Below are 49075 nucleotides of genomic sequence, written 5' to 3'. Positions count from 1 at the left end.
AACCGCGGGAAGCCGAGGCACCCGGTACGGGCGCGGGGCTGAGCGTGCGGTTCCGGTCCGCCGCGCTGTCGCGGCCCGAGACCCTGCTCGGGCTGGACCTGGCCCCCTACGACGGGCTGGTCGTCCTCGGCCCCGACCCGGGCGCGGGGCCGGACCGGCCCGACGACTGGACGCTGGTCAGCCTGCTGGCACTCCAGCTGCCGGTGGAACGTACCGGCCGGGACCTGCACGTGGTCACCGAACTCATCGACGACCGCAACCGGCCCCTGGCGCCGGTCGACCCCGGCTCGGACGTGATCGTCAGCGGGAAGCTGACCGGGCTGCTCATGGCACAGATCGCACAGAACCGGCATCTGGCGGGGGTGTTCGACGAACTGTTCTCCGCCGAGGGCGCCACGGTCTGCCTCCGGCGGGCCGGGGCCTACGTCCGCCCGGGCAGCGAGGCCACCTTCGCGACCCTGGTGGCCGCCGCGCGCGAGCGCGGCGAATGCGCCATCGGCTACCGCCGCCACGACCGGCGCTCAACGTCCCCTGACCACGGGGTGCGGCTCAACCCCCACAAGGGCGAGCGGCGTGTGTGGAGCGCCGAGGACGAGGTGGTCGTCGTGGCGACCGAGCGGGACGATCCGACCGAGCGGGACGGACCGGTCGGCCCGGCCGGCTACGGCGCGATCAGCTCCGCCACCAGTCGTCGAGCGGAGTGACCGGAACCGTCCGCTTGTGCCGGGTCGCGAGGAAGCCCGACTCCAGCTTCGCCGCCACCTCGGGCGCGACGGCGGCGCCTTCCAGGTAGTCGTCGATCTGGGCGTATGTGAGCCCGAGCGCCACCTCGTCCGGCAGCGCGGGCCGGTCGTCCTCGAGGTCGGCGGTCGGCACCTTCTCCCAGGCGCTGGGCGGCGCCCCCAACTCCTGTAGCAGGGCCGCACCCTGACGCTTGGTCAGGCCGGTGAGCGGGGTGACGTCGACGCCGCCGTCACCGTACTTGGTGAAGAAACCGGTCACGGCCTCGGCCGCGTGGTCGGTGCCCACCACGAGCAGGCCCAGCTGCCCGGCGATCGCGTACTGGATCACCATGCGTTCGCGGGCCTTGATGTTGCCGCGGACGAAGTCCCGCAGCGTGGGCTCCTCGCCCAGCAGGTCCCGCAGGCCGTTGGCCGCCTCGGCGGCGACGGCGTCCGCGCTCGGCTTGACGTTCACCGCGATCGACCGGTCGGGCTGGATGAACCCGAGCGCGATCTGCGCGTCGTGCTCGTCCGCCTGCACCCCGTACGGCAGCCGCACGGCGACGAAGGTCGCCTCGCGCCCCTCGGCGCGCAGCTCCTCGGCGGCCAGCTGGCACAGCCGGCCCGTCAGCGTGCTGTCCTGTCCACCGCTGATCCCGAGGACGAAGCCCTTGGCCGGGGTCGACCTCAGGAAGTCCTTGAGGAAATCGACCCGCTGCCGGATTTCGACTTTGGGCACGATGGACGCCTTGACGCCGAGCTCGACGCGGATCTTCTCCCGTAGGTTCACCATCCAGGTACTGTACTGGCCGAAATCGGGGCGTCCGACGGCCAGGGTCCGTCCGGCGGACCGCGTGCCGCCGGACGGGCCCCGGGCCGGGTGGGCTCAGCGCTTGAGCGTGAAGGTGAAGTCGCCCGAGAGCTTGCCGCTCAGGCGGACCGTCGACACGAGGTTCCCCTCGGCGAGCAGTCTCTCGGCCTCGGCTCGCGCGAAGCCGAACCCTTCGGCGATCAGGCGCACCGGCCGCACGGGGACCCGGGCCGCGAAGCGGACCGAGACCTCGATCGCCTCGCCGTCCGGCCGGGGCGGCCGATGCGAGGGGTGCGACCGGCCCGGCCCGTCCGGTACGCCGCCGTCGAGACGCCAGGCGTTGTCCCAGTCGAGGGCGACGCGGTTGCGGCGCCGTACGAGCGGGTCCTGGAGCAGCTCGGCGGCCAGGCCGGGATCGTTGGCGTGCAGCCGGTCCAGGAGCTCGGGCCGTACGTCACGCACGTTCATCCGCTCCAGGACCGTGAGCCTGGTGGTGTCCCCGCACTCGGTGCACAGGGCGAGCAGCCAGGCGTCGAGGAGTTTGTGGTTCGCGTTGACGCGGAATTTTCCGTGCGCCCGGAAGCGCCCGGAGGCGCACCTGTGGCAACGGCGGAGAATCATCGGCAGGCGGGTGGGCACGACCACCCAGGTTTCGGACACAGAGATACACCGGTTCCAGTGAGAAGACCGCAGCGAAAAGGAGCACGGCGCACGAGTGCGACGCGCGACGGTTCAGCGCTCGGGGGGTCTCACTTGGTGTACAACGGCACGTCCTTGACGGGGCGACTGCGGGCGCGAGCACGGTAACGGCCCACGGGGATGCGGCTCCACCGGATTTTCGCCGTCGCGTTCGGCTCGAGTCGCGCCGGACCCTCGCCGGATGCGTGCTGCGGGCGGGGCGCCCCCGGGGCTACGGTTGCGCTCGCTCGTGCCCCCTCACCTCGTTTGCCCTCCGCCTCCGCCTCCGCCCTCCGCTCTCCGCCCCCGAGGAGCCCCGCCGTGTCAGCGACCGCCGGTCCCGATCAGGCGTGGCTGAGTCTGCGTCTGCGCTGCGCCGACGGCGCGGCCGCCGATGCCCTTCTGGTGGAGGAGGTCGCCCCGCTGCTGGACGGCCTCGTCCGTGCGGGCGGGGCCGCGGCCTGGTCGTTCGTACGCTCGGACGCGGGCGGCGGCCCGTACCTGCGGGTCCGGATGCGCGGAGCGGCGGCGGAGCTGGAGCGGGCGTTGGCGCGTTCGGCGGCGGCGCGGGATGGCGGGGGTGCGGAGGTCGCGTATCAGCCGGAGCCGCTGGAGCCGCCGGAGCCGCTGGAGGAAGCTCTCGCGGTGAGCGCCTCCCGGATCGCGGTCGAGGTGGTCTCGGCGACCGGGCGCGGCAGTGCGCGGCTGGCCGCGGCGGCCGATCTGGCGCACGCGACGGTCTGGGCCCTGGGGATGGACCGCGCCGAGGGCGCGCGGTGGCTGCGCGGGATGGCGGCGCTGCGGTCGGCGGAGCCGGCGGAGCCGGCCGGGCTGCCCGCGGCGGTCGTGCACGCGCGGGTGAACGCGGTCCACGCGGCGCAGCGCGAGAGCCTCGCCGGGCGAGCGGTGGCCCTGCGCACGGACCTGGAGCAGGGGACGGCCGCGGGACCGGTGGCGCGCTGGGCGACGGCCGTTCGGGACACGGACGTCCGGGAGGCCGGTGGCCGGGGCGCGGCCGTCGGGGAGGCCGGTGGCCGGGACACGGACGTCCGGGATGCCGGTGGCCGGGGCGCGGCCGTCCGGGAGGCCCTGGAGGCCCGCTCCGGCCGGGGCACCGCCGGTCACGGCGCGCGCGGGGCCGCGCGGGAGACCGTATGGGCCGCTCGGCTGCACCACCTGTTCAACCGGCTGGGCGTGGCCCCCGCCGAGGAGCGGGCGGTCTGTCTGCTCGCCGCGCACGCCCTCCTCGACTCCGGGCGGCCCGGCCCGTACTTCCCCGAGGGGCATCTGGCGCCCGACCGGCAGTACCTGGAGCGGAGCAAGTTCCTCATCGGACGGGACCACGAGACGGCCCCCCGCCATGCGCCCCCGGAGGAGCTGCCCGACGGGCCGGAGGTGGCGCTTGCGGCCGGGCCGGTGCCCGACGTCTCGCTGCGGGCCGCCGTCGCCGGGCGGACCACCGTCCGGGGCGCGTCGGTGGGGCCGCTGACGGCCGCCGGGCTCGGCGCGCTGCTGTGGGGCGCCCACGCCGTCAGCCACACGACGGGCTCCGAGCCTCCCGTCCCGCACCGCCCCTACCCGAGCGCGGGGGCGCTGTACACGGCGGGGCTGCGGCTGTTCGCCCTCCGGGTGGACGGCCTGGCTCCGGGCACCTACCACTGCGTGCCCGAACGGCGTGCGCTGCGGCGCCTCGCGGACGCGCCCTCCCTCGACGAGATCAAGGGGCTGTCGGCGTACCTGTCCGCCCCGGCCGACGACCCGCGCGCGGTGATCGTGGACGACGCCCCGGCGGTGCTGGGCCTGTACGTGGACCTGGGCCGGCTCCGGCAGCGCTACGGTCTGCGGGCCCTGCGGATGGGTCTGCTGGAGGCCGGGCACCTGGCGCAGTCCCTGCTGCTCACGGCATCGGCGCTGGGCCTGGTGACGACCCCGCTGGGCGGCTTCCGCGACGACCTGGCGCACGAACTGTTCGCCCTGGACGGCCTGGACCAGCCCCTCCAATACCTCCTGCCCCTGGGCCGCGCGCCCCGCCCTCGGGTCTGACGGCTACGCCGGCCACGCGTCGCCCCGGACGCGGGCGTGGAGGTGTTCGTCGTGCCATCCGTCGGCGTGGAGCAGTGCGCTGCGCATCGTGCCCTCGAGCGGAAAACCGGCGCGGGTGGCGACCCGGCACGAGCCCGCGTTGGCGACGGAATGGGTGATGCGCAGACGGTGCAGGCCGAGTTCGTCGAGGGCCCAGCGACTCACCCGGAGGGTGGCGTCCACCATGGTCCCCCTCCCCCGCCCGGCCGGGAGCAGCCAGTACAGCAACTCGCCCGTGCCGCTGGGGAGATCGAGGTCGGCCAGGCCGACCAGCCCCACGGCCTCGTCGCCGCCACCGGCAGCGATCGCCCAGATCGCGGCGTGCTCGCTCCGCCAGCGTTCCTGCCAGCGGTCGATCTTCTGCCGCGCGCCCGCCGACGACAGCTGCTCCGGACGGTTCCACCGCCGGATGTCCGGGTCTCGGCAGGAGGCGGCGAGCGCCGGGGCGTCGCTCGGCTCCCACGGGCGCAGGCGCGCTCCCCCGGGAAGTGCGAAGGCGGGCTGCGCGCTCGCGCCCATCCGGCCGGGGGGCACCACGTCGGGTATCTCGTCGCTCATCGCGTCATGATCGCCGACCGGACGTCGGAACCGGGTGGGGGCCAGGGCCGGATATCGGCTCGCGCCGCCTCCGCCGGGGCGGGTAGCGTGCGCGAGCCCGTGGCGGAGCCGCGGGGAGTGACCGGTCATGTGGAGGGGGACGCGATGGACAGGGAAACCGGGGTGGAGCCGCCGCCGGAGCCGGTGTGGCTCGTGGCGGCGAACGTCGTGTGGTGGCGCCGGTACGGGACGGGTGGACAGCAGTTGCGGCAGGGGACGAAGTCGTTCCGGGGCGGGTCCAAGGTGTACGTCCACGGCGCGTACTGGGGGCCGGGCGGCGATCAGGTCAGCGTCATCGGACGGGCCCGGCACACGGGCCGGTGGATCGTGATCGACATGGCCACGCGGAACCTGCACAGCTTCCGCCCCCGGTTCGTGCACGCGCCGCGGGTGCTGGAGCGCTTCCACGCGGCCAGGCGCCGCTCCCTGTGGGACCAGGAGGGCGCGACCACGGTGGCCGCGGTCCTGGAGAACTACGCCCGCGAGTACCGGGCCGAGTCATGGCGCGGCGCCGAACACCCCGAGCGCTGCCTGTGCCACGCCTGTCTGACGGGCGAGCCCCGGGTGTTCGTCCGCACGCCCGTCGGGGACGGCGGCCCGGTCCGGCGGCCCGCCTGACCGCCCCGCCACCGGGGCCGCGACGCCAGGACCCCGGCGCCAAGGCATCGCCGCCGCCCGTCAGTTCGCGCCCGCGGCGAAGCGGCGTTCCAACTCCCCTTCCGGCAGGTCCTCCAGGTGGGTCAGGAACACCCAGAGGTGTCCGAAGGGGTCCCGGAGGATGGCGGTGCGGTCGCCGTGGAACTGGTCCTCCGGCTCCCGCACCAGCTCGGCCCCCGCCGCCACGGCCGTCCGCGTGAGCGCGTCCACGTCCGGGACGAAGACGTGCAGCGAGACCGAGGTGCCGGCCAGCGCGGTGGGTGCGGCGAACGGGCCCTCCGAGATGTCGCCGAGCATCATGACGGCCCCGCCGATCCTGACCTCTGCGTGCAGCACCCCGCCGTCGGGGCTCGCGAGGCGGAACTCCTCGACGGCGCCGAAGGCCTCGGCGTAGAAGGCGAGGGCGGCGGCCGCGTCGGACACCATGATGTGGGGCACCACGGCGGTGCGGTAGCGCTCGGGAACAACGGTCTGTACTGCCTCGTGAGTGGTCATGGGGAAGACCGTAGGACCTCATGTTCGGTTGAGGTCAAGAGCGGTGTGGCGGGCGTCCGTTGCCCCGGCGCACGCGCGGTCAACGGGCGGAACCGGCCACACCGGACTCCTTGAGCGCGCCACGAGCGGCCGACGGTACAAAGGCGCTGTACCTCCCGACCAGGGCTGGGCCGCACCACGCCGGACGCATCGCGGAACCACATCCCAGAACGGAAGCCCCATGGCCACTGACCACATAATGACCGGTTCTGCGCCGGCCCGCGCCAGCGCGGCGCCGCCCCGGGTGAACACCGCACCGGCCGCCGGGAGCAGCGCGGCCACCGGGGCGGAGCGCCCCCGCGTCCCCCGGCTGGACTCCCTCACCGGTCTGCGGTTCCCCGCCGCGCTGGCCGTGTTCGCCCACCACGCCTTCCTCCCCATACCCCCGCTGCGGCTGCTGGCCGACGACGGCACCGAGGACCGGCTGGCCGGCTGGTTCGCGCAGGCGGGCGGGCTGGGCGTGTCGTTCTTCTTCGTGCTCAGCGGCTTCGTCCTGACCTGGTCGGCCCGGGACCGGGACACGACGACCGCGTTCTGGCGCCGCAGATTCGTCAAGATCTATCCGACCTACGTCGTCACCTGGGCGCTCGCGCTGTCGCTGTTCGCCCTGTACTACACCTCCGCGGGCGTCGCCGTCGCCAACCTCTTCATGGTGCAGGTGTGGTGGCCCGAGTACATGACCAACTTCAGTGTGGACGCGCCGAGTTGGTCCCTGGCGGTGGAGGCGGTCTTCTACCTGGCCTTCCCGATGCTGCTGCGGGCCTTCCGGCGGATCGACCCGGCCCGTCTGAAGTACTGGATCACCGGGGCGATCGCCGCCGTGGTGGCCACCCCCGCGCTCGCGTACGCCCTGTTCCCGAGCGACCCGCGGATCCCCAGCGGCCACGACAGCTCGGTCTCCCAGTACTGGTTCAGCTACGTGCTGCCCCCGGTCCGGATGGTCGACTTCGCCCTCGGCATCCTGGTGGCGCTCGCGGTGAAGCACGGCCGCTGGCGCAACATCGGCATGATCTGGTCGAGCCTGCTGCTGGTCGGCGGCTACTGGCTGACCTTCCACGTGCCCTACCTCTACGGCCAGCGCGCCGCGATGATCGTGCCGATCGTGCTGCTGATCGCGGCCACCGCGGCCGCGGACATCGAGGGCCGCTCCAGCCTGTTCCGCAACCGCACGATGGTCTGGCTGGGCGAGATCTCCTTCGCCTTCTACCTGCTGCACTACATCACCATGTGCTCGCTGCGCTGGGCGCTCGGGGAGGACCGGATGTACTCCCTTCCGGTCACCCTCGCGATGCTGGCGGGCGTGGGCGTGCTCACGGTGCTCATGTCCTGGGGGCTGTTCGCCTGGGTCGAGAACCCGCTCGTCCGCAAGTACAGCCGCTCGCGCCGCGCGAAGACCGGCTGACGCCCGGCCCGGCCGGGGCCGGCGGCGGCCCCGGCGGTCAGGGCATCTCGTCCGGGTCGCAGCTGGCCCGGCGCAGGCCGATCGTGCGCAGAGCGCGCATCAGCCCCTCGGTGTCCCCCTCGCGGACCACGTGCACGGCCCCGTCCACCGCGAGGGCCGCCAGCGCCCCGCCGTCGGCCGCGCCCGCCGCCGTACGCAGGACCACACCGCTCGGCGGGTCGAGGGCGCGCACCCCGTGGAAGACGTCGAGCGCGCCGGGGGCGCCGGCCGCGCCGCCGGGCAGGGCGAGCACCGTGATGTCGGGGAGCAGCACGCGGGCGTGGGCGAGCGCGACGGCGGGCTCGTGGGCGTGGGAGATGACCTGGAAGTGCGGGTTGCTCTGGATCCGCGACCGCAGCCGCTCCAGCTCCGCGCCCTCCGGTACGCCCACCACCAGGACCGTCATCACAGTCCCCATCCTCCGTCCGGGCGCCGCCCCCGGCCAGGCGGCCGGGCGGCGGATCCGGGATCAGCGCATGACGCGCGGCAGGCGCAGGCTCAGCGCAGCCGTCACCGCGACCATGACCAGCTGCACCGCCAGGGTGACGGCGAGCGCGTCGCGCATCCCGTGGGACGGGGTCAGGGCGAGGAAGAGGCTGCCCAGGGTCGCGACGCCCAGGGCCAGCGCCGACTGCTGGATGGTGACCATGACGCCGCCGCCCACGCCCGCGCGGTCGGCCGGTACGTCCGACAGCATCAGCCGCATCAGGACCGGCAGCTGAAGGCCCTGGCCGAGGCCCGCCACGGCGACGCCGGGGGCGAGACCGGCGAGGCCGAGGTCCGGCCAGCCGCGCAGGACGGCGAGGAGCAGCAGGCCGATGCCGAGAGCCTGGAGCGCGCCTCCCGCGGTGACGACGCGGCCGCCGAAGCGGGCGACCAGGAACGGCCCGGCGAGCGAGGCCGCGAAGAAGGCCACCGCCATCGGCACCAGCGCGAGTCCGGCCGACACCGGCCCCATGCGCAGTCCCTGTTGCAGCGCCACGGCGACGACGAACATGAAGCCGCTGAAGCCGATCGAGAACGGCACCACGATCATCAGCCCCCGCCGCAGCGATTCCAGGCGCAGCAGGCTGGGCGGCACCAGCGGGGTGCCGCCCAGCCGGTCCGCCCGGCGCTCGGTGCGGTAGAAGGCGGTGGCCGCGAACGGGAACACGCCCAGCGACACCCACGTCCACACCGGCCAGCCGGTCGCCCTGCCCTCGGTCAGCGGCAGCAGCAGGGACACCAGGGACAGGGCGAGCAGCAGCGTGCCGGGAACGTCGACGGAGGCCGGGCGCTCCGAGCGGGTCTCCGGGACGGCGCGGGTCGCGAGCACGAGCCCGAGGAGCACCACCGGTACGTTCACCAGGAACACCGCGCGCCAGCCGGAGCCCGCCACGTCGGCGGCGACCAGGACGCCGCCCAGGATCTGTCCGGCGACCATGGAGAGCCCGGCGGTCGCGCCGTACAGGCTCATGGCCCGGGCCCGGCGCGGGCCCTGTGTCGTGGCCTGGATGGTGGCGAGCACCTGCGGCAGCATCATCGCGGCCGCGGCGCCCTGGGCCACCCGCGCCCCGACCAGGGTCCAGGCGGTGGGGGCCAGGCCGCAGGCGAGCGAGGTGATGCCGAAGGCGGCCATGCCGATCAGGAAGAGCCTGCGCCGCCCGGCCATGTCGCCGAGCCGGCCGCCGAGGACGAGGAGGACGGCGTACGCGACGCCGTACCCGGCCACCACGAGCTCCAGCATGGCGGGGCCGGCCGCGAGGTCGGCGTCGATGGCGGGCAGTGCCACGTTGACGATGAAGAAGTCGATCAGTGGCAGTGCGGCGCCGAGCAGCACCGTGAACAGCCCGAGCGGGCTCAGCGCCGCGGGGCCGGCCGGGGCGGGGACGCGGCCCGCGGGGGTCGTGAGGGGAGAGGGGGAAGAGGGGGTCGTACGTACCGTTGTGTCGCTCACACAGGAGACGATCCCGCAGCGGCGAGCCTGGTACCAGAGTCTCTTTATCCTGGTACCAGAAGCACCTGGCAACCGTATGGGCGATGCGGCACCCTGGAACCATGACCATAGTGGCTCCCGATACCGACGTACGCCGGCACGAGCTGGCCGAATTCCTGCGCAGCCGCCGGGAACGGATCACCCCGGAGCAGGTGGGGCTGCCGCGCGGCCGCCGTCGGCGCACGCCCGGGCTGCGCCGCGAGGAGGTCGCCCAGCTCTCCGCGGTGGGCGTCACCTGGTACACCTGGCTGGAACAGGCCCGCGAGATCCAGGTCTCGCAGCAGGTGCTGGACTCCCTGGCGCGGGCGCTGCTGCTGGACGCCAGCGAGCGGACGCACCTGTTCGCGCTGGCCGGAAGCACCGACCCGGCGCCGCACACCCAGTGCCCGATCGTCACTCCCGCGCTGCGCGCGCTGCTCGATCAGCTGGGGCCGGTGCCCGCCGTGCTGCAGAACAGCCGGTACGACATCCTCGCCTACAACGCGACCTACGGGCGCCTGCTGTGCGACATGGACCGGGTGCGGCCCGAGGACCGCAACTGCATGTGGCTGGCCTTCACGAACGACGACTGGCGCGCGGCGGTCGTCGACCGTGCGGAGGTGAACCGGGTGATGGCGGCCAAGTTCCGCGCCTCCATGGCGGAGCATCTGACCGACCCCGCCTGGAAGACGCTGCTGGGACGGCTGGAGGCGGCCTCGCCGGAGTTCCGCGAGGTGTGGGCGCGGCACGAGGTGGTCGGCCAGGGCGGCCGGTCGAAGTACATCCGCAATCCTCACGTGGGGCTGCTGCACCTCGAGCACACGAACCTGTGGCTCGGGCCCGCGGCGGGACCGCGGCTGATCACCTACACGCCGCTGGACGGGGAGACCCGGGAGCGGCTGGAACTCCTCGAGCGCCTGGCGGCCTCCCCTGCCTCCGCCGCCTCCTCCCCAGCGGCGTGACGCGCCGCGGCCCGCGGTGGTCCTCAACCGCGGGCCCGGAGGCGCCGGCTCAGCGGGTCTGCGCCTCGTCGGCGTTGCGCCAGACCGTCAGGTCGATGGTGATGTACTTGCTCGGGTCATCCGGGCCCGACCTGCCGCGGTAGGTCGCCACCGCGATGTGCCCGGCCTTGCTCAGCACGCAGATCTGCGATCCGTCCGTGAGCTGGTCGAGTTCGATCTTCTCGGTGAAGCGGGTCTCGGCCCGGCAGGTCTCCAGCGAGCCCTTCTGCGCGTTGTTCAGCAGCACGAGCTTCCCGTTCGCGCTGCCGACCTGGTCGTGCCCGAACGTGGTGTCGCGGTAGAAGTAGAAGTCCCCCTTGCCGTACGTGACACCGCTCTCACGGTCCTCGGCCGGGCGCGGCGGGTTGTCGGCGAGGCGCAGGGAGTAGTTCCCGGTCACGTTGATGCCCTGGTACGCGGCCGGCTGCGGGTCGGGCCGCTTGCCGCCGGGGGACGCGGAGCCGCCCGCGCTCGAACCGCTGCCGGGTGACTTCGCGTCACCCCCCTTGTCGTTGCCGTTCGACACCACGTAGCCGATGATCCCGAGGCCGACGAACGTGGCCACGACGGACCCGACGACGATCAGCCAGGTCCGCCGGGGGCGCTGCGCGGGAGGGCCGTAGCGCGACGGGTGGAGGGGCGGCGGGGTGTGGTAACCCGGGTTGTACGGGGCCGGGTTCGCGTATCCGGATACGGCCTGGTGGCCGGAGGGGTTCGGGTGGCCCGGCGGGTTCCGGTAGCCCGGCGGGTTCTGGTAGCCGGGCTGGGTCTGGTAGCCGGGCGCCGGTCGGTAGCCGGGCGGGGCGCCGGGGGCGGCCGGGGCGCCGGGAGCGGCCGGAACGCCCGGCGCGGCCTGCGTCGGCGCGGCGGCCACCGCGTGACCGGTCGGCGCGTACGGCGGCGGGGTGTGCGGGGACGGGGTCTGGGGGGCCGGGGTGTGCGCCGGCGGGGTGTGCGGGGAGTACTCGGTCGGCGTCGGCGCGGTGGCCGGCTGCTGCGGGGGCGGAGTCGGCGCGGGCGCGGGCAGCTGCAGCCGCTCGGTGATCGAACCGGCGACCGTCCGGGGCAGCCAGTCCTCCCCCTGGCGCAGCGGTTCCGGCGAGATCTGCTGGCACAGCTCGATGATCTCGGTCAGGCCGGGGCGCGCGGCCGGGTCGCGGCTGAGGCAGCGGGTCACCAGGGGCCGCAGCTCGTCGGGGAGCCTGCTGAGGTCGGGGTCCTCGTGCACGATGCGGTAGAGCACCGCGTGTGAGGACCCGTCACCGAAGGCGGGCGCGCCGATCGCGGCGAAGGCCACGATCTGGCCGAGGGCGAAGATGTCGGTGGCGGGGGTGATCGTCCCGGCGGACGCCTGCTCGGGCGCCATGAAGGCGGGGGTGCCGACGCTGACCCCGGTGCTGGTCAGCGCGGTGGTGTCGGCGGCGCGGGCGATGCCGAAGTCGATCACGCGGGGGCCGTCGGCGGCGAGGAGCACGTTGGCCGGCTTCAGGTCGCGGTGGACGATGCCCGCGCCGTGGATGACGTGGAGGGCCTCGGCGACCCCGACGGTCAGCAGCAGCACGCTGCGCAGCGGCAGCCCGCCGTGCAGGGCGACGGCCTGCGAGAGCGCGGGTCCGGGAACGTACGCCGTGGCCAGCCAGGGCTGGTCGCCCTCGGTGTCCGAGTCGATGACGGGAGCGGTGTACAGCCCCTGCACCCGCTCGGCCGAGCGCACTTCCTGCTGGAAGCGGCGCCGGAACTCCGGATCCTCGCTGAATTCTGACCGGATCACCTTGAGCGCGATGGGGCGGCCGCCCGGCGTGTACGAGAGGTACACCTTGCCCATGCCGCCCGCGCCCAGGACCGCCGCCAGGCGGTAACCGCCCACGACGGCCGGGTCGTCCGCCTTGAGCGGCTGGAAGAGTTCTGCTGAAGGTGCACTGCCCATGTTCATCCATCCCCTGCCGGCGGCGCTTCAGCCCCTGCCGAGGCCGCGAAGTCAACCGAGAGGGTACCCAATCCGCAGGCCGTCGCGGTCACCGAGAGGCCGCGTTGGTCGAGTTGACCCCACCCCGGATCGGGGGGACAGCCACAGTGAGTACCGGCCGCCGTACTCCTAGCCTCTGACGGTATGAGATATGTACGGAACAAAGCGAAGAAAGCAGGTTTTGGCGGGCGCCCGCCGGGGCGGTGCGCGGCCGCGTTGGCCGTGGCCTCGGCCGTACTGGCCCTCGCCGCCCCCGCGTCCCTCGCCGCCCCCACGTCCCACGCCGCCGCCGCGACGGCCACGGCGAATCCGGCCCCCGCGTCGGCCGGTTGCGGCGCGGCGCACGCGGCGGTCACCCGCGCGCTGGAGGCCCTGGTCACCCGGCACGGCGTACCGGGCGCGGCCGCCGAGGTGGCCGACCCGGTCTGCGGCCGGTGGACCGCGGCCCGCGGGGTGGCGGACCTGGGGACCGGCCGTCCGATGAACGCCGAGGACCGGCTGCGGATCGGCAGCGTCACCAAGTCGTTCACCGCCACCGTCGTCGTGCAGCTCGCCGCCGAGGGCCGGATCGCGCTGGACGCACCGGTCGAGCGCTATCTCCCCGGGCTGATCCGGGGCAACGGCTACGACGGCGACGCGATCACCGTGCGACAGCTGCTCCAGCACACCAGCGGCCTGCCCGACCATGTCGAGTCCCTCGTCGGCGAACCCGTGGAGGACTGGCGGTTCCGTCACTTCGAGCCCCGTGAACTGATCGCGACCGCGTTGAAGATGCCGCACCCGGACACGGCCTGGCACTACGCGACCACCAACTCCGTCGTCGCGGGTCTCGTCATCGAGCAGGTCACGGGCCGCGGGGTCGAGGCGGAGGTCAGGCGCCGGATCCTCGAACCGCTCGGGCTGCGCGACACCTACTGGCCGGGTGACGGCACGCGCATCCGCGGGCCGCACTCCCGCAGTTACTTCCCGGCCCCCGCCGGGTCCGGGCAGCGGGCGGGAGCCGCCGCGCCGTTGGCCGGGTGGCTGACCGACGGGACCGAGTGGAACACCACCTTCGGCGGCGCGGGCGGCGCGCTGGTCTCCACGCCCGCCGATGTGGGGCGCTTCTACCGCGCGCTGTCGGCGGGGACGCTGGTGCCCCAGCGCTGGCTCGCCGAGATGCGGAGCACCGTCCCCGCCGATCCGGAGCGGCTCTGGCCCGGGGCCCGGTACGGGCTCGGGCTGATCTCCTCACCGCTGTCCTGCGGCGGCGTGTGGTGGGGGCACGGCGGGACGGTGCCCGGTGGCCACCGCGCGCTGGGCGCGACCGGCCCCGGCGGCCGGAGCGTCTCCGTCGTCCTCACCGCGGTGCCCCCGACCGACCCTGCCGAAGCGGATTTCCGCGCCCTCGTGGACGGCGCCTTCTGCGCCGCCGACCGCACCCACCCGCTCGAGGAGACCTCGTGATCACGCTCAGCCCGGCCGCGCGCCGCGCCTCCGCCGTGGGCCTCGCCCTCGCCGCCTGCCTGACCGCCTCCCCCGCCGTGGCCTCGGCCGCCGGGGCCCCCGCCACGGCCGGCGCCGGGTCCGGGGCCGGGTCCGGGCTGGACCGTTACTACACGCAGCGGCTCGGCTGGGGCAGTTGCGTCAAGGGCCCGGACGACACGGCGGGCCGTGACCTCGACAAGGCCGGCGTGCGGTGTGCCGACGCGATCGTGCCGTTGGACTACGCCGATCCGGGCGGCCGGACGATCACCGTGGCGGTGTCCAGGCTCCAGGCGACCGACACCCGCCACCGGATCGGTTCGATCCTGCTGAACAACGGCGGCCCGGGCGGCCCTGCCGTGGAATCGCCGCCGGAGGTCCGCAAGGCGATGAAGGAGGTCGGCCCGCGCTACGACATCATCGGCTTCGACCCGCGCTTCGTCGGCCGCAGCACCCCGCTCGACTGCGGCTGGCCGGTCGGCAGCTCCTGGTTCTCGGCGGGCGTCGGCCGGGCGGGCTTCGACCGCCAGGTCGCGCTGCAGAAGGACCTGGCCAGCAAGTGCCGCGCCACCAACTCCTCGGTGCTGGCGCACATCAGCACCCGCAATACGGCCCGCGACATGGACGTCATCCGCGGCGCCCTCGGCGAGCGCAGGATCTCCTACCTGGGCTACTCGTACGGCACCTACCTCGGCACCGTCTACACCCAGATGTTCCCCGGCCGCTACGACCGGGTCGTGCTCGACGGAGCGCTCGCCCCGGGTGACTTCCGCCCCCGGCTGCTGACGGGCACCGAGCCCGAGAACGAGCGGGCGCTCTCCGACTGGGCCACCTGGGCGGCGCGCCGCGGCGACACCTACGGTCTGGGCCGCACCCGGGCCGAGGTGCTCGCCACTGTCGACGGCATCGTCGCGGCCGCCGCGCGCGGGCCGCTCACCCTCGGCGCCGCCCCCGACGTCTTCCGGATCGACGACACCCAGGTGCCGTTCTTCCTCTTCATGGGGATCGCGGACGACACGGACCAGGCGCGGACCGCGCTCGCCGAGCAGGTGTCCGTGATGGCCAAGGCGGCGAAGGGCGAACCGGCTCCGATCACACCGGAGTTCTCCGCGACACTGCGCTTCGCGCTGCGCGGCGAGCACGCCCAGTCGGGCGCCGTCCAGGCCGCGATCATCTGCGCGGACGGGTCCGCCCCGCGCGACCCCGAGGTGTACTGGCGGGACATCGAGCGCAGCCGCGCCGCGCACCCGCTGTTCGGGCCGCTGAGCAACAACATCGGCCCGTGCGCCTTCTGGGACCGGCCCCGGGAGGAGCCCACCCGCATCAGCGGTGACGCCCCGATGATGATCGTGGCCGCCACCGGCGATCCGCGCACCACGTACCAGAGCAGCCGCAGGCTGCACGCACAGCTGCCGGGTTCCCGGCTGGTCACCCTGGAGGGTGCCAACCGGCACGCCCTTTACGGCCTGTACGACAACACCTGTGTGGACCGCGAGGTCAACACGTACCTCGCCACGGGCAGGCTCCCGTCCAAGGACCGGACCTGCGTCAAGCAGGCCGGCTAGCCGGGTCCGGCGCGCCCTCGAAGATCGCGCGCAGGGCGGGATCGGCGTCGTCGTCCAGGGTGGTGCCGAGGTGGCGCAGTTCCTCGCGCCGTTCCGGGTCGGCCCGGGTGGTCAGGGCCGTGGCCCAGGCGACCCGGTCCCCGTCGGTGACGCCGTCCGTCTCGTGGAACAGCGCGAACTGGGCGTACCAGCGGACGTGGGCGTCCGTGTCCTCGGCCAGGGCGAGCAGGGCCTCGATGACCGCTCCCTGCGTACGGTCGAAATCGGCCAGGCAGGGGAGCGCGGCGGCGACCGCGAAGCGCACCGGCTGCGCCGCGTGGGAGCGGTGGCCGAGGACGAGGTCGAGGGTCTCCACGGCGCCGTGGTAGCCGAGGACGGAGATCATCCATCCCAGGACCCAGGGGTCCGGTTCGCTGGGCAGTTCCGCCAGGACGACCGCGACGGTCTCCGTGGTGAAGGGCCGGCGGCCGTCGTCGTCGGGGCGGCCCAGCTCGCGCAGGACCTGTGCCCCCAGCGCCCGCTCCGCCGGTTCGTCGTGGGCCAGCAGGCGCGCCGCCCGCTCGAAGACCTCCCGGGTGGGCCGCTCGTGCAGGGCGACCAGGCAGGGGACGGGGGCGTCATCGTCATCCGCCTCGACTTCGGCCAGGGCCCCCGCGAAGAGCTCGTCCAGGTCCAAGCCCGTCACCGCGCCCGCTTCCTCGTTCTCCACGCCGTCCCCCTCGGTTCCCCCGTCGCACGGACGCCCAGTATGGGCGAGGCGACCCGTCCGTCCTACGGCACGGCCTACCCGATCGTCACCACGCGCGCCCAGGCGGGCGGCGCGTCCGGCACGTAATCGGGATTGTCCTCGTCCGCCGATCCGTCGGACACCTCCCGCGGGAAGAGGCCCACCACCACGCGGCACGGCGGTCGCGTGGCTGGCCAGGGCGTCTGTCCGTCGGTCAGGACCACGATCACATCGGGCGGGCTCCCCGACCGCAGCGCCTTGGCGAAGCCCGTGCGCAGATCCGTGCCGCCACCGCCCAGCAGCGGGATTCCGGCGGTACTGCACAGCGCGTGCGCGGTCCGGGCCACCGCGTCGCACGGCACCACCGTGATCAGGTCCCGGCGGCCGCCCACCGCGCGGGAGATCGCGGCGACCTCGAGGAGCGCGGCGCCCAGTTCGGCGTCGCTGACCGAACCGGAGGTGTCGATGACCACGGCGACCCGGGGCGGTCGGCGGCGCAGGCTCGGCAGGACCACGCCGCGCATGCCGGCCGAGCGGCGCGAGGGACGTCCGTACGTGTAGTCCTCGCCGGCACCGGAACCGGAGGTCGCCGACCGGACCGCGGCCCCCAGCAGCGCGCGCCACGGCTGCGGCGGGTGGAACACCTCCTCCGCCCACCGCCGCCATCCCCGCGGGGCGCTGCCCGGACGGCCGGTGATGCCCCGCGCCACCCGGAACCGGACCGCGTCCCGCTCCTGCTCGCTGAGCCCGTGCGCGCCGTCGGGGCCCAGCTCCCACTCCCGCTCCAGCCCGTCGGCGCCGCTGCCGCAGTCGAGCCAGACCAGGCCCTGCGTCCGGGGGCCGAGCCCGAACTGGCGCAGGTAGTCCTCCATCAGCTCCCCCGGTGGCAGGTCCAGATCGGCGGGCACGACGGCGCCTTCGGGCGCGACCAGTCCGTCGCCGTACACGTCGTCGTTGATCTCGCAGTCCGCGGCGATGTTCATCCGCAGCCGTTCCCCCGGGCCGCTCAGCCCGCGCTCGCGGGCGACCCGGTCGCTGCGTCCGTGGTGGTCGCGCAGCAGGTGCGACACCTCGTGCACCCAGACCCCGGCGAGTTCCTCCAGCGGGGTGCGGTCCACGAAGGCGGGCGAGACGTAGCAGCGCCAGTGCCGGTCGACGGCCATGGTCGGTACCCGCTTTGACTCCACGGTGTGCAGGGCGAACAGCGCAGTGGCCAGGTAGGGGCGGACGCGCGTCGCGTGCAGCCGGGCGGCGAAGAGCTTGTCGAGGTCCAGCGTGCCCGGGGCGGTCGGCGTGCCGGTGCTCATCGGGATCGCCCGCCGTTCGTCGCCGCCGCCGCCCTCGCGGTCGCGCGGTCGGCGCGGCGGGAGAGGGACACCGCTCCGGCGAGCCGCTCGATGGACGCCGGTACGTCCCACTCCTCGCGGCGCAGCGCGGCGAGCGCGGTCGCGGGGACGACCACCAGGTCCGGGGCGCCGGTGTCCAGCGCCTTGACCAGCAGTTCCCACGCGGCGTCCCAGCGGGACTTCTCGGGACGGGCGCGGACCGCGGCGACCACCCCGTCGAGCACGGCCTGGCGCAGGTCACCGCGTTCGGGCAGGACCGCGGCCGCCGGGTCGGCGAGGAGGTCCTCGGGATCCGGCAGGTCCATCCGGTCGAGGCTCGCCAGGAGTTCCAGCCCGGGCCCGTCCCCCACGGTGCCCCGGACCAGCAGCGAGAGCACCTCCCGGGAGGAGCCCGCCGCGGTCGCGAAGGCGACCAGGGACAGGGTCATGTCCCAGCTGCGGGGCGACGGCCAGGGGCCGCCCCGGCGCGCTTCACCGCTGGGCAAGCGGTGCACCAGTCCGGGGCGGGCGGCGAGGAGCCCGCACACCGCGCGCCGGGCGAAGTCCACGGCCCGCGGGAGCCGCCCCGGGTCGAGCCGGGGCAGGGTCGCGCGGGGCCAGGTGCCGCCGAGGCCGCGGACCACGACCTCGGGGTCGTGGGTCCATTGCAGGTGGACGAACCGGTTGGCCAGGGGCGGGCTCAGCTCCCAGCCGTCGGCCGCCGAGGACCGCGGGTTCGCCGCGGCGACGATCCGGACGTCGGGAGGCAGTTGCAGGGCGCCGATGCGCCGCTCCAGCACGAGCCGGAGCAGGGCGGCCTGCACGGCCGGGGGCGCGGTGGACAGTTCGTCCAGGAACAGGAGCCCCCGGCCGGCCCGCACCAGGCGCACCGCCCAGTCCGGCGGGGCCATCGGAACGCCCTGCTCGGCGGGGTCGTCCCCGATGACGGGGAGCCCGGAGAAGTCGGACGGCTCGTGGACGCTGGCGATCACGGTGGTGAGCGGAAGGTCCAGGGAGGCCGCGAGCTGCGTCAGGGCCGCGGTCTTGCCGATTCCCGGCTCGCCCCACAGGAGCACGGGCAGGTCGGCGGCGACGGCGAGGGTCAGCGCCTCCAGCTGGATGTCGGGGCGCGGTTCGGTGGCCGTGTCGCGCAGCAGGGCCAGCAGCGCTCCCGCGACGTCGAGTTGGGCGGCGGGGGCGGGCACGACGGGGACGCCGGAGCGGGTATCCGTCGCGGAAACAGGCATAAACATGGTCATTTTCATCACCTGTAGACAGCTCGGAGGAAGGAGGGAGGTGGGAGGAGGGAGGAGGGAGGCGGGAGGCGGGAGGCGGGAGGGCCGACGGTGGTCGCCGGTCTCAGCGGCGGGACGCCTGCCGCGGGTGCGTCCGGATCTCGCGGGGACGGCCGTCCCCGGGGAGGACGCGGCGGGGTCCGGGCCCCAGCAGGCCCGCCCTGAACAGCCCGTGGACGATCCGCCGGGCCGTGGCCGCCTCGAGTTCGTCCCGCAGCGCGCCGCCGCGCAGCAACGCGTCGGGACCCAGCAGGTCCTCGACGACGGCCAGCGCGCCGGCGGTGTCGCCGTGGTCGAGGCGTTCGCGGACACCGGCGAGACAGTCCGGACGGCGGTGGGCGAGGTCGATCTCCCGCAGGCAGGGCAGCGGCGTACCGGTCAGGGCGACCAGCAGTTCCTCCCGCCGGATCTCGGCCGGGTCGTGGTCGAGCGGGGCCAGTACTCCGTCGACCAGCCCGATCCGGTGCCGGGCCCCGCGGCAGTCCACCACGCGCGGCGCCGCACCGCCGTCCGCGCGCCGCGCCGCCGCGGCCGGGGACGCGGTCGGGTCCGGGGAGCTTCCCGGTACGAGCGCGGAGGCGACCAGCGGGTGCAGCCGGTCGGCCGGGATCAGCCCGGCCCGGAGCAGTTCGAGGTCGGGCGGCACCCAGGTCGCCGCGTCGGGCAGGACCGGCACGGCGGCGGCGCCGTCCGCGGACTCGTCCCGGTCGCGCAGCCGGTAGCGGAACCGGTCGCGCTCCGCGTCGCCGTCGACGTACAGGTCCAGCCGGTCCAGGGCGCCGAGCCGGACGGTGACGGTACCGGTGGCCCGTCCCTCGGCGCGCAGCAGGAGCTCCGCCTCGGCGGCCCAACGCCGGGTCGCCCAGGGTCTCCCGGGCGGCAGCGGGCCGGGGTCCGGCGCCGCGGCGCGGTCGGCGGGCGGCCGGTCGGCCCCGGAGCGGATCCGGAACTCGTCGGTCCGGCGCGCGTCCCACAGGTGCCGGTGCAGATCGAGGCGGAAGCGCGGCCGGGGGCGCGGGTGGGGGTGCGGATGCGAGCGGGCTCCGGCCGCCGGGCGCGGTCCGCCCCACAGCGCGAGGCTGATCCGCTGCCCCGCGTCCGCCCAGGCGGGCGGGGTCCGGGCCACCAGGTGCAGGGCGTACGGGCCGTCCGCTCCCGTGGCCTCGTACCGGGCCAGGGTCAGGGTCAGCCCGGGGCGCAGCAGCCCGTCGGGGGTGACCCTCGGCATGTGCCAGCGCAGCAGGTCGGGAGCGAGGTGGCGGAGGTCGGCCCGCAGCCGGGCCGCGAGTTCCGTGCCGTGCGCGCGCGCCACGGCACGCGGCAGGACGTCGACGTCGATGCGCGCGGCGGCGCAGGCACCCGCCCAGTCCCCGGCACGGCGGCGGGCGGTCGCGGTCTCGATCATGGAGGGCGGCACGGCGTACTCGCGCACGCGCAGCCAGAGGGCAAGGCGGGAATCCTCGTTCGCGGTCTCGGTGAGCATCAGCACTCACCTTGCGCGGACGGGTCCCCCGATCTCTGCGTCGTTTCGGTGATCATCGCGGTGAGCGTACCGCTTCCCCGCCACGGCCCGCCAGGTATTTCCGGCCGGGGCTCCGGGGCGCCGCCACCCCTGCCCCGGCGGACCGGCGAACGGTCCGCCGGGGCAGGGACCCGTCAGGTGCGGTAGGCGAAGTACACCGCGTTGGGGTACGAGGCGATCAGGCTCGCCAGGGACTTCCGGTAGGTGTTCGTCGAGTGGTAGGTGACGTAGGGCATTCCCGCGCTGCTCCGGTACGTCACGATCATCGAGTGGTCCTTGGAACCGTCCCGGTTGAAGTCCATCTGCAGGATGTCGCCGACATCCATCTGGTAGACGTACGCCAGGTTCGGCGCCCGGTTGTTGGAGTTCGTGAACCAGGCCCACTCGTTGGCGCCCGCCCAGGAGTCGGTCTGGAGGGAGCCGTCGTACCACCAGTTGCGGTAGTCCGAGGTGGTCCCGGACACGTTCTTCCAGCCGCCCGCCTTGAGGGACTGGCTGATGAAGTTGGTGCAGTCCCCGCCGGCTCCGTTGAACTGCCGGTAGGCCGGGTTGTAGTTCTTCCAGTACTTCTCCGCGTACGCGGCCATGGCCGTGTAGTCGTACGCGCCGCCGGTCTTCGCCTTGGGCTTGGCCGGCGCGGGGTACTTGGTGGACGCCGGGGTGCCGTCGGGGTAGGTCTGGCCGTCGTCCTTGACGACGGCCGCCTTGGCGGGGGTCGGCTCGTTGACGGCGACCGGGCCGTTCTCCTTGGAGGCGACCGAGGTCAGCTCCCAGGCGCCGCCCGGCTTGCCGACGAGGTTCAGCTCGTACCGCGTGCGGAAGCCGGTCGTCGTCGGCTCGTCGCCGTGGACCTTCTGGTAGGTGAGGGTGGTGTCCTCGGTGACCTGAACGGTCGCCTTGCCCTTGGTGACGGTGGCCTTGTCCACGGTCACCTTGGTGTCGGCGGCGCTGTAGGCCTCGCCGAGCTGCTTCAGCCGCGTCTTGCGGGAACGCAGCGACGACAGCGCCTCGTTCTCGTCCTTCTGCAGCTGGGGCGACATGCGCGTCTTCGCGCCCGAGGCGGCGGGGCGGTGCTGCCCCTGCTGGTCGTCGACCAGCGCCTGCGTGCGCTGGGACAGCACGTCGTCGGCTATCCGGCCGAACGTCTTCAGGCTCGCGCTGTCAGCAGTGTGCGTCCGCGGAGCCTCGTCCGCGAAGGAGGAGGGCAGGAATGCGTACCCCAGGACTGCGGCCAGAGCCACGCCGACACCGGCGCGTCTGAACGTCTTTGATATCACAATAGTTCCCCTTGTCGCCGGTCCACACGGACCGGCGGCGGAATCCTCGCACAGCCGACGACCGCACTGAATTCCCCCCGCACAACTGGTGCACAACCCGTACGGGGCGGGCCGCCCGCGCCGTCGGCGGGGGCCGCCGGACCTGTGCGCCTGCTGTGATCAGGCTGTGGGGCGGCGCGACGCGCGGATCCGGGGTAGGGGAGACATGCCAACAAGTTCTATATTCGTATGAACAATCCATGCGCGGCGGGGGCTGCGGTGACCACGGGGGAAGACAGCTGCCATGCCCGACACCGACGACGCCCCGGACCTCCTGACGGAGTCCCGGGCAACCCGCAAGGAACGCAAAGCGCGCAAAAGGGCCCTCCATCGCAAGCGCATGGGGATCGGTGTGGGCGCGATCGCCCTCACCGCGTCCGCTGCCACCGCCTACGCCTTCACCCTGGGCTCCTCGGCGGACGCGGGGGACGAGAAGACCGCGGCCGCCTCGCTCTCGGCCGGCAAGAACGGCAAGAACGGGACGGACCGCGACGACGAGAAGAACTGGGACGGCAAGGTCAAGGTCCTGGGTGACGGCTCCACGTCCTACACCGGACCGCAGCCGGGCCAGCTCAAGCCCGAGCGGCTGAAGCCGGGCGAGAAGCCGCCGCAGTTCGTGGTGTTCTCCTGGGACGGCGCGCTCGAGGGCGACGACCACCTGTTCTCGCACTTCCGCGAGGTGGCGAAGGAGAGCAAGGCGCACATGACCTTCTTCCTCACGGGCATCTACCTGCTGCCCGAGAGCAAGAAGATGCTCTACACCCCGCCGCAGCACAATCCCGGCTCGGCCGCCATCTCCTACCCGACCGTCCCGCACGTGAAGAGCACGCTGGAACAGCTGCGCGGCGCCTGGGCCGACGGCGACGAGATCGGCTCGCACTTCAACGGTCACTTCTGCGGACCCAAGGGCGGCGGGGACTGGAGCCCGGCCGAGTGGAAGAGCGAGATCGACCAGACCTATTCGTTCATCAAGAACTGGAAGACCAACACGGGCTTCACGAACGCGGCGCCGCTGCCCTTCGACCCCGACCGGGAGGTGGTGGGCGGCCGCGCCCCCTGCCTGGAGGGCCAGAAGAACCTCCTGGAGGCCATCAAGCCGTACGGCTGGCGCTACGACGCGAGCTCGTCGGGAGACTTCCAGCTGTGGCCGTCCAAGATGAACGGCATATGGAACTTTCCACTCCAACTCGTACCGCTGCAGAACCAGGAGAAGCAGGTCCTCTCCATGGACTTCAACTTCCTCTACAACCAGTCCGGTGAGAGCACCAAGGGCGACCCGGCCAAGTACCCGGCGTGGCTCGAACAGACCCGTATGTCGTATTTGAACGGTTTCAACCGGGTCTACAACGGCAGCCGCGCCCCGATGTACATCGGCAACCACTTCGAGGACTGGAACGGCGGCATCTACATGAAGGCCGTCGAGGACGTCATGAGGGAGGTCTGCCCGCGGCAGGAAGTGCGGTGCGTGTCGTTCCGCGAGCTGTCCGACTGGCTGGACGTCCAGGACCCGAAGGTCCTGAACCAGCTGCGGCTGCTCGACCCCGCGCAGGCGCCGGAGTGGAAGACCCTGGTCAAGTAGGGTCGCCCGACGGCGCCGGGGCCACCCCGGCGCGGTCCGGCGTCAGTTCACCGCCTTGGTGTACTCCGCCCACAGCTTGACCGCCCGGTCGCTGCCCGGCGTGCCCTGCGGGTCCCCGCCGAGGCCGGTCAGCGGCAGCGGGATCAGGTCGGTGAGGGACATCCGGTAGACGACCACGGCCGTGGACTCCTGCCCGGTGCTGGCCACGAACCAGCCCGCCGTGTTCGAGGCGGTCGTTCCCGTCTTGCCCGCCACACCCGGGCGCACCTTGTCCACGGCCTTCGCCGACCCGTCGGTGACGGCGTCCCGCAGCGCCTCCGTCACCGAGCGGGCGGCGGTCGCCGACATCGCCCGGGCGGGCTTGGGCGGCACGACCGGCAGCGCGGTGCCGTTGCGCGTGATCGCGCGCACCGAGTACGGCTCGGTGTGCATGCCCCCGGCCGCGAAGGTCTCGTAGGCGCCGGCCATGCGGATGGCGCTGGGCGTGGAATTCTCCCCGAGAGCGAAGACCGGCACCTGCGGTCCGAGGCTGGGGCCGAGCAGCCCGGCGCGCTGGGCCAGCCCGTCCACCCGGTCGAGGCCGACGTCGAGGCCGAGTTGCAGCATCGGGGTGTTCACGGAATCCGCGACGGCCTGGCGCAGGGTCACCTGCCCCCAGCTCTTGCCGCCGTCGTTGCGGCCCTTGACGACCTTGCCGCTGCGGTCCCAGTAGGGTCCGTCGGGCGTCTGGACGGTGACCTGGTCGTTGCCGTCGTAGCGGGAGGCCGGGGAAATCGTCGTCCGCGGCTTGCCGCGCGTGCGCAGGACGCCGTCGTCCAGCGCGGTGGCGTACACGAACGGCGTGAACGCCGTGCCGACCGGGATCGTCGTCGCGTTCGACTCGTTGAAGCCCTGCTTGAGGTAGTCGGGGCCGCCGTACACGGCGAGCAGCCGCCCGTCGGGGGCCACGCTCGCCGCGCCGATCTTCGCGAAGGTGTCGGTGGTGGGCCGGCGCTCGGCGTCGAAGTCCTTCTGCGTCTTCTGCACGGCCGCGGTCAGCGCGTCCATGCGCGCCTTGTCGAAGGTCGTGTAGATCTGGTAGCCGCCGAGGTCGAAGTCGGAGTCCTTGATGTGCCCGGACTTGATCGCGTACGCCTTGGCCAGCTCCACCAGGTACCCGGCCTGGCCGGTGGCATCGCTGGCGACGGCCCGCTCCTGGGGCTCGGGGAACTTCGTGTACGTCGCGCGCTCGGCCGCCGAGAGGTTGCCGGTCTCGACCATCCGGTCCAGGATCCAGTTCCAGCGGTCGACGGCCCGCGCGCGGTTCTCCTTGCTGATGGCGGGGTCGTACAGCGCGGCGCCCTTGAGGAGCGAGGCGAGGAAGGCGCCCTCGCTCGCGTTGAGCTGGGAGACGTCCTTGCCGTAGTAGGCCTGGGAGGCGCGCTGGATGCCGTAGGTGCCGCGGCCGAACCAGCTGGTGTTCAGGTAGTCCTGGAGGATCTGCTGCTTGCTCTTCGCGCGGTCCAGCTTCACGGCGAGCAGGATCTCGGTGAACTTCCGGGAGAGGGTGCGGTCCTGGTTCAGGTAGGCGTTCTTCACGTACTGCTGCGTGATGGTCGAGCCGCCCTGGGTCTCGCCCCCGGTGACGGCGGCCTTCATCGCGCGCAGGAAGCCCGAGGGCGAGACCCCGGGGTCGGAGTAGAAGCTCGCGTTCTCGGCCGAGAGGATGGCGCCCTGGACCGGCTTCGGGACCTTCTCCAGCGGCATTTCCTGGCGGCTGACCCAGCCCGTGCGGGCCATCTTGGAGCCGTCGGACCAGTAGTAGACGTTGTCCTGCTGCTTCGCGAAGGAGTTGAGGTCGTCGGGTATGTCGGTGACGGCGTACGCGCACGCGACGAAGGCGAGGGTGGCGAGGAACCCGTAGAGGGACGCGCCGAGCCATTGGCGCCAGGAGGGGATCCACCGTCGCCAGTCGTCGCGGCCGGGCCGCGGGTAGGCCGGCCGCAGGCGTCGCGCGAGCGGGCGGGCGCGCTCCAGCAGCGGGCGCGCCCGGACGAGGAGCGGCGCCAGGGCGGCCCGGCGGGCGGACACCCACCCGGCGACGCCGGCGGTCGCGGGCTTGCGCCGTCGGCCCGAGGCGCCCTTGCCCCCGGCTCCGGCCCCGCCCGACCGGCCGCCCGATGCCCCGCCCAGCCTGCTCACACCTGATGTCCCCTCTGCCGCTTCACCCCCTCACCCTAGAACGTTCGTATGAAGATCCATGACGCCGCCCCGGCCCCCGCCCCTCCCCTTCGCCGCCGATATATGCCGGTGGGTGACTTACGATGCGGGGATGAGTGATCGTGCGATGCAGGAACCCACCCTGCTCCTCCTGACCGCGCTCGCGGACGAGCCCCGCCACGGCTACGCGATCGCGCGTGAGGTGGAGAAGATCTCGGGCGGCCGGGTCAAGCTGCGCACCGGCACGCTGTACGGCGCCCTGGAGCGCCTCCTGGGGCAGGGCCTGATCGAGGTGCACGAGGAAGAGATCGTGGACAGCCGGCTGCGTCGTACGTACACGCTCACCCCCGCCGGACGGGAGAGCCTCGGCGCCGAGGCGCGGCGGATCGCGGCCACGGCCCGCGAGGCGACCCGCCGCCTGGGGGTCGTCGGCGAAGAGGCCACCGCGTGAGCCTTCCGCTGCTGCGGCTCTATCCCGCGCGGTTCCGCCGCGAATTCGGTGACGAGATAGCGGAGGCGTACCACGAGGCGACCCGGGGGGCGGGCCGGCTGACCCGTTTCCGGGAGGGCTGCGACATCGCGGCGCACGCGTTCCGGCTGCGCCTGGGGCTCGGCTCCGCGCAGCGGGGCGGGCGGCTCTTCGCCCCCGTGGCGCCCTTCGCCCTGGCCGCCACCGCCTCGTACGCCGCCTTCAACCTGGTCTCGACGATCTCCGACTGGCAGGTCAGCGGCGATCCCGACTTCCTCGTCCCGCTCAGTTTCGCCACGAGCGGGGCCTACGCCGTGGCGCTGGTGGGGGCGGCCGTCGCCCTGCGCGGGCGCCCCTCGGGCGCCCTGTGGGCCCTGGCGGGCATGGCCGCCAACGCCGTCGCCGTGCTGGTGGTCCTGCTGCCGGCCGAGCTGCCGATGCCCTGGCAGCTCCCGGCCTTCCTGCTGCTGCCGATGGCGCCCGCCGTCTTCGCGCTGCTGTGCCCGCCGGACCTGCGGCCGTCGCGCCGGATCCTCAGCACCCCGGGGGTCGTGGCGCTGGCCCTGTGGGCCCCGCTGTCGGTCGTCCTCTTCGCCCTGCTGGACGCGAAGGGGGTCGGCCTCTTCCTGCACTGGCGGTACGGCGTTCCGGTGATCGCCTCGCTGGCCCTGGCGGGGCGGTCGGCGCTGTCCGGGATCAGGACGGCCGGTCAGCTCGCCACCGCGGCGCTGCCCTTCATGATCACCGGGTTCTTCGGCGGCGTACTGGACGGGGACACGATTCCCACGGCCCTGGTCCTGCTCGCGGGCGCGGCCCTCGCCCTGCGGCTGTGGCGGAGCCGGGACTCCGGGACGCCCACCCCCACCTGAGACCCGGCCGGGGCCGCGTCCGGGGCCCGGGGTCCGGCTCAGCCCGCGCTGACCCGGATCTTGGACTGGCCGTGGCCCAGCTCCTCCCAGTCCTCCATGAACCGGGCCGACAGTCCGTGCCGGGCGGCCAGGCCGGTCAGGGTCTCGGTGCGGTAGTAGAAGTCCTCGCGCAGCACCTGGTGTTCGGCGCCCGTGGTGCGGTCGAAGGTGAAGTCGAAGTGGCCGCCCGGCGCGAGCACCCGGCCCACGTGGGCGAGGCACTCGTCGATGACCTCGAGCGGCGAGTGCGAGAACACGCTGTGCGCGTGCACGACGTCGAAGTGGGCGTCGGGCAGGAAGTCCAGCGTCAGGTTCCCGGTGATGGTCAGGTGCGGAACCTTGGCCTGGAGCCCGCGCTCGGTCAGGGTTTCCTTCGCCGCGATCAGGATGTCGGGCGAGATGTCGATGCCGTAGTAGTGGCCCGGCTCCAGGTAGTCGATGAAGCGCCAGCCCGCGCGCAGGTTGCCGCAGCCTATGTCCAGCATCCTGGCCCCCGGCCGCAGGCCGTGCCGCAGCAGGTAGTCGTACTGCATCCGGCCCAGCGCGAGCCACCGCTCGTGCGTCTGGCTGCCCACGGCCGCCTCGGGATTGCGCCGGGTGTCCGAAGCCATCACCGCACGGTAGTAGCCCACGTGGTCGGGGTGCCTGAAGGCCAGCCAGCGGTCCCGGGCGGCCCGCTTGAGGTACGGGGCGATGCGGTCCGGGCGGCTCGCGGCGTACCGGACCTTGTGGGCGAGTGACTCCCGGTTGGCGACGAGGTTCTTCTTGCTGGCCATGTCCGTCTGCTCCATCTCCGTCATACGCCGATGTCCGGGCAGGCGGACGCGGCGGCCCGCCGCCCGAACGGGATTCATGCGATCACTATATGCCGGTGAACGACATATGCATGTCGCAGGTCCATGTGGCGTGTGAGCGGGGGCGTGGGACGGAGGGCGGGAACAGGGGCGCGCGGCTCAGGAACGGAGCGCGGCCAGGGCTGCCGAGGCCGTCGCCACCTCGGGCAGGCCGAGCTCTCCGAGCTGGTCGACGGCCTCCTCCAGCCGGGCCGCGGCCCCTTCGGGGTCCCCGGCCGCGGCCAGGGCGGTGCCCAGCAGGCGCAGGGCCCGCGCCCGCGCCGCCCGCCAGCCCAGCCGCTCGGCCGCGGCCAGCGCGCGTTCGCCGCACTCCACGGCGTCCCGGGGCAGCTCCGCGGCCAGCTGGGCGGCGGTCTCCGAGATCAGGTTCATCACCTGGAGGGCCGGATAGCCTCCGCGCAGGGCCAGTTCGGCGCTCTCCCGGTGCCGGGCGACCGCCTCCCGGGAGCGTCCGGCGTGCCGGGCCACGATCCCCAGGCTGTAGAGCGCGTGGGCCTCGCCGTGGCGGTCCGCGTGGTCGCGGGCGGCGGTCAGGCTGAGCCGGCAGGCCTCGGCCGCCTCCTCGAACAGGTGCAGGTTCAGGAGCGTGCTCACGCTGTTCGAGCGGGCGCTGGTCGTGCCCCACGTGCTGCCGCAGGCCGTGCCCAGGGCGATCGCCTCCCGGTAGAGGGCGTCGGCCCCGCTCCAGTCGGCGCGCGCCTGCCGGACCACCGCCCGGCAGGTCAGGATGTCGGTACGCACCACCTCGTCACCCGCGTCCCGCGCCGCCCGCTCCGCGTCCTCGAGCACGGCCTGCGCCTCGTCCAGCCGGCCCAGCCGGGTGAGGGCGGCCCCCAGCATGCAGCCGATGCGCCCCGCCGCCCCGCGGTGCGCCTGCTCCTCGGCGGCGCGCAGGATGCGGCGGGCGGGGTCGATGAGGGCGGCCCACAGGAACGAGCCGTCGAGCGGCGGGTCGAGCGCGAGGACCATGTCGGCGATCAGCCCGACCGCGAAGGGGCTCGCCTCCAGCGTCTGCACGGCCACCGCCAGCACCGCCTCGATGTACGGGGCGACGGGGTGCCCGCCGCTGTCCTGCGCCGCGATGGGCACCCCGTCCGCCACCGTGGGGGTCAGCAGGCCCACGACGGGATGGCCCGGGCGCTCGGCCGCGTACGCGTACCGGGCCCGGGCGAGGATGTGGTCGACCAGCCGCAGCAGGGCCCTCGCCCGCCGCCAGGGCGCGTCGTACTCCCGGGACCGCGCGGCGGCGAACTCCTTGAGCAGGTCGTGGAAGCGGTAGGTGAAGGGCGCCGGGGACTCCAGGAGTCCGAGCGCCGTCAGCCGTTCCAGGTGCCGCTCCGCCTCCGGGAGCGCGAGCCCGGCCAGCGCCGCCGCCGCGGCGAGGTGCACCGTCTGGGCGCGGGGCACCGCGAGCAGCCGGAACAGCCGCGCCTCGGCCCGGGTGAGCAGGTCGTAACTGAGCCGGAAGCAGGCTTCCACGCTGTCCTCGGCGCCGCCCCCGCCGGGGCCGCCGGGCGGGGCGGGGGCCGGGTGACCGCCGTCGAGGAGCCGGAGGAAGTCCGCCAGCCCCCAGGCGGGCCGGGTCGCCAGCCGCGACCCGGCGATGCGCAGCGCCAGCGGCAGGCCGCCGCACCGCTCGACGAGGGCCGTGGCCGCGGCGGGTTCGGCCGCGATCCGCTCCTCCCCCACGATCCGGCCGAGCAGTGCGAGCGCTTCCCCGTCGGCCAGTACGTCGAGGCGCAGGCGCAGGGTGGCCGGCAGTTCGGGCAGGGTGCTGCGGCTGGTGACCAGGACGGCGCAGCCCGGCGATCCGGGAAGCAGCGGCGCGAGCTGCGCCGCGTCGCGTACGTCGTCCAGGACGAGCAGGATCCGTTTGCCCGCGAGCCGGGTCCGGTAGAGGGCGGCGCGTTCCTCCGGCTCGTCGGGGAGCGAAGGGCCCGCCACCCCGAGCGCGCGCAGGAACGCCGCGAGTACGGCGTCGGGCTCGGCCGGGTCCTCCCGCACGCCGCGCAGGTTCGCGTACAGCTGGCCGTCCGCGAAGTGCTCCCGCAGCCGCTGGGCCGCGTGGACGGCGAGGGTGGTCTTGCCGACTCCGCCGATCCCGCCGACGGCGGCGATGACCACCGTCCCGGGCGCGGTGGGCGTCAGCGCGCCGGTCAGGGCTCGCACCTCATCGGCCCGCCCGGTGAAATCGCCCGGTACGTAAGGCAGTTGGGCGGGGACGGGCAACCGCGGAGCGGGGTGCGGGCCGGTGGCGGAGGCAGGGGCGGGGAGCGCGGGCGCCGCCGGCCGTACCTCGCCGCCGCGGCCGCTGCGCTCCAGGACGGTGTCGCGCAGGGCGCGCAACCGGTCGTTGAGGGGGTGTTCCAGCGCGAGGCCGGTCAGTTCGGCGACGAGGTGGGCGTGGCGTCCCAGCGAGACGTCGAGTTCGATCCGCTCCGTCAGGGCCGAGAGGCGCAGTTCGGCCAGGCTCTCGCGCTGGATGCGGGCCTGCGGTCCGGGCAGCCCGGCCAGGGCGGTGCCCCGCCACATGCCGAGCCCCCGCGCCAGCAGGTCCCGCGCCGCTAACGCGTCACCGGCGGCGGCCGACACCCGGGCCCGGGCGACGAGTTCCTCGAAGCGGGCCAGGTCCAGGGCGTCGTGGCCGAGGTGCAGGGCGTAGCCCCGGCCCTGGGTGACGAGGCCGCGGCCCAGGGTGCGCCGGAGTCGGTACACGTACGACCTGACCGTGCCGACGGCCGCGTGCGGCGGCTCCCCGTCCCACAGGCCGGCGATCAGCTCGTCCAGGCCCACCACGGCGTCGCGTCGGCACAGGAGCATGGCGAGCAGGGCGCGCTGCTGGGGCGGGCCCAGCGGGAGCGGGGCGTCACCCCGGTACGCCTGAACGGGTCCGAGCAGGGAGAAGTACGGTTCAGGACGCGCGGCGCTCATGACTCTTCTTCCCACTTCCGTGCCCGCGGGGAAATATGCGTGCACGTGACACCCAGCCAGAACTCTACCAAGAGGGCGCGGAACGGGAGGAACGGTGCGCACCGCACGGAACAACGGGCGGTGGCCGGGCGGTTCGCCACGGTCACCCATCGATCGTCGACGGGCTGTTGATCCCCCTGGGTCACCCTGGTCCCGGCGGGCCCGCAGACCACGGGACCCGCGTGACCCCAGGGGGAGGGAAAGACACGTGCCGGTTCCGACCGACCGCATCGCCGTGACGATCCATGCCGCCGATCCGCTCAGCCGGGCCGGCATCGTCCGTCATCTGCAGCATCAACCCACCGTGGAGGTGGTGCCCTCGTCACCGCCGGGGGCGGCCGGCCCCGCGGCCGCGACCGTGGCCGCGGCCGCGGCCGTGGCGGTGATGGCCGTCGACCGGATCGACGAACCGTCGGCGGCCGAGCTGCGCGAGCTGCTGCGCGGCGGCGAGCGGCCCGTGGTCCTCATCGCCCGCGAGCTGCGCGAACCGGAGCTGCTCGCGGTGGTGGAGTACGGCGTGCGCGCCATCCTCTGGCGCCATCAGACCACCGAGGAGCGGCTGTTCGAGGCCATCCGGCAGAGCGCGCGGGGCGAATGCGTACTGCCGCCGGACCTGATCGGCCGGGTGCTGGGTCAGATGAACCGGCTGCGGCGTTCGGAGGCGTCGGCGGCCTGCGCGGGCACGGGCGCCGTGCCGCCGTTCGGTCTGGCTCCGCGCGAGACGGACGTACTGCGCCTCCTGGCCGACGGATTGGACACCCGCACGATCTCCGAGAAGCTGGCCTATTCCGAGCGGACCGTGAAGAACATCCTGCACGGCCTGATGTCCCGGCTCCAGCTCAACAACCGTGCGCACGCGGTGGCCTACGCCCTGCGCGAGGGGTACATCTGACGGGTCCCGCCCGGCCGCAGCGCGAACTCCCTCACCAGCGGGTGGAGTCGGTAACGGCCCGCGGGCCCCGCCCCCAGCAGACAGGAATCGACGAGTTCCTCCAAGGGGCGGGCCGCTTCGGCCTCGGAGGTGGCGAGCAGCGCGGCCGCCTCGACGGCGCTGAACCCGTCCGGCGCCCCCGCCGGAGCCGCCGCCGTCGCCCGCAGGGCGTGGACCGCGGCGGCCGACAGCCCCGCGGCGCGGCGGTGGAAGCCGTCCTCGACCGCCCGGCCGTCCGCCCGCAGCCGCGCGAGCGGTCCGCTCCCGCTCCGCGCCGCCAGGAGCCCCGGGGACAGACCCGGTTCGCGTCGCAGCCGCCGCCCGGCCAGCTCCAGCGCGAGCGGCAACCCGCCGCACCGGTCGAGGAGTTCGCGCAGTCCGGCGGGATCCTGACGGATCCGCCGCGCACCGGCGAGCGCCCCCAGCAGTTCCCGCGCGGGCGCCTCGTCCCATTCCGGTACGTCGATCAGCCGCGCTCCGGGGACGACGAGCCCCCGCACGGCAGCGGTCACCAGGGCGGCGCACCCCGGCGTCCCGGGCAGCAGCGGCAGCAGCTCCGCGGTGTCCCGGGCGTCGTCGAGCAGGACGAGGACGCGCCGCCCGGCCAGCAGCGAGCGGTACAGGGCCGCCCTGGCCTCGATGCCGTCCGGCACGGCCGCGCCGGACGCCCCCAGGGCGCGGACGAGGGCGCCGAGCGGGGCGGCGCATCCGGAGCCGAGGTCGGCCCGCAGCACCCCGTCGGGGAAGAGCGCGCGCACCCGGCCCGCGACCCGGGCGGCGAGCGCCGTCTTGCCGATGCCCGGCATGCCGGTGAGCACCGCGACGGGGACACCGCTCGCGGCGCCGGAGAACAGCTCGACCAGGAGGGCGCTCTCCGCGGTCCGGCCGACGAAGAGCGGCGCCCGGGCGAGCGGGGCGGCGGGCGGGGGTCCGGCGCCGGGGCGGCGCGATCCGCCCGCGGACGCGCGGACGGGACCGGGCCGGGCCCCTGACGGTGGTGACGGCGGCACCGGGCCGCACGGTGCCGCGGACGCCGGGTCGGACCCCGGCTCGCCCGCCGCCGGCGCGGCCCCTGGCTCGGCCGCCGGATCCGTCGCCGGGCCGGGGCGACGCCTGACGCTCGCCGCGCGGCCGGTCCTCAGCCGTACCGCGCCGTGCAGGGCGGCCAGTTCCGGTCCCGGGGTGACCCCGAGTTCCAGGCCGAGCGTCTCGCGGGCGCTCTCGTACACGGCCAGCGCCTCGCCGGACCGGCCGCTGCGGTGCAGGGCCCGCATGAGCAGCTCGTGGGCCCGCTCGCGCAGCGGGTGTTCGGCCGCGAAGGCCCGCAGGGCCGGGACGGCCGCCGGGTCGCGGTCCGGCGCCAGCTCCAGCGCGTCGTGGAAGTGGTCCTCGCGGGCGGCCAGCCACAACCCGGTGAGCCGGTCGCGCTGCTCCTCCGCGTGGGGGCCGGGCAGACCGGCCAGCGGGCTGCCCGCCCAGAGCGCGAGGGCCCGCGCGCGGACCCGGTGCGCCTCGCGGACGGCTCCGGCGGCGCGCAGCCGGGCGGCGTCGGCCAGCCCGCGTTCGAACTCGGCGACGTCCACCACGGGCCGGGACAGCCGCAGCGCGTACCCGCCGGCGGCGTACACCAGGAGCCGGGCGGGCGCCCGGGCCGGACGGTCCGGTTCGAAGAGCGCGCGCAGCCGGGACGCGTACGTCCGCAGGGTGCCCACCGCGCGCGGCGGTACGCGCTGCCCCCAGAGCGCGTCGCACAGCTCGGCGACGGTCGCGGTCCTGCCGGTGCGCAGCAGCAGGACGGCGAGGAGGGCCCGTTGCTGCTTCGGGCCCAGGCCCAGCGAGGCCCCGTCGGCCGTCCGGGCGGTCATCGGCCCGAGCATCCGGAAGCACATTCCCTCCGCGGCCGTGGCCACGCGTTCCCGCTCCGCCACGCACCTCCCCGTCCGCCGGACACCGGTGGGAGACACGTTACTTCGCGTACGGTCCGGACCGGGCGCCGCCAGCGACCGGGCGCCGCCTCCGGCCGCCGGGGGGACGCGGCGGCCGGAGGGGCGTCGGGCGCGCGCGGCGCCCGCACCGGTGCCTTACGGCGCGGTGACCTCACGCGTCAGCTTGGAGCTCCAGGGACACCAGGTCGAGCCGGGCAGGAGCGCTCCGCCGACCTCGCTCAGGTGGTCGTTGACGTAGGAGATGCTCGCGTCACAGACCTCCACGGCCATGCTGAAGAACTTCACCGACTCCGGGGCGAGGGTGTACTTCCAGGGCTGGTTGTACGAGGCGGGCGCCTTGACGACGCGGCCCATCACGCTGCGGTTCTCCTTGTCCACGCCGCTGAGTATGTCGCGCGCCTGCTTGATCTTGGCGGTGTCGTTCAGCTTGAAGACGAAGGTGTTCCTGCCGTCGGTGAACTCGAAGTACGCCGTCGAGGAGGCGGCGGTGGCCGCGGCCGTGCCGTCCTGCTGCGCCGCCTGGGCGGCGGGCACGGCGAGCGCCAGGGTGCACATCGAGACGGCGGCGAGGGTGCCGGCCTTGGTGAGGGTACGTCGCATGCCTGGAACCTCCAGTGTCGGGCGGGGCGCTGTCTGCGACCCGCTCTGCAGCGAACGTAATCGGGAATCTCATGAATTGGCCGGTTGTCCCCCATGTGTGCCCCAGCGGACTCCCAAGGTTGCCCCAAAGACTCCCATGACCTTCAAAAGCGTGCCCCTCGGGGCGGTTGGCCGTGCAATGCGATGAACGCCCGGCGTCCGACGGGGAGTCCGGACGCGCCGAGCGTTTCCCAGGGGTTTCCCGAACCGGGCCGCGGGAGGAGACGGCCGCGTCCTCGACTTCCCGCGGCGGGGTGCTCCAGGCTCGGACCACTCCTCCAGCGAAAGGGAATCGTCATGCGCATCGGCACCACCGGCACCAACAGGGGACCCGTCCGTACGTTCGCGAAGGCCTGCACGGTGGTCGCGGCGGGCGCTCTGCTCCTGGCGGCGACCACGGGGGCCACGGCGGCCACGGCGTCCGCGCAGACCGCACAGGCCGCCCGGACCGCACAGGCCGCCCCCGGCTCCGTGAAGGCGTACGTCCAGCGCTGCACGGACCTCGGCAACGGCACCCTGTGCATCGACGTCAACGGCCGGGTCGGCGCGCAGGGCGTCATCGGCGTCGGCTACTGGAAGCGGGCCGGATCCGCCGTCCACGTCCGGCTCGGCTGGCAGAACACCACGGGCGGCGGCGCCAACTTCAGCAGGAACGTGCACGGCCCGCTGGTCCCGGGGACCGACACGGGGACCGAGACCTGGAACACCTACCTCGCGGCCGGTTGCGTGTACCCGCTGATCGAGGTCGTCGGCCAGGGCACGCTCAAGGGCAAGGAGGTCTGCGTACCCTCCTGACCCGAGGGCCCGGACACCGCGCACCGCGCCGTCCCGCGGGTCCTCCGCGTCACGGCGCGGCGGGGCCCGTGAGGAAGGTGCCCTGCGCGGTGTAGGGCCAGGCGTTGGACATGCAGCCGTCCAGGCCCTTGATCTGCTGCATCATCACGGGCGCCGGCCGGCCGGGCCCCGGGCAGCCCATGTGCGTCCGGTAGCCGATCATGTGGCCTGTCTCGTGGTTGATGATGAGGTGCCGGTACTCGGTGGCCGGGCCGTCGTACTGCGGGGAACCCCGCACCCAGCGCTTCAGGTTGACCACGATTCCCCCGGTGACCTCGCAGTTCAGCTCGCCGCGGGTGCTGCCGACCGAGGCGCAGAGGCGGTCGGTGGTCTTCGGGGTGGCGATCTTGATCGTGACGTCGGCGTTGTCGGTGACCGGCTGGAAGCGGCCCTGACCGTGCGCGGCCCAGCTCCGCGGGTCGTTGAGGATCGCCTGGATCTCCGAGGCCGCCCGCTCGGCCGACAGGTCGATGCCGTTCTCCACCTCGACCTTGTAGCGGCGCAGCGGACCGGCGGTTCCGATGACGGCGCCGGAGGCCTGCGCCGTGGTGAAGGTGCCGGGCCCGGCGGCGGGCACGGCGGGGCCGCCGGACGCGTCCCCGGAGGGGTTCGCACCGCTCCCGGTCCCATGGGAGAGGACGAGGCCTCCGGTGAGCGCCAGCCCCAGGAGGGAGGCGGCGATGACCGGACGCCGAGCGCGCCGCGCTTGCACGGTGGGGATCCCTGCCTTTCCGGGTCGCTGGTCGCGGCGGGGGATTCCGCCGGCCGGTGCGCCCTTCCAGCAGTCTCGGAGACGGACCCATCCGTCACCGCGGAATAACCGTTCGAGAACCGCACGGTTGTGTACCAACCACGTATCAGCGAACGGAACATGACACTCCGCGGCCCGTCACGGCCGGTGGGCCGGACGATCGCTCCCCTCCCGGCGAAGGTCAGCCCGGAGACGGTCAGCCCGCCGCGGCCCGCCCCTCGATCAGCGCCTCCAGGCCGTCCAGGATCCGCCCGAGACCGAAGGCGAACTCCGCGTCGGGCGCGTCGGCGTGCCCGATGACCCCGGACGCGAGGAGCCGGGTCACCGCCGGGTGGCGGTCGGGGTCGGTCAGCAGGGTCAGGGTGTTGGTGTAGCGGGCCAGCATCCGGTCGGGCGTGACACCGGTCTTGATCATGGCGTCCACGATGTTGGCCATGAGCGTCGTCTCGTTGCGCACGAGGCCGCCGATCAGCATCAGCGTCGACAGCTTCTCCCCTTCGCTCAGCCCGCTGTGGGCGAGGGAGACCAGACCGCGCTCCATCCAGGCGACCTGGTTCGGGGTGGCCGGCGGCCCGGTGATCGGGATCCGCAGGATCCAGGTCTTCTCCTGGAGCCGCGCCCGCTGCTGGTACGCCCATTCCGTGATCGCCCCGCGCCAGTCGGCGGCCGGGTCGACGGTGGCGGGCGGCGGGGTGCCCACGCCCGCTTCCGCCATCAGGATGAACAGTTCGTCCTTGGCGGTGACGTACCGGTACAGGGACATGGCCGAGGAGCCGAGCTGCTTGGCCACCCGCCCCATCGAGACGGCCTCGACGCCCTCGGTCGCGGCGAGGTGGATCGCGGCGTCGACGATCCGGTCCAGCGTGAGGGCGGGGCGCGGTCCCTTGGTGGGACGTTCGCGCAGGCCCCAGGCCGTTTCCAGACTCGCCGGAAGCCCGGTCTCCGGTTCTTCCGGCTCATCCGGTCCTGTCTCCATGCCCATCCCCTCGATGCCGTGCGCCTCGTGATCCGTTGACCTCCATCCTAGTTCTGTGTATTACTTACACAGTAGCGCGTATCCCATACGCAGAAGGGATCGACCCCGTGAACCGTGCCGTGAACCGTGCCGTGACCCATGAGGTGGGCCGTGCCCCGAACCCCGCCGCGACCAGCGGCGATCTGGGCATCGAGGCCACCGCCCTCACCAAGTCCTACGGAGCCACCCGCGTCCTCGACGGCCTCGACCTGGCCGTCCCCCGCGGCAGCGTCCTCGCCCTGCTGGGCCCCAACGGCGCGGGCAAGACCACCGCCGTCCGGATCCTGGCCACGCTCACCACGCCCGATGCGGGCACCGCCCGGGTGGCCGGGTGTGACATCGCCGCCGAGCGGGGCCTCGTACGCCGACGCATCAGTCTCACCGGCCAGTTCGCGGCCGTGGACGGGCTCCAGACCGGGGCCGAGACCCTGCGCATGACGGGCCGGCTGGCCGGGCTCCGTGCCCGCGAGGCCCGCGCCCGGGCCGCTGAACTCCTCGACCGCTTCGGCCTGGCCGAGGCCGCCGACCGCACCGCGAAGACCTACTCCGGGGGCATGCTCCGCCGGCTCGACATCGCGGCGAGCCTGGTCGCGCGGCCCGAGGTGATCTTCCTCGACGAGCCGACCACCGGTCTGGACCCGCGCAGCCGGGCCGAACTCTGGGACGTCGTACGGGAACTGCGCGCCGACGGCGCCACCGTCCTGCTCACCACCCAGTACCTGGAGGAGGCCGACCGCCTCGCCGACCGCATCGTGCTCCTCGATGGCGGGCGCGTGGCCGCGGAGGGCAGCGCCGCGGAGCTGAAGTCCCGGGTCGCGGGCCACCGCCTCGACCTCGTCCTCGCCTCGCGCGCCGCGTACGACCGGCTCGCCCACCGGGCCGTCCACCACGCCCCGGACGACCTCACCCTCGGCATCCCCACCGACGGCAGCGCCGCCGACGTGCGCGCCCTCCTCGACTCCCTCGACCCCGACCGCACCGCCGTGGACCGCTTCTCGGTGCGCGGCGCCGACCTCGACGACGTCTTCTTCGCCCTGACGGGAGCCCGCCGATGACCAGTACGGCCACCACGACCGCCCCGACGCGGACCCCACCTGCCGCACTCGCCCCGCCGCCCGCACCGGCCGCCCTCACGGCGGCCCTCACGATGGCCGGGCGGAGCCTGCGCATCAGCCGGCGCAGCCCGGACGTGCTGATCACCGCGCTGATGCTGCCGGTGATGCTGATGCTGATCTTCGTCTACTTCTTCGGCGGCGCCATCGACACCGGTGACGGCACGGCGTACGTGACCTACGTGGTGCCGGGCGCGATGCTGCTGTGCGCGGGCTTCGGCGCGGCCTCGACCGCGGTCAGCGTCGCCGACGACATGCGGGGCGGCATCATCGACCGGTTCCGCGCCCGCGACATCGGGGGCGTGCCCCTCCTCACGGGCCACGTCACGGCTTCGGTGCTCCGCAACCTGCTCTCGACGGTCCTGGTGCTGGCCGTCTCCCTCGCCATCGGGTTCCGCCCCGACGCGCGGCCCCTCGCGCTCCTCGCCGCCGCGGGTCTGCTGACCGCCTACATCACCGCGATCTCCTGGCTCGCGGCGGCGCTCGGCCTGCTCGCCCGCACCCCCGAGGCCGCCGGCGGTTTCACCTTCCTGATGATGTTCCTGCCCTACCCGTCCAGCGCCTTCGTCCCCATCGACACCATGGAGCCCTGGCTGCGGGGATTCGCCCACCACCAGCCCCTGACCCCGGTCATCGAGTCGCTGCGGGCGCTGCTGCTGGGGCACGACCCGGGTACGAGGCCCTGGATCGCCCTGGCCTGGTGCGCGGGGATCACCCTGGTCTCCCTCGCCCTGACGGCGCTCCTGTTCCGCCGCCGGACCGCCTGAACCGGGCCCGGGCGAAACCCGTTTGACGCCCCGTGGGCCGCGGGGTTCGGATGGCACCCATGAGCACAGGGCAGACGAGCACAGAGCAGACGAGCACAGCGCAGATGCATCCCGGCAGCCACCCCTTCGACGACGGTCTCGTGCGGCGGCTGGTGGCCGGGCGGTTCCCGCGCTGGGCGGGGCTGCCGGTGCGGCGGTTCCCGTCCGGCGGCACGGTCAACGCCATGTACCGGCTGGGGGACGCCATGGTCGTACGCCTGCCGCTGGTGGCGGGCGGGGCCGGGGACGTGACGCTGGAACAGGAGTGGCTGCCGCGCCTGGCACCCCTGCTGCCCACGGCCGTCCCCGAGGTGCTCGGGGCCGGGGAGCCCGCCGGGGGATATCCGTGGCCGTGGTCGGTGTACGGGTGGCTGCCCGGGGAGAACCCCGAGGCGGGGGCGCTGGTCGAGCCCGCCGGACTGGCCCGGGACCTGGCGGCCTTCGTGACGGCGATGCGGGCCGTCACGCTGCCGGGGGCGCCGACGGCCCACCGCGGCGGGCCCCTCGCCACGCTCGACGCGGAGACCCGCAAGGCGATCGAGGAGCTGCGCGGGATCCCGGAGGAAGGCGTCGACTGCGACGCGGTGACCGCCGTGTGGGAGGACGCCCTGGCAGCCCCGGCCTGGGACGGGAGCCCGGTCTGGCTCCACGCCGATCTGATGCCGGGCAACCTGCTGGTGCGCGGCGGCAGGCTGAGCGCGGTGATCGACTTCGGGTGCGCGGGGGCGGGCGATCCGGCCTGCGACCTGTTCCCGGCGTGGAACCTGCTGCCGGGCGCCGCGCGGGAGGTCTTCCGCGAGGCCCTCGGCGTCGACGACGCGACCTGGCGCCGCGGCCGGGCGCGCACGCTGTCGCAGGCGCTCATCGCGCTGCCGTACTACCGGCGGACGAACCCCGCGATGGCCCGCAACGCGCGGCACGTGATCCGGGCGGTCCTGGGGCGGGACTGAGCCGGCGGTCTCAGCCGGTCGCCTCCGCGAAGGGGCCCTTCGGCGCGAAGACCCGCTCGGCGAAGCGCTCCCCGATGCGGCGGTGGGTCGCGGCGTCCGGGTGCAGCCCGTCGGGCAGCGGCAGTTCGGCGTGGTCGGCCTCGCCGTAGAGCTCGCGGCCGTCGAGGTAGTACAGGTGCGGGTCCTCGGCCGCCCGCTGCTCCACGATCCGGGCCAGCTCGTCCCGGATGACGCCCAGGGTCAGCTTGCCGTGCGCGCGCTCCGCGGGATCGCCCGTGGCCACGAACCGCATGCGACCGGCTCGGAAGGCGGCGAAGTCCGGGGCGCAGGGGCCGGGGGTGTCCTCGTGGATGGGGCACAGGAGGGGGGAGACGACCAGCAGCGGCGTATCGGGGTGACCGTCGCGGATGGTGTCGAGGAAGCCGTGGACCGCGGGGGTGAAGGCGCGCAGCCGCATCAGGTCGGTGTTGACCAGATTGATGCCGATCTTGAGGCTGATGAAGTCCGCGGGGGTGTCGCGCAGGGCGCGTGCGGTGAACGGGTCGAGCAGGGCGCTGCCGCCCAGACCCAGGTTGGTCAGCTCCACCCCGCCGAGGGCGGCGGCCAGCGCGGGCCAGGTGGTGCTGGGGCTCGCGGCATCGGAGCCGTGGCTGATCGAACTCCCGTGGTGCAGCCACGCCTTGCGGCCGCGGTCCGGTGCGGGCTCGACGGGCGCGTTGGTGCGCAGCGCCACGAGTTCGGTGGTCTCGTTGTGCGGCAGCCAGATCTCCACGTCCTTGGCCTCGCCGGACAGGCCGGTGAAGCGGAGCGTGCCGACCGGGCCGGGCCGCTGCTCGACGCTGCCCGTCGCGAGGTCGATGGTCAGGGTGTTGCCGCCGTCGGCACGGGCCTGCCCGGCCAGGCGGCCGTCGACCAGCAGGTCGTACACGCCCTCCGGGCGCGGGGGCGCGCCGACATAGACCCGTTTGGTGGGCAGGGTGTCCAGCTCGAGGGCGGTGGCCCGGGTACGGAAGACCAGCCGGACGCCGGAGGGCTGGGACTCGGCCATGGCGAGCTGTCCGTCGACGTTCTGGGCGCGGGCCCGCGCGGGCAACCGGTGCGGCAGGACGCCGTGTTCCGTGTACTCCAGGTCGAGTGCGCCGCGCAGCAGGTCCGCGGTGACCGCTGTGGTGATCCAGCGGTGCGCGGTGCTGTCGGAGCCGTCGTTCGCGGAATCGGCGTGCCCGGGGTCGGCGTTCATGGTGTCAGCCTGTCGGTCGAGGGGGCCGCATCGTTCGGATGCGTCGGTGTGCCACCACTGTGCGGCGGGAGGGTCCAGGTGCGCAGGAGGGCGTCGAGCCGGTCGAGGATCCACGCCCAGGTCTCCTGGGAGTCGGGAGCGCTGTGGCTGAAGCCCCCGGACAGCTCCAGGGTGACGTAACCATGGAAGACGCTGCCCAACAGCCGGACCGCGTGCGTCTGGTCGGGCTCCGTCAGGTCGTAGCCGCGCAGGATCGCGCGGGTCATTCGCGCGTGCCGGCCGCCCGCGCTCGCGGCGGCCGCCCCCGGGGTGAGGGGGAACTGCGCCGCGGCGTAGCGGCCGGGGTGCTGCCTGGCGTAGTCGCGGTAGACGTTCGCGAAGGCGGCCAGCGCGTCCTTGCCCGCCCGTCCGGCCAGCGCCGCGGCGACCGCGTCGGCGAGTTCCTCCAGCGCGAGCAGGGCGATCCCGGTCTTGAGGTCCTGGGAGTTGCGCACGTGCGAGTACAGACTCGCGACCTTGACGTCGAAGTGCCGGGCGAGCGCCGAGACGGTCACCCGCTCGAAGCCGATCTCGTCGGCCATCTCCGCCCCTGCCCGGACCAGGCGTGCCGTCGTCAGTCCCGCGCGTGCCATGCCTTTCCCTCCATCAGCCTGAACCCATTATGAATCTACCTAAAGGCTTTAGCCAAATCCCTATGCCAGTCGGCCGCCGCCTCGCCCGCCCGGACCGCGTCCGCCGGTATTGGCCCCTTCGGGTCGATCATGCGCGGGGCGAGGAACGCGGCGTGCCGTCCCTCGTTATCCGCGCATGACGTGCGTCCTCGGTCCCCTCGGGGCACCGCGGTGGTGACGGCACGTCACCGAACGAGGGAGGCTCATGGCCCCGTCCATCACGCTGTCCGCCGTCCTGGCCACAGCCCTGTTGAGCGTTCCCGGTACGGCTCCCGACGGCACCGCCGCCGCCCCACGGGCGGACCAGGCCCGGCACGACGTGGCCCTGTTCAGCGTCAAGGCCCCGGACAACGCGGCGGCGCAGGAGTTCACCGCCGCCTCCTCCCGGCTCACCCGGGTGGGTTTCTTCCTGAACAGCGCGGCCTCGACGGGCACGGTGACCGTTCAGGTGCGCGGCGAGCGGGACGACGCGGCGTCCGCGCTCGCCACCCGCACGCTGGACCTGGCCGCCCTCGGCGGGGCGGGAGCGGGCTGGATCGAGGTCCCGCTCGACGCACCGCTGCGGGCGGGGAACCCGTACTACCTGTTCGTGCAGGCCACGACGAGCGAGAGCAAGGCCATCGCCTGGTACGGGACGCGGCACGCGGATCCGCAGGCACCCGTCAGCTGGAACTACGACCGGCCCCACTGGGGCGGCTGGCACCCCGACGCGGCCCGCCTCGCCTTCCACATCAACCCCGTCGGCGGCGACCGCTGCGGGGAGACGGACCCCTGTTACGTCCCCGCCTCGGCGCTCTCCGCCCGTACGGCCGGGCTGCTCTCCAACCGGGAGGTGACGGAGGCCGTGCCGCCGTCGCTCGCGGTGGGCGCCGCCTACGTCGACGGCAGCAACGTCCTGCGCCTGCCCTCGGGTCGCTGGCGCTACCTGCCGGCCGGAGCGTCGGCGTCGGTGGTGACCGGGGCGGACGACCCCGGCGCACTGCGGCAGATCACCGAGAGCCGCGCCTGGCTGGCCGCCGGAAAGGTACCGGGAACGACGCCCGAACGGCGGGCGGTGTCCCGGCGCGCGCTCCTGTCCATGCGCGCCCTGCTGCGCCCCAACGGGGCCTTCGCCGCCGCCTGGTCCCCGGCCTGGGAGAACTCCTGGCCCCGGGACGGCAGTTTCGCCGCCGCCGCCTTCGCCGCCACGGGCCACGACGCCGAGGCGTACCTGATGCTCCGCCACGACCAGGCGACCCAGCGTCCGGACGGCACCTGGGAGGCGCGCACCACGCTCGACGGCGCCGGGCCGCCCGACGCGCGGCCCTGGCAGCTCGACGGCAACGGCTGGGTGCCCTGGGCCACCTGGCAGTGGTACCGGGCCGCGCCCGCGAAGGACAGGGCCGCGCGGCTGGCGGCGCTTTACCCGATGGTCCGCAAGGCCGCCGACTACGCGGCGGAATCCCTCGACGCGGACGGTCTGCCGCCCGCGAGCCCCGACTACTGGGAACTGCCGACGGACACCACGAACATCGGTACGGCCGCCCCCCTGCTCTCGGGCCTCAACGCCGCCGCCGAACTCGCCCGCGCCTCCGGCCGCACCGGCGACGCGGCGCGCTGGGCGGCCGCCGCCCAGCGCCTCTCCGACGGCATCGCGACCCACTTCGCGCCCGGCGGGTACCCGCGCACGAGCGACGGACTCCACGGCCGCGACAGCGCCGCCGCGTTCATGGCCCCGCCCTTCAACACCGCCCCCGCGGACCTGCCCCCGGCCCTCGACTCCACCTACGACGCGCTGCTGCTGCCCAATGGCGGACTCGCCCCGGGCAACGATCCGGACTTCAGCTGGGGGGCGTACGCGTGGACGCCCAGCACCACGTTCCTCGCCCTGGCGTGGGCCGGTACGGGCGAACGCGCGAAGGCGGACCGCGTGCTGGACTGGGTCCTGTCGAAGCGGAACGGCCTCGGCGAGCTCCCCGAGACCGTCAACGGCCGCGGGACGCCCTCCTCGGTGGCGCCCCTCGGCTGGACCGACTCCCTGGTGCTCCTCACCGCCCTGGCCCTCGACGGCTCACCCGCGCCGACGCCACCGACCGGGCCGCCCGCGCGGTAGGAGCGGCCTGCCGTGCCGGGGGCTCACCCGGCCGTCCCGGTCAGCCGGGCCGGGGAGCCCCCGAGCAGCTCCTCGCCGGGGGTCCGGGGGCCGGTGGCGGCGAGGGTGAAGGAGTGTCCGGCGGGGTCGCTGAGGACCCGGGCCTCGCGGGGACCGGCCTCGGCGTCGGTCGACACCGGACGCGCGCCGAGCGAGACGGCCTCGCGTTCGGCCTCGTCCAGGTCCTCGGCGGCGACCAGGATCCGCAGGTGCGCCTGCTGGGAATCCTCCGGACGGGGCCAGCTCGGCGGGGCGTACCCCCGGTCCAGGCAGACGGCCAGGTGGACTCCGGCCCCGCCCACCACCTCGATCATGTCGGGGCCCGCGCCGGGGCGGATCTCGGCGCCCAGCAGATTGGCGTAGAACAGCGCGAGAGCCTCCGGCTCGGCGCAGTCCAGTACGAGAACGCTCGTCTTCGCGACAGTCATGACCCCGCGTATGCCCAGCGGTACCGACGGTATCCGCGGCCCGGCTCCCCCGGTGGGGGCGCACCGCGTGCGGCGGCGCCCGGGGCGCGTGAGGCTGGGCATGGACTCCGCCACTGCTCCACTCCCTCATTTCCCCGGGAAAGGCCCAGCGCCATGAATTTCACCGTCCGCAAGGATCTCGGACTGCTCGCCCTGCGCCTCGGAGCGGGCGCCGTACTCATCGCGCACGGCTCGCAGAAGCTCTTCGGCTGGTTCGGCGGTGGCGGGATCGAGGGCACCGCGCAGGCGATGGAGCACATGGGGTTCACCCCGGGGCGGCCGAGCGCGATCGCGGCGGGGCTCGGCGAAGCCGGTGGCGGCGCGCTGCTCGCGCTCGGTCTGGCGACCCCGGCGGCCGGGGCCGCTGCCGCGGGGGCGATGGCGGGGGCCGTCTCCGTCCACGCGCCCGCCGGGTTCTTCGCGCAGGGCGGCGGGTTCGAGCACCCGGCGTTCCTCGGATTCGTGGCCGCGTCGCTCGGGCTCACCGGGCCGGGGCGTTACTCGCTCGACCACCTCAGCGGGCACAAGCTGGACCGGCCGGCGATCGTGGTCCTGGCCTTCGCCCTGAGCGCGGCGGCGGCGACGGTCGTGGTGACCCGCCGGAACGCCGCGCTGGCCGAGCGGGCCGGGGAGCCCGACGCCGCGGCGTGAGGCTTCCCCTCCGGGACCGGAGGGCCGGGGCGGGGCCACCGGTCAGCCGCCGTGCTGCTCCTGGACCCGGTATCCGGCGCGGACCTCGGCGAGGGCCGCGAGGTGCTGTGCGTGCGGGGAGCCCGCGAGCCGGTGCGGGCCGGCGGTGAGCCGGTACCACTCCTCCGCGCCGGTGTACTGGATCTCGACCAGCGCCCGTCCGCCCGCCCGGGCGGTGGTGCGCAGGGTCAGGTCTCCGGTGATGACTCCGACCTCGTCGGTCATCGCTCCCCCGGGTCCCGCGACGGCCTGGTCCACCCACTGTTCGTCAGCTGTCATGAGGCGCATGTGTCCAGCATCGTCGTGAGCATCCGCTTCTCGGGCTCGGTCACCGTCAGCCCGTACGTCGACTTGACGGTGGTCCAGGCCCGCCCGTACTGGCACCAGGCGCTCTTGTCGGTGGGCTGCCAGCTGTCGGGGGTCTGGTCTCCCTTGGAGCGGTTGGAGGACGCGCTCACCGCGATCAGCTGCGGCCGGACGAGGTCGTTGGCGAACTCCTTGCGGCGCTGCGAGTCCCAGGCCGCCGCGCCGGAGCGCCAGGCCGCGGCGAGGGGCACCATGTGGTCGATGTCCAGCTTGCCCGCGTCGCTGATGGTGGCGCCGTCGTAGAGGCTGCGCCAGGTGCCGGAGACGGCCTTGCAGTCCGCGTTCTGCGTGACGTCCTTGCCGTCGCGCTTGATGACGGTCTCCCGCGTGTCGCACTTGTTGCCCTGGTCGATCCAGTGGGTGAACTTGTCCCGGGAGTACCCGGACATCGAGCCCACGGGCGCGACCTGGAGCCCGGCCAGCTGCGTGCGCGCCACTTGTACGGTGACCATGCCCGGCAGGACGTCCCCGCTGGCCGGCTTGCCGTCGTCGGCCCCGGTGCCCTTCTTGGGCTTCGATGCCGATGCCGAGGGCTTGCCGTCGCCCGCGCCGCGGTCGGCGGCGGGCTGGGAACACCCGGCCACGGTGAGGAGTATGGAGACCGAGACCGCCAGGATCCCGCCGGGCACCCGCATCTGACGTCCCATATCCCCTGCCCCACCCAGAACCGCGCCGAACCGTTGTCCGGTTCACCCTACCCAGTCCCGGTACCTCTCAAGAGGACGGCGCGCACGCGGCCGACGGGCAGCGGGCACAGGACATGTCACACGACACGTCACATGGCAGCCGTCACACGCCTGCGGGGCCGCGGCCGGTGTCCGGCCACGGCCCCGCGAGGACGCCGAGCGTCCGTTCAGCGCAAGGTGGGGATCACATCGCGCGTCTCGTCGACCCCGGTGACCGGGGCGCGTCGGGCGAGGGAGGAGGGCGGCGGCGGCTCGTCCGCGCAGACCGTGCCCCGCGCGGGCAGGGTCAGGTCGGCGAGGTAGGCGTTCACCAGGGCGCTGACGCACTGGCTCCGGTTGTAACCGGTGTGCCCCTCACCGGCGAAGGTCAGCAGCCGTCCGTTGTCCAGGGTCCCGGCGAGGGCCACGGCGTCCTGGTACGGGGTGTCCGGGTCCCCGGTCGTGCCGAGGACCAGGATCGGCGCGGAGCCGGCCGCCCGGTAGGAGCCCTCGAAACGGCTCGGGCGCTCGGCGGGCCACTGGGCGCAGGTGGGCGCGTGGTTGTGGTCGTAGGTCGGCGGCCCCAGGCCGATGGGGGGTCCCAGCAGCGGCGCCGAGGCGGCCTCGGCGCTGACCACCGCGCCCAGGAGCAGGCGGCTCGTCGGGTAGACGCGGTCGGCGCACTCGACGGCCATGTTGACGTTGAGGAAGTCGAACGAGGCGGGTGAGGGCGGGTTCAGCAGCCAGGTGGTCTGGTGCGCCTGGGCCGTCCGCAGGGCCTGTCCCAGCTCGGGCCATATCTCCTTGCCCGAGTTGATGTTGAACATCAGCCGGTAGGCGAGGGTGTAGCCGGTGGCCGGGCGCCCGCCGGCGGTGATGACCGGGTCGGCGTCCAGCGACCGCTTGAGCTCCTCGAAGGCCTGGCGGGGCTTGCCGTCACCGAATCCGCAGGCGGTGGCGTTCTGCGCGCACCAGTCGAGGAACCGGCCGACCGCCGCGTCCAGGGCTATGTACTGCCCGGCGTCGTAGGCGTACGGCACGTCGGAGTAGTGCCGCGGGTCGTAGGCGCCGTCCAGCACCATGGCGCGCACGCGCCGCGGGAACTGGGCGGCGTAGACGGTGCCGACGTAGCTGCCGAAGGAGCGGCCGTAGAAGGTGAGCGTCTCCTCGCCGAGGGCCTGGCGGAGCAGGTCGAGGTCCTTGGCGTTCGAGGCGGTGCCGATGAACGGCACGAGGTCACCGGAGCGTTCCTTGCAGGCGTTGGCGAACTCCTGGCCCTGCCGGACGGCGACCTGCAGCGCTCCCGGCCCGGGCACGCCGCGCGCGGCGTCGACGGCGGCGGAGTACTCCTTGTCGTTCCAGCACTCCACCTGGCCGCTGCGCTTCACGCCGCGCATGTCGTACCCGACGACGTCGAAACCGTCGCGCAGGGCGGCGGGCAGCGCGTCGTAGCTGTTACGGGCGAAGTCCACCCCGGAGTTGCCGGGTCCGCCCGGGTGCAGCACCAGGACGCCGGTGCGGTGCGCGCGGTCGGCGGCGAGCCGCCGGGTGACCGCCAGCGGGATCGTACGGCCGGTGGGCTCGCGGTAGTCGAGCGGGACCTGGGCGGTCGCGCACTCGAAACCGTCCCCCGGTGTGCCGTCCGCGCAGGGGGCCCAGGACAGGGCGGGGACGGGCGGGGCGGCGAGGGCCGTCGCCGTGGCGGCCCCGGGCGTGGCGCCGAGGAGTGCCGTGACGGCGATCAGGACGAGGGGCATCCCCCACACCACTCGTCTACGCCGGTGGGCGGCCGTTCTGTTGCGCATGCGGTGAACCCCTTGTCTGACACATCGTCAGGGCGGCGCACACGGTCGGGGGGAACGTGTGCGCCACCCTCGCTCGGCTGAGCGGCACGCACAGGTTCGCATCCGTGGCGCGGCCGGGAAAGGGGTCAGGACGGGCAAGATCCGGAAGCCACGGCTCAGGGTGCGGCCGCGGACGGAGCGAAGGCCAGGGGGTGGCGGAGCGCTTCCGGGCCGCGGACGCGGGTGCCGAAGACCACCAGCTCGCAGGCCTTCCTGACGCGGCAGTCGACGGCGCGTCCGTCGATGCCGGTGAAGGTCTCCGAGAGGGTGACGCTCTCGTCGAGGCGGCCCTTGTCGGTGGTGGCCGGGGGCCTGGCGCGGGGGCGGCAGCCGAGGGTGTCGGCGGAGCCGGTCGCGCACTCCATGACGAGGGAGTGGTACTGCGGTTCGTAGCCCTTGCCCGTGACGTGCACGGTCTGCCCCTCCGTCAGGCCCTCGTCCGGGTCCACGCGCAGGGTGGGCCGGTCCTCCTCGGGGCCGCCCGGGCGGAAGCGCAGCGGGACGGTGGTCAGTAGGGCTCCGTCGTTGTCGGTGAGGGCGAGGGAACACGGGTTCCCGGCCGGCGCGGTCCGGCAGTCGACCGTCCCGGCCGGGGTGTCGAGCAGGGCGTACAGCTTCTTCGGCGAGAGCTGGTAGGTGCCGTCCGGGTACACGCGGAACTGGCGGCCGGTGGCGTCGTCGCAGGTGGTCGCGGACGCCGAGGGCCCGCACTGTTTGACCCAGACGTACGCCTTGGGCGGGCCGTCCTTGATCCCGAAGGTGACGATGTCGCCGTCCAGCAGCCCGGTGGTGTCGCGCACCGTGAGCCGCGGGCCGCCGGCCGTGCCGGTCCGCGGGGCCGGGGCGGAACGTGGCCGGATCCCGCCCTCGGCGGCGGGCGGCGCGGGTCCGACGGCGGTCGCCGGGCTCCAGCCACCGGCGCCCGCGTCCTGGACCGTGCGGCAGCGCGAGCCGGCGGCGGAGAACAGCAGTTCCAGGCCGCCCGCCGCGTTCTGCGTCACCGCCAAACGGCCACCCGTGGCGTCCGCGGCCACCGCGCCCACCGGCTCCCAGCGCCCGTACGCACCGTCCGGCGCGACCTGCTCCCGGTGCCGGACCGAGGCGGGGCCGCCGGCCGCCGTGGCATCGCGGAACAGCTGGAACTGGGCTGTCCGGCCGTCCCGGCGGTCCACCGACACCAGCGTGCCCGGCACCGGCACACCGGACCCGCCCCGCCCGGCGGTGTCCGCACGGCACGCGGCCCCTGCGGACGCGGGCCCCGCCGCGGGAGCGGCCCGCGCCGCCGAGGGGACCGGGTGCTCGCCGGGCTGTCGGTGGCCTTCGACGCCTCCTGCGAGGAGATGTGGCTGGCGTGGCGCCACGGCGCCTGCCTGGTACCGGC

42 protein-coding genes and 1 pseudogene are annotated in these 49075 nt (G+C 74.2%); 17 read left to right on the top strand and 26 right to left on the bottom strand.

The genetic code is table 11. The features are described 5' to 3' along the window. Positions 1-704: pseudogene (locus ABT084_RS02370) on the top strand (NAD-binding lipoprotein); the annotation flags it as partial. On the opposite strand, the gene nadE reads toward ABT084_RS02370, so the two are convergent. Next, positions 673-1515 carry an NAD(+) synthase gene (gene nadE / locus ABT084_RS02365; protein WP_351037777.1) on the bottom strand — a complete coding sequence of 281 codons (843 nt, stop codon included), beginning with the start codon at positions 1513-1515 and terminating at the stop codon, positions 673-675. The pseudogene ABT084_RS02370 and the gene nadE overlap by 32 nt on opposite strands. 93 nt (positions 1516-1608) lie before the next feature. After that, positions 1609-2193, bottom strand: coding sequence for a DUF1062 domain-containing protein (locus ABT084_RS02360; RefSeq protein WP_351037776.1), 585 nt, complete (start codon positions 2191-2193; stop codon positions 1609-1611). Between the two features lie 339 nt (positions 2194-2532). Between ABT084_RS02360 and ABT084_RS02355 the strand changes: the two genes are divergently transcribed. Further along, positions 2533-4254 carry a SagB/ThcOx family dehydrogenase gene (locus ABT084_RS02355; protein WP_351037775.1) on the top strand — a complete coding sequence of 574 codons (1722 nt, stop codon included), beginning with the start codon at positions 2533-2535 and terminating at the stop codon, positions 4252-4254. Between the two features lie 3 nt (positions 4255-4257). Here the strand turns inward: ABT084_RS02355 and ABT084_RS02350 are convergent, their stop codons facing one another. Continuing rightward, the gene (locus ABT084_RS02350) at positions 4258-4851 is read right to left on the bottom strand and encodes a GNAT family N-acetyltransferase (RefSeq protein ID WP_351037774.1); all 594 of its coding nucleotides are present in this window, start codon (positions 4849-4851) and stop codon (positions 4258-4260) included. A 144-nt stretch (positions 4852-4995) separates the two neighbouring features. Here ABT084_RS02350 and ABT084_RS02345 point away from each other — a divergent pair, with 144 nt between their 5' ends. Continuing rightward, complete coding sequence (locus tag ABT084_RS02345) at positions 4996-5508, top strand: hypothetical protein (protein ID WP_351037773.1); 513 nt, start codon at positions 4996-4998, stop codon at positions 5506-5508. A 60-nt stretch (positions 5509-5568) separates the two neighbouring features. Here the strand turns inward: ABT084_RS02345 and ABT084_RS02340 are convergent, their stop codons facing one another. Beyond that, positions 5569-6042 carry a VOC family protein gene (locus ABT084_RS02340; protein WP_351037772.1) on the bottom strand — a complete coding sequence of 158 codons (474 nt, stop codon included), beginning with the start codon at positions 6040-6042 and terminating at the stop codon, positions 5569-5571. Between the two features lie 238 nt (positions 6043-6280). Between ABT084_RS02340 and ABT084_RS02335 the strand changes: the two genes are divergently transcribed. After that, positions 6281-7483, top strand: coding sequence for an acyltransferase family protein (locus ABT084_RS02335; RefSeq protein ID WP_351037771.1), 1203 nt, complete (start codon positions 6281-6283; stop codon positions 7481-7483). Between the two features lie 37 nt (positions 7484-7520). Here ABT084_RS02335 and ABT084_RS02330 read toward each other — a convergent pair whose 3' ends face one another. After that, the gene (locus ABT084_RS02330) at positions 7521-7928 is read right to left on the bottom strand and encodes a hypothetical protein (RefSeq protein ID WP_351037770.1); all 408 of its coding nucleotides are present in this window, start codon (positions 7926-7928) and stop codon (positions 7521-7523) included. A 63-nt stretch (positions 7929-7991) separates the two neighbouring features. After that, positions 7992-9458, bottom strand: a complete 1467-nt coding sequence (locus tag ABT084_RS02325; RefSeq protein WP_351037769.1) for an MFS transporter — start codon at positions 9456-9458, stop codon at positions 7992-7994. Between the two features lie 101 nt (positions 9459-9559). Between ABT084_RS02325 and ABT084_RS02320 the strand changes: the two genes are divergently transcribed. Then, positions 9560-10438, top strand: a complete 879-nt coding sequence (locus tag ABT084_RS02320) for a helix-turn-helix transcriptional regulator (RefSeq protein WP_351037768.1) — start codon at positions 9560-9562, stop codon at positions 10436-10438. 49 nt (positions 10439-10487) lie between these two features. On the opposite strand, the gene ABT084_RS02315 is transcribed toward ABT084_RS02320, so the two are convergent. Then, positions 10488-12404 carry a serine/threonine-protein kinase gene (locus ABT084_RS02315; RefSeq protein ID WP_351037767.1) on the bottom strand — a complete coding sequence of 639 codons (1917 nt, stop codon included), beginning with the start codon at positions 12402-12404 and terminating at the stop codon, positions 10488-10490. 255 nt (positions 12405-12659) lie between these two features. Between ABT084_RS02315 and ABT084_RS02310 the strand changes: the two genes are divergently transcribed. Next, positions 12660-13889, top strand: a complete 1230-nt coding sequence (locus ABT084_RS02310) for a serine hydrolase domain-containing protein (RefSeq protein ID WP_351037766.1) — start codon at positions 12660-12662, stop codon at positions 13887-13889. After that, positions 13886-15472: an alpha/beta hydrolase gene (locus ABT084_RS02305; protein ID WP_351037765.1), complete on the top strand. Its 1587-nt coding sequence runs from the start codon at positions 13886-13888 to the stop codon at positions 15470-15472. Before ABT084_RS02310 ends, ABT084_RS02305 begins: the two co-directional genes overlap by 4 nt. On the opposite strand, the gene ABT084_RS02300 is transcribed toward ABT084_RS02305, so the two are convergent. The 5 genes from ABT084_RS02300 to ABT084_RS02280 all read right to left on the bottom strand — a co-directional run bounded on the left by ABT084_RS02300 (position 15456) and on the right by ABT084_RS02280 (position 21576). Then, a complete protein-coding gene (locus ABT084_RS02300; protein ID WP_351037764.1) occupies positions 15456-16181 on the bottom strand; it encodes a hypothetical protein in 726 nt (241 codons plus the stop codon). The genes ABT084_RS02305 and ABT084_RS02300 overlap by 17 nt on opposite strands. Before the next feature lie 74 nt (positions 16182-16255). Beyond that, positions 16256-17506 carry a vWA domain-containing protein gene (locus ABT084_RS02295; protein WP_351037763.1) on the bottom strand — a complete coding sequence of 417 codons (1251 nt, stop codon included), beginning with the start codon at positions 17504-17506 and terminating at the stop codon, positions 16256-16258. Then, entirely contained in the window at positions 17503-18771 is a 1269-nt protein-coding gene (locus tag ABT084_RS02290; protein WP_351037942.1) for an AAA family ATPase, read from the bottom strand. The genes ABT084_RS02295 and ABT084_RS02290 overlap by 4 nt, the downstream gene beginning before the upstream one ends. A gap of 112 nt (positions 18772-18883) precedes the next feature. Further along, positions 18884-20302 (bottom strand): amino acid adenylation domain-containing protein, encoded by a 1419-nt coding sequence (locus ABT084_RS02285; protein WP_351037762.1) that lies wholly within the window; start codon positions 20300-20302, stop codon positions 18884-18886. Between the two features lie 173 nt (positions 20303-20475). Further along, on the bottom strand, positions 20476-21576 hold the full coding sequence (locus ABT084_RS02280) for an amidase domain-containing protein (RefSeq protein ID WP_502968823.1): 1101 nt from the start codon (positions 21574-21576) through the stop codon (positions 20476-20478). Positions 21577-21901: 325 nt separating this feature from the next. Between ABT084_RS02280 and ABT084_RS02275 the strand changes: the two genes are divergently transcribed. Further along, entirely contained in the window at positions 21902-23236 is a 1335-nt protein-coding gene (locus ABT084_RS02275) for a polysaccharide deacetylase family protein (RefSeq protein ID WP_502968815.1), read from the top strand. A 42-nt stretch (positions 23237-23278) separates the two neighbouring features. On the opposite strand, the gene ABT084_RS02270 is transcribed toward ABT084_RS02275, so the two are convergent. Continuing rightward, positions 23279-25417, bottom strand: a complete 2139-nt coding sequence (locus tag ABT084_RS02270; protein ID WP_351037760.1) for a transglycosylase domain-containing protein — start codon at positions 25415-25417, stop codon at positions 23279-23281. 130 nt (positions 25418-25547) lie between these two features. On the opposite strand from ABT084_RS02270, the gene ABT084_RS02265 reads away from it, so the two are divergent. Continuing rightward, a complete protein-coding gene (locus ABT084_RS02265) occupies positions 25548-25886 on the top strand; it encodes a PadR family transcriptional regulator (protein WP_351037759.1) in 339 nt (112 codons plus the stop codon). Then, positions 25883-26773: a hypothetical protein gene (locus ABT084_RS02260; protein WP_351037758.1), complete on the top strand. Its 891-nt coding sequence runs from the start codon at positions 25883-25885 to the stop codon at positions 26771-26773. Before ABT084_RS02265 ends, ABT084_RS02260 begins: the two co-directional genes overlap by 4 nt. Positions 26774-26811: 38 nt before the next feature. Here ABT084_RS02260 and ABT084_RS02255 read toward each other — a convergent pair whose 3' ends face one another. Beyond that, positions 26812-27588 (bottom strand): class I SAM-dependent methyltransferase, encoded by a 777-nt coding sequence (locus ABT084_RS02255; RefSeq protein WP_351037940.1) that lies wholly within the window; start codon positions 27586-27588, stop codon positions 26812-26814. Positions 27589-27765: 177 nt separating this feature from the next. Further along, the gene (locus ABT084_RS02250; protein WP_351037757.1) at positions 27766-30597 is read right to left on the bottom strand and encodes an AfsR/SARP family transcriptional regulator; all 2832 of its coding nucleotides are present in this window, start codon (positions 30595-30597) and stop codon (positions 27766-27768) included. 247 nt (positions 30598-30844) lie between these two features. Here ABT084_RS02250 and ABT084_RS02245 point away from each other — a divergent pair, with 247 nt between their 5' ends. Then, a complete protein-coding gene (locus ABT084_RS02245; RefSeq protein ID WP_351037756.1) occupies positions 30845-31528 on the top strand; it encodes a helix-turn-helix transcriptional regulator in 684 nt (227 codons plus the stop codon). On the opposite strand, the gene ABT084_RS02240 is transcribed toward ABT084_RS02245, so the two are convergent. After that, a complete protein-coding gene (locus ABT084_RS02240; protein WP_351037755.1) occupies positions 31501-33432 on the bottom strand; it encodes an AfsR/SARP family transcriptional regulator in 1932 nt (643 codons plus the stop codon). The two genes, ABT084_RS02245 and ABT084_RS02240, sit on opposite strands and share 28 nt — an antisense overlap. A gap of 216 nt (positions 33433-33648) precedes the next feature. Then, positions 33649-34113, bottom strand: coding sequence for a BP74-related protein (locus tag ABT084_RS02235; protein WP_351037754.1), 465 nt, complete (start codon positions 34111-34113; stop codon positions 33649-33651). 336 nt (positions 34114-34449) lie between these two features. Between ABT084_RS02235 and ABT084_RS02230 the strand changes: the two genes are divergently transcribed. After that, complete coding sequence (locus tag ABT084_RS02230) at positions 34450-34947, top strand: hypothetical protein (protein WP_351037753.1); 498 nt, start codon at positions 34450-34452, stop codon at positions 34945-34947. A gap of 49 nt (positions 34948-34996) precedes the next feature. On the opposite strand, the gene ABT084_RS02225 is transcribed toward ABT084_RS02230, so the two are convergent. After that, the gene (locus ABT084_RS02225; protein WP_351037752.1) at positions 34997-35698 is read right to left on the bottom strand and encodes a DUF3152 domain-containing protein; all 702 of its coding nucleotides are present in this window, start codon (positions 35696-35698) and stop codon (positions 34997-34999) included. Positions 35699-35933: 235 nt separating this feature from the next. Beyond that, positions 35934-36713 carry a TetR/AcrR family transcriptional regulator gene (locus ABT084_RS02220; RefSeq protein ID WP_351037751.1) on the bottom strand — a complete coding sequence of 260 codons (780 nt, stop codon included), beginning with the start codon at positions 36711-36713 and terminating at the stop codon, positions 35934-35936. Positions 36714-36856: 143 nt separating this feature from the next. On the opposite strand from ABT084_RS02220, the gene ABT084_RS02215 reads away from it, so the two are divergent. The 3 genes from ABT084_RS02215 to ABT084_RS02205 all read left to right on the top strand — a co-directional run bounded on the left by ABT084_RS02215 (position 36857) and on the right by ABT084_RS02205 (position 39620). Then, positions 36857-37807, top strand: a complete 951-nt coding sequence (locus ABT084_RS02215; protein WP_502968822.1) for an ATP-binding cassette domain-containing protein — start codon at positions 36857-36859, stop codon at positions 37805-37807. Positions 37808-37899: 92 nt separating this feature from the next. After that, a complete protein-coding gene (locus ABT084_RS02210) occupies positions 37900-38631 on the top strand; it encodes an ABC transporter permease (RefSeq protein ID WP_351037938.1) in 732 nt (243 codons plus the stop codon). A gap of 104 nt (positions 38632-38735) precedes the next feature. Then, on the top strand, positions 38736-39620 hold the full coding sequence (locus ABT084_RS02205) for an aminoglycoside phosphotransferase family protein (protein ID WP_351037937.1): 885 nt from the start codon (positions 38736-38738) through the stop codon (positions 39618-39620). Positions 39621-39630: 10 nt separating this feature from the next. Here ABT084_RS02205 and ABT084_RS02200 read toward each other — a convergent pair whose 3' ends face one another. Together ABT084_RS02200 and ABT084_RS02195 are read right to left on the bottom strand one after the other, a co-directional pair. Further along, entirely contained in the window at positions 39631-40860 is a 1230-nt protein-coding gene (locus ABT084_RS02200) for a GDSL-type esterase/lipase family protein (protein WP_351037750.1), read from the bottom strand. Continuing rightward, complete coding sequence (locus ABT084_RS02195) at positions 40857-41492, bottom strand: TetR/AcrR family transcriptional regulator (RefSeq protein ID WP_351037749.1); 636 nt, start codon at positions 41490-41492, stop codon at positions 40857-40859. Before ABT084_RS02195 ends, ABT084_RS02200 begins: the two co-directional genes overlap by 4 nt. 244 nt (positions 41493-41736) lie before the next feature. Between ABT084_RS02195 and ABT084_RS02190 the strand changes: the two genes are divergently transcribed. Then, positions 41737-43623 (top strand): glycoside hydrolase family 15 protein, encoded by a 1887-nt coding sequence (locus tag ABT084_RS02190; RefSeq protein WP_351037748.1) that lies wholly within the window; start codon positions 41737-41739, stop codon positions 43621-43623. A 23-nt stretch (positions 43624-43646) separates the two neighbouring features. On the opposite strand, the gene ABT084_RS02185 is transcribed toward ABT084_RS02190, so the two are convergent. After that, entirely contained in the window at positions 43647-44090 is a 444-nt protein-coding gene (locus ABT084_RS02185) for a VOC family protein (protein ID WP_351037747.1), read from the bottom strand. Positions 44091-44243: 153 nt separating this feature from the next. Here ABT084_RS02185 and ABT084_RS02180 point away from each other — a divergent pair, with 153 nt between their 5' ends. After that, positions 44244-44780: a DoxX family protein gene (locus ABT084_RS02180; RefSeq protein WP_351037746.1), complete on the top strand. Its 537-nt coding sequence runs from the start codon at positions 44244-44246 to the stop codon at positions 44778-44780. Positions 44781-44822: 42 nt separating this feature from the next. Here the strand turns inward: ABT084_RS02180 and ABT084_RS02175 are convergent, their stop codons facing one another. The 4 genes from ABT084_RS02175 to ABT084_RS02160 all read right to left on the bottom strand — a co-directional run bounded on the left by ABT084_RS02175 (position 44823) and on the right by ABT084_RS02160 (position 48887). Continuing rightward, positions 44823-45098, bottom strand: a complete 276-nt coding sequence (locus tag ABT084_RS02175) for a hypothetical protein (protein WP_351037745.1) — start codon at positions 45096-45098, stop codon at positions 44823-44825. After that, a complete protein-coding gene (locus ABT084_RS02170; RefSeq protein WP_351037744.1) occupies positions 45095-45832 on the bottom strand; it encodes a GmrSD restriction endonuclease domain-containing protein in 738 nt (245 codons plus the stop codon). The genes ABT084_RS02175 and ABT084_RS02170 overlap by 4 nt, the downstream gene beginning before the upstream one ends. Before the next feature lie 206 nt (positions 45833-46038). After that, complete coding sequence (locus ABT084_RS02165) at positions 46039-47655, bottom strand: alpha/beta hydrolase (protein WP_351037743.1); 1617 nt, start codon at positions 47653-47655, stop codon at positions 46039-46041. A gap of 155 nt (positions 47656-47810) precedes the next feature. Next, positions 47811-48887, bottom strand: coding sequence for a neocarzinostatin apoprotein domain-containing protein (locus ABT084_RS02160; protein WP_351037742.1), 1077 nt, complete (start codon positions 48885-48887; stop codon positions 47811-47813). Between the last annotated feature and the right edge of the window lie 188 nt (positions 48888-49075).

It is taken from the genome of Streptomyces sp. NPDC002138, assembly GCF_040296485.1.
GTDB lineage: Bacteria > Actinomycetota > Actinomycetes > Streptomycetales > Streptomycetaceae > Streptomyces.
Note: the sequence above shows the minus strand (reverse complement) of the source record. Positions and strands in the feature narration are given on the sequence as shown.

What these genes read in the sequence shown, in the direction of transcription:
- nadE (WP_351037777.1), bottom strand. Translation starts at nt 1,515, where the DNA reads ATGGTGAACCTACGGGAGAAGATCCGCGTCGAGCTCGGCGTCAAGGCG.
- ABT084_RS02340 (WP_351037772.1), bottom strand. Translation starts at nt 6,042, where the DNA reads ATGACCACTCACGAGGCAGTACAGACCGTTGTTCCCGAGCGCTACCGC.
- ABT084_RS02240 (WP_351037755.1), bottom strand. Translation starts at nt 33,432, where the DNA reads ATGACCGCCCGGACGGCCGACGGGGCCTCGCTGGGCCTGGGCCCGAAG.
- ABT084_RS02255 (WP_351037940.1), bottom strand. Translation starts at nt 27,588, where the DNA reads ATGGCCAGCAAGAAGAACCTCGTCGCCAACCGGGAGTCACTCGCCCAC.
- ABT084_RS02220 (WP_351037751.1), bottom strand. Translation starts at nt 36,713, where the DNA reads ATGGAGACAGGACCGGATGAGCCGGAAGAACCGGAGACCGGGCTTCCG.
- ABT084_RS02235 (WP_351037754.1), bottom strand. Translation starts at nt 34,113, where the DNA reads ATGCGACGTACCCTCACCAAGGCCGGCACCCTCGCCGCCGTCTCGATG.
- ABT084_RS02250 (WP_351037757.1), bottom strand. Translation starts at nt 30,597, where the DNA reads ATGAGCGCCGCGCGTCCTGAACCGTACTTCTCCCTGCTCGGACCCGTT.
- ABT084_RS02320 (WP_351037768.1), top strand. Translation starts at nt 9,560, where the DNA reads ATGACCATAGTGGCTCCCGATACCGACGTACGCCGGCACGAGCTGGCC.
- ABT084_RS02165 (WP_351037743.1), bottom strand. Translation starts at nt 47,655, where the DNA reads ATGCGCAACAGAACGGCCGCCCACCGGCGTAGACGAGTGGTGTGGGGG.
- ABT084_RS02290 (WP_351037942.1), bottom strand. Translation starts at nt 18,771, where the DNA reads ATGCCTGTTTCCGCGACGGATACCCGCTCCGGCGTCCCCGTCGTGCCC.
- ABT084_RS02265 (WP_351037759.1), top strand. Translation starts at nt 25,548, where the DNA reads ATGAGTGATCGTGCGATGCAGGAACCCACCCTGCTCCTCCTGACCGCG.
- ABT084_RS02185 (WP_351037747.1), bottom strand. Translation starts at nt 44,090, where the DNA reads ATGACTGTCGCGAAGACGAGCGTTCTCGTACTGGACTGCGCCGAGCCG.
- ABT084_RS02350 (WP_351037774.1), bottom strand. Translation starts at nt 4,851, where the DNA reads ATGAGCGACGAGATACCCGACGTGGTGCCCCCCGGCCGGATGGGCGCG.
- ABT084_RS02335 (WP_351037771.1), top strand. Translation starts at nt 6,281, where the DNA reads ATGACCGGTTCTGCGCCGGCCCGCGCCAGCGCGGCGCCGCCCCGGGTG.
- ABT084_RS02275 (WP_502968815.1), top strand. Translation starts at nt 21,902, where the DNA reads ATGCCCGACACCGACGACGCCCCGGACCTCCTGACGGAGTCCCGGGCA.
- ABT084_RS02205 (WP_351037937.1), top strand. Translation starts at nt 38,736, where the DNA reads ATGCATCCCGGCAGCCACCCCTTCGACGACGGTCTCGTGCGGCGGCTG.
- ABT084_RS02190 (WP_351037748.1), top strand. Translation starts at nt 41,737, where the DNA reads ATGGCCCCGTCCATCACGCTGTCCGCCGTCCTGGCCACAGCCCTGTTG.
- ABT084_RS02200 (WP_351037750.1), bottom strand. Translation starts at nt 40,860, where the DNA reads ATGAACGCCGACCCCGGGCACGCCGATTCCGCGAACGACGGCTCCGAC.
- ABT084_RS02330 (WP_351037770.1), bottom strand. Translation starts at nt 7,928, where the DNA reads ATGACGGTCCTGGTGGTGGGCGTACCGGAGGGCGCGGAGCTGGAGCGG.
- ABT084_RS02170 (WP_351037744.1), bottom strand. Translation starts at nt 45,832, where the DNA reads ATGGGACGTCAGATGCGGGTGCCCGGCGGGATCCTGGCGGTCTCGGTC.
- ABT084_RS02345 (WP_351037773.1), top strand. Translation starts at nt 4,996, where the DNA reads ATGGACAGGGAAACCGGGGTGGAGCCGCCGCCGGAGCCGGTGTGGCTC.
- ABT084_RS02295 (WP_351037763.1), bottom strand. Translation starts at nt 17,506, where the DNA reads ATGAGCACCGGCACGCCGACCGCCCCGGGCACGCTGGACCTCGACAAG.
- ABT084_RS02230 (WP_351037753.1), top strand. Translation starts at nt 34,450, where the DNA reads ATGCGCATCGGCACCACCGGCACCAACAGGGGACCCGTCCGTACGTTC.
- ABT084_RS02175 (WP_351037745.1), bottom strand. Translation starts at nt 45,098, where the DNA reads ATGACAGCTGACGAACAGTGGGTGGACCAGGCCGTCGCGGGACCCGGG.
- ABT084_RS02180 (WP_351037746.1), top strand. Translation starts at nt 44,244, where the DNA reads ATGAATTTCACCGTCCGCAAGGATCTCGGACTGCTCGCCCTGCGCCTC.
- ABT084_RS02210 (WP_351037938.1), top strand. Translation starts at nt 37,900, where the DNA reads ATGGCCGGGCGGAGCCTGCGCATCAGCCGGCGCAGCCCGGACGTGCTG.
- ABT084_RS02315 (WP_351037767.1), bottom strand. Translation starts at nt 12,404, where the DNA reads ATGGGCAGTGCACCTTCAGCAGAACTCTTCCAGCCGCTCAAGGCGGAC.
- ABT084_RS02195 (WP_351037749.1), bottom strand. Translation starts at nt 41,492, where the DNA reads ATGGCACGCGCGGGACTGACGACGGCACGCCTGGTCCGGGCAGGGGCG.
- ABT084_RS02285 (WP_351037762.1), bottom strand. Translation starts at nt 20,302, where the DNA reads ATGCTCACCGAGACCGCGAACGAGGATTCCCGCCTTGCCCTCTGGCTG.